Source organism: Bacillus sp. iso_77 (assembly GCF_056173625.1).
The window spans coordinates 1,380,948-1,438,618 of the sequence record NZ_CM149683.1 but is presented as its reverse complement, the minus strand read 5'-3'; the positions used below and the strand labels follow the sequence as shown (position 1 = coordinate 1,438,618).

The window sequence follows — 57,671 nt, the reverse complement described above, 5'->3', positions numbered from 1 at the left end:
GATCCAGTCCACCTGCTAGTAAAATGGTCGGCTGCTTGAAGGCAGACAAAGCTTTACTTGTTGCCAGTATATTGGTCGCTTTACTGTCATTATAAAATTTTCTATTTTGAATCGTCTCCACAAATTGCAAACGATGCTTCACTCCACTAAATGTAGTAAGAACTTGCGCAATCGCTTCGTTTGAGCAGCCTGCATTTTTTACAACACAAATAGCTGCTAGAATATTTTCTTGGTTATGCTCACCAGGAAGAACAACATCCTTGAGGTCAATGACATGTTCATTCATATAGTAGATGGCACCATCTTTAATAAACGCTCCATGTGCTACCGGCTCTTTAACTGAGAAAAACACTTTTTGCGCTTTCGACTCTTCTGCTAGTTTGACAACAGATGGATCATCTAGGTTAACCACAGCTATGTCATCTTCTTGTTGATGTGCATACACTTTCTGTTTTGCTTTTTCGTATTCTTCACGCGTGTGATGATAGTCTAAATGTGCGTCAAAAATATTTAATATTAAGCTGATTTTAGGTCTGAATTCAACGGTTCCCATTAACTGAAATGAAGAGAGCTCAGTTACGATCCATTCATCGCCCGCTGCACGCGCGGCAACTTCACTTGCGACCGTTCCGATATTACCTGCTACCAATGTTTTTTGGCTGTCTTTTTTCAACATTTCATAAATCAAAGTGGTCGTGGTCGTTTTTCCATTTGATCCGGTAATCCCAATAAAAGGAGATGAGGTCAAATGATACGCCAATTCTATTTCAGTCCAAACTGGAATTTTTCGGCGAAGCGCCTCTTGAACCATCACATTCTCATAAGGAATTCCAGGGTTCTTAATTAAAATCGTAATTTCTTTATCGTCGAACATACGAAGAGGATGACTGCCACAAATGACATCAATCCCCTTTTCAGAAAGTAACTGAGCAGGCTCGTTTTCTTCAAAAGCTTTTTGGTCATTGACCGTCACGTTTATTCCGTGTTCGTGAAGAATTGAGGCTGCCGCATATCCGCTTTTTGCAAGGCCTAGTACTAGTACATGTTCGTCTTTTAACATTTGCATCCTATTCAATTATAACCACACCTCGATGTAAATTCCTAAAACAGCAAGCAATAAACCAGCTGTCCAGAAGGTGACAACTACTCTCCACTCAGACCAGCCAACTAACTCATAGTGGTGGTGAAGCGGGCTCATCTTAAAGATTCTTTTTCCAGTTGTTTTGAAGGAGATGACTTGAAGGATAACGGATAACGTTTCAACAACAAATACTCCTCCAATAATGACGAGTAAAATCTCAAGTTTCGTTAAAATGGCAATGGCCACTATGGCACCGCCTAAAGCAAGCGATCCCGTATCACCCATAAATACTTTTGCAGGATGCGCATTAAAGACAAGGAACCCAAGGACAGCGCCTGCTACTGCTACCGAAAAGATCGCCACATCATACTGAGATTGATTCCAAGCCAATATAGCAAAAGCTCCGAATGCAATAGCAGCTGTTCCAGATAATAAACCATCAAGTCCATCCGTAAGGTTTACCGCATTAGAACCACCGACAAGCATGAAAACGACGAGGATAAAGTATGCCCATCCTAAGTCAAAGCTGACATCTGTTCCTGGAATGCGAATAGTCGTTGCAAACTCATAATAATGGAAGACTGCATAGAAAATCACAGCAATCACAATTTGCCCGATCAGTTTTTGTTTCGATGTTAAGCCAAGATTTCGTTTCATCGCTACTTTAATATAATCATCTAAAAATCCTAATAATCCGTAGCCAAGGGTGACAAATAACAATAAAAACATTTCTGGACTAATCTCAGAGAATTTGTTAATCATCACGATTGTTGTAATTGTAATAGAAAAGATAATCATAATTCCGCCCATTGTTGGGGTACCAGATTTCTTTTGGTGAGACTGAGGTCCTTCTTCTCTAATACTTTGACCAAATTTAAGTCTTCTTAAAAACGGAATAAAAATCGGGGATAAAAGAACACTGATTAAAAATCCCATTATGATTGTAAACAATATCACCTGTTCAAGCATTGTTCTTTACTCCTTCCGAATTTCCAAAGCCGTTTTCCATTAGAAAATAGCATTCATTATTATGATATTCATTCGTGTCTTTCGTATGTTGTTTTTGTACAAAATGCTTCATTTCATTACACTCTTTTCATCATTTTTAAGATTTGTTTAGATCTAAAATAGCGTCCGCTGCCACCTTGGCATCATCAAAGTCATAGACTTGATCACCAATGATTTGGTACGTCTCATGGCCTTTTCCAGCTATTAAGACTGTATCGCCCTTTTTTGCATTAGCAATGGCAAAAAAGATGGCCTGTTTCCGGTTCACAAAGCTGTGGTAATAGGCGTTTGGCACGCCATTTTCCATGTCTTTCAAAATGGCTGATGGATCTTCACTTCTTGGATTATCTGATGTGAAAACAGGCTCATCTGCATATTTCACAGCGATTTGGGCCATCTGAGGGCGCTTGGTTTTATCACGGTCGCCCCCGCAGCCAACTACACAGAAAATTCTACCTTCTGTTAATTCTCTACACGTAGTCAGTACATTTTCTAAACTGTCAGGTGTGTGCGCATAATCAACGATGACTGGGAAGTCTTGATCAAAATTCACAAGTTCGAATCTTCCTTTGACTCCCTCAAGTTCTTCAATGGCACTAACGATCGTTTCAAACGTTAAGCCTGATACAATTCCTACTGATACAGCTGCTAGAATGTTATACACATTGAATTTCCCAATAAGGGCAACCGTCACATTTTTTGTGCCGATTGGGGTGATCAAATCAAATTGTGTTCCCTTTGGTTTAATTTGAATGTTCTTTGCCATTACATCTGATTCTTGCTCTAAGCCATACGTCATAATTTCAGCAGCTGTGACTTTTTCAAAATAATTAGACGCTTCATCATCTGCATTTAAAATGGCATGCTTCGGCTTATCGTGCTGAAAGGCACTTCCGAGCTGGGAAAAGAGCAAGCTTTTTGCATGTTTATATTCTTCCATTGTGTTGTGGTAGTCCAGATGATCTTGGGTAAGATTTGTAAAGACGGCAATATCATAATCACATCCATGAACACGCCCAAGATGCAAAGCATGTGATGACACTTCCATAATGGCCGTATCTACGTCTTGATCAAGCATCTGCTTAAAGGTCTTCTGAAGGGTGACACTCTCAGGTGTTGTGTTTTTCACTTCGAGAATTTCATCGTTTACCTTCATATACATCGTACCGATTAAACCTGTTTTTTTATCGGCTTTTCTCATGATTTGCTCAATCATGTGTGTTGTGGACGTTTTCCCGTTCGTTCCTGTAATACCAATTAGATTGAGTTTATGAGTTGGCTGTTCGTAAAAAGCATCTGCCATTCTTGCAAGTGCTCTTTGAGAGTGTTTTACAATAATGACTGGTACATCTGTTATGTGAAGTGGGTATTCTGCTACAATCGCTGCAGCCCCGCTTTTCACAGCTTTTTCAGCGTAATCATGTCCATCTACTGTATAGCCTTTTATACAGACAAAAAGACTCCCTTTTTTCACTTCTCTTGAATCCATTTCAATGGAAGTAATCTCCGGATTTTCGTTTATCAGTTCACTGTTTTCACTTTTAAAGTATGTAAGGAGTTCTTGTAATTTCATTTCATATCAAACCTCTCAAATTCGTTCACGTGCATGTCTTGTGAAAAAAACACACAGTCTATATTTTATCGTAAAAAAAAGGATACATCCAGCGTATTCCTTAAGTTTCTCTTGGAAAAAACACACTTTATGCTCTTTTTTTAAAGCGACCCTTCACTTTCAACAAAAAGAGGCAGCCGAATGAGTGCGGCTACCCTCTGTTCATTCTTTATTATTCATCATTTAAGTATAATCGGATCGTGGAACCTTCTTTGACCTTTGTGCCGGCAGCAGGCGATTGCTTCACCACTTTACTGCCAGTTCCTGAAGCATCAATCTTTAAATTAATCAGGAGTGATTCAAGGTCAGAAACAGATCCTCCTACAAGATTCGGTACCTCAATGGTTTTTGTGTCCAGCCATTGGTACTTCTTTTCAATTTGTCCTTTTCTTTTTTTCACGCCCATTTCAGGCAGACTGTCTCGCATAATATGGCCCACAATAGGTGCTGCTACTGTCCCACCAAATTGAATCGTGCCTTTTGGGTTATCTACTGCTACATATACAACAATGCTTGGATCATCCGCAGGTGCAAACCCGATAAATGACACAATGTGGTTATTTTCCATGTACTTTCCGTCTTTTACTTTCTGTGCTGTTCCTGTTTTTCCGCCCACCCGATATCCTTCAACGAATGCATTCCGGCCAGTTCCTTGAGCGACTACACTTTCAAGGGCATACCTGATTTCTTTAGACGTCTCCGCTGAAATGACTTTCTTCTTGGCAATTGGTGATTGCTTTTTAACTACCTCTTTTGTAATTGGATCGATCCATTCTTTTGCAATATACGGCGTGTAAAGCGTTCCTCCATTTACTGCGGCTGCCACTGCAGCCACTTGTTGAATCGGCGTAACAGATACACCTTGACCAAAGGCTGTTGTTGCCTGTTCTACAGGACCAACACGATCAAGCGGGAACAAAATTCCTCTACCTTCTCCTTGAAGGTCGATGCCTGTCTTTTGACCAAAGCCGAAATTTTTAATATAAGAAAATAGTTTATCTTTTCCAAGACGGTCGCCTAGCTCGACGAATCCTGGGTTACAAGAGTTTTGTACCACTTCTAGAAACGACTGTGATCCATGTCCTCCCTTTTTCCAGCATCTGAGCCTTGCGCCATCCACTGTCACAGATCCGCTGTCAAAAAATTGATCACGTTTTAAATTTACTTTATTTTCTTCCAGAGCAGCTGCCAGTGTAATGATTTTAAACGTCGATCCTGGCTCATATGTGCTCCACACCGGTAAGTTTCGGTTAAATACTTTTGAATCAACTGATTGATAGTCAGCCGGATCAAAGTCAGGTCTGCTCGACATTCCCAGCACCTCACCATTTTTCGGATTCATGGCAATGGCAATCATGCCATCTGGGTTATATTTTGCCTGGGCATTGTCTAGTTCTCGTTCGATGATGGTTTGCACTTTTGAATCAACTGTTAATTTCATATCAAGCCCATCTTTAGGCGGTGTATAATCATCTGCTTCATCTGGCATTTTCTGCCCTTTTGCATCAGAATAAAATTTCACAGAGCCTTTTTCACCTTTTAGGTCATCATCATAGTACGCTTCTAGTCCAAGTAAGCCTTGATTATCAATTCCAGCAAAACCTAATACATGAGATAAGAAACTTCCAAACGGGTAATGTCTGATGCTGTCTTCTGCTACATAGACTCCATCTAAATCGAGCTCTCTGACTTCTTTTGCTTTTTCATGAGATACTTTTCTCCCCTCTGGAGAAATCCGCTCTATAGACGTTTTCTTGGTGACATGCTTGTACGCTTTCTCCTCAGACATATTCAGTACTGCAGCTAATTTTTTGCTTGTTTCTGCTGGGTCTTTCACTTGCCGCGGCACGACTAAAATAGAGGGAGCACTTTTGTTCGTCGCAAGCTCCACCCCATTTCGGTCCAAAATATCTCCTCGTTCTGGTTCAAATGGAAGGTTACGGCTCCATGAATCTTTCGCTAAACTAGTCAGCTTCTCGCCCATAATAAACTGCACATATCCTAATCTAGTATCTATGATGAAAAAAATGATCACCCCAAACAGCAGCACGAAAAGCAATCGTTTTCTCACTGTTACACTTGACACTCGCACGCCCGGTTCACTCCTTACATATGGCTTGTTTTCATCATATGCAGGCTCGTCTTTTTATAGAACGATCTCGTCCATCGCTCAAGCAAAAGAAAAAAACCTAGCAAATGATTTGCTAGGTTTTCAAGTTAATTTGGACTTTTGAAGGTCACTGTGACGACTTTATCTGAAATCTCTGCTCCACTTTTCACGCTTTGTTTGACAGCATATCCCTGTCCATTTGTTTCAATATGCACACCTGAAATAGACGCATATTGAAGAACTTCCCTTCTGGACCAGCCTGTCATATCAGGCATTTTAATGGTTTTCCCTGCTGTTTTCAAAAAGACTTTCTGGCTTTCAGAGAATTCAGAGCCCGCACTTGGCCATTGGCGTTTAATGGATAGACCGTCACCAATGACAACAGGTGATAACTTTTTGTTTTTTGCTTCTGTTTCTGCCTGTTTCACTTCTAAATCTAGGAATGACGGCATTGTTTCTTGTTTTATTTTCTGTTTGCCAGATTTTTTATCGTCTGTTTTTGTTGGTGCGATATTTAAATAGAGCAAACTATTTTTCATCACAGGGTTAAAGATTTCTGAAACAGGGGCAGAGCCCGTTTGTGTTTCAGATAGCTGAGGCTGTTGGACAGCCACATAAACGAGCAGCTTCGGATCATCTTTTGGTGCCATTCCCATAAATGAAAAGACGTAATCGTTTCTCCCTTGAAGGTAGCCGCCAGCACCGCCAATTTGTCCTGTACCCGTTTTCCCAGCGACATCAAAACCTTTGATTTGGTATGGCTGTCCTGTGCCAATTTTTGAGGAAACGACCTCACCTAAAATGTCACGGACTTGCTTCGCTGTATCAGAAGAAATTGGTTTTCCTGCTACTGTTGGTTCGTGCTGTAAAATTGTTTTGTTTGTGTTCGGGTCTGTAATATGATCGATTACATATGGCTTCATCATCGTTCCACCGTTTGCAATGGCTGTCGCCGCTTCAATTTGCTGAATTGGGGTAATCGCGGACGCCTGACCATAAGCAGTCGATGCTTTGTCATATTCGTATCTGAAATTGATTTTACTAGACGCTTCGTTCGGCAAGTCTATGCCTGTTTTGTCATAGAAATGGAATTTTTGCAAGTATTGTTCATAGCGTGTGAAACCTAATTTTTCTTTTGCCAATTTCGCAAAAGCTACGTTTGAAGAACGTAGAACACCTTCATGAAAATCAATTTTTCCCCAGCCATTTCCGTTGTTATGGTCTCTTACAAGACCGCCGCCTACTTTATAAGTACCAGACTGATACTTGTCACTGCCTTGGTACACTCCTTCTTGGATAGCAGCAGCGAGTGTGAAAATTTTCATCGTTGAACCTGGTTCAAATGCGTAAGAAATGACATCGTTGTTATAATTCGTAATGTCGAGTTCATTTAAATTAAAGCTTGGCCGCTGTCCCATTGCAAGAACTCTTCCAGTTTTCGGATCAACGACTGTCGCAATGATTTTCTTCGGCTTATATTTTTTAGCGACCTGCGTCATACTTTCTTCAAGAAATGCTTGAATTTTTTGATCGATGGTCAGTGTGACGTTTTTCCCGTCTTTCGGGGCAACGATGTCTTCTTTACTATTCGGAAGTGCCCATCCGCTTCTGTCGCTGTTATACGTTACATAGCCATCTTTTTCTTTTAAATATTTATTCAGAGCCTTTTCTAGACCCATTGCGCCTGACATGTCCTTGGTGGCTTCATCTAATCTAGCATAACCGATTAAGTTCGAAGCAAACATGCCGTTTGGATAATACCTCTTTGTATCTTTTTCAAAGGCGATCCCAGGAAGTTTTAGCTTTTCAATTTTTTCCTTAGTTGAAAAACTAATATCCTTTCCGGCTTTACCAAACTCGACTTGGAATGCATCTTTTGTATTCAGACGCTTTAAAATTTCACTCTCACTCATATCAATGACTTTTGACAGCTCTTTTGCTGTCTTTTCTTTGTCAACGACATGCATCGGATGCTTTGGATCGACCGTCATTTTCTTGCTCATGATCGCAATCAGTTTATACACAGATGTATCTTCTGCAATCACATTTCCGTTTCTGTCTAAAATGGACCCTCTTTTGGCTTCAAGTGTTTTTTTCGATTGATATTGTTCATTGGCTTTTGCAGCTAACACTTGTCCATCGACGGTTCCCGTAATCTGAATATAAATAAAACGTGCAAGGATGATAAAGAAAAACAGGGCGAAGCAAATACTCGCAATTGCCGCGCCTCTGTTCATCATTTTATTCTTTTTAGGCATCGCCATGTTAATCGACCTTCTTAACATCTTTCGACATGCTTAAGCCTGCTTTTTTAGCGGCTTCAATGATTCTCTCTGGTTCACTTAGTAAATCTTTTTGCTTTTGCAGTTCAGTGATCTTTTTCGATTCTAAAGACACTTGCTGTTCTAGCTTCTGCACTTCGATATTTGCGTGATAAACAGCAAAGGCTTTAGAAATAATGAGGATCGAGCTGCACATGAGAGCCATGACAAACATGACAAGTAAGATTTTTTCACCAAGTGTAATAGAACCTCTTCTTCTAATCACAACCGATTGACCTTGTTGCTCGGTTTGATGTTGCTTTACTTCTCTTTGGTAAGCCAAATTACTCATAAGAAACCTCCTTTTTATCATCATCTATGGTGTCGTTTACTTTTTTTCTGCAATTCGGAGCTTCGCTGAACGGGCACGGTTGTTATATTCCAGCTCTTGTTCTGATGCAACGATTGGTTTTCTCGTGATCAGCTTCAGTTTTGGTTCAAGTCCTTCTGGAATCACTGGCAGTCCGTGCGGAAGTTCTGGAAGAGAAGACATTTCTTTAAATGTACTTTTACAAATCCGATCTTCAAGTGAATGGAATGTAATGACAGAAATTCTCCCCTTCGGATTGAGTAACTCTATTGCTTGTTCTAGTGCTTCTTCAAATACTTTCAATTCATCATTTACGGCAATTCGGATCGCTTGAAATACTCTTTTCGCTGGATGTCCGCCTTTTCGTCTTGCAGGTGCGGGAATTCCTTCTTTAATAATGTCGACAAGCTCTCCTGTTGTTTCAATTGGCGCTTTTTTTCTGGCTTCTTCAATTTTGCGTGCGATTTGCTTGCTGAACTTTTCTTCCCCATATTTGTAGAAAATCCGAACTAGATCTTCAAATGGCCATTCATTCACCACTTGTTTTGCCGACAAAGCAGCGGTTTGATCCATTCGCATGTCAAGAGGTGCATCATGGTGATAACTAAAGCCTCTCTCTGGTGTGTCAAGCTGAGGTGATGAAACCCCAAGATCAAAAATCACACCGTCTACGCTTGTAATTCCTTGTTCATTCAGACGTTCTTTTAAATATCGGAAGTTGCTTTTTATGAAAAGAATGTTCGCTTTAACATGTGCGAGCTTCTCTCGTGCATGATCCAGTGCAGCATCGTCTTGGTCAAACCCAATTAATGTACCTTTTTCTGATAATTGAGATAGTAAATATGAGCTATGACCTGCGCCGCCTAGCGTGCAGTCCACATATGTACCGTCTTCTTTGACGTTTAAACCGTCAACTGTTTCTTTTAATAATACTGTCTCATGTTGAAACATGATGATATGGTCCCACCTTTTTCAAATAGAAATGAATGTGTAGAAAGCTTGCTGCACAAGGGATTATTATATATCAAATCCAATCATGTTTTCAGCAATTTCAGCAAAAGAATCTTCTTGCTCTTCTGTATATTGTTCCCAGATCGACTTACTCCACAACTCAATTCGATTTGAAACGCCGATGACCACACATTCTTTTTCGAGTTTTGCATATTGGAGTAGGTTGGATGCGATGTTAATGCGCCCCTGCTTGTCCAGATCACATTCAACTGCGCCGGAGAAGAAGAACCGGGTAAACGCACGTGCATCTTTTTTCGTTAGCGGCAGTGCTTTGAGTTTCTCTTCAATTAGTTTCCACTCACTCATAGGGTAGCCAAATAAACATTGATCAAGCCCTCTCGTCAGCACAAACTGTTCTCCGAGGCCGTCTCTAAATTTAGCAGGGATGATCATGCGCCCTTTTGTATCAATCGTATGTTGGTATTCACCCATGAACATGATCATCAGAGCCCCACTTTCTCACCTATACTCTCCACTATCCACCACTTCTCTCCACAAAACTTATTTTACACTGTTTCTACATAAAAAAAAACCCTGAACTAGTCAGGGTTCATTAAAACTTTATTTCAAAGTTTGACAATTTGTTGCTTGTTTTGAAATGAAAATGGCAGATTTTTGAACGTTTTGAAGAATTCTGGACCATATTTGTTTAAAAAGTACATGATATTCCAAATTCTTTCTTGTGGTGCTTCGAGTGGTTTTAAACTATTTTCAATCCGTTCAAAATCTCGAAGGATGTATCCTTCCTTCTCTTCCACACGCTTTGCAACCTTTTGATAAACAAATTGAAGCTGGTCTTCTATAAATTTGGCATTTTTATCTAATAGCTGTTCAAAGTTTGGTTCGATCTCTAGCGCTTCTTGTCTCATGGCCTCATGAACATTCGCTAATTCACGTTTGGCATGTTGAACCGATTGAACGAAGCTGTCTGGGAGACTTTGCTGAAAGTGCATATCCTTTTTTTCTTTCACGCCTTTTGTCAGCACTTCTTCAACCGACAATTCTCTTATCGGCAGCTTCTTATCAATATGCCTTTCAAGAATGGTGACGTGCAGTCTTGGAAGAACGGGTGCCATTTTGACATCGAAGTACTCGAAGATGCCTTTCAGCTCACCCCAATAGTTCACTTCACCGTGTCCAGCCATAAAAGCAAGCGTTGGAAGAAGGGTTTCCTGCATCAATGGACGGGTCACCACATTATTGCTAAACCGCTCTGGGTGCTCCTCGACTTCCTGCAAAAGCTCATCTTTTGTCCAAGTAAGCCCCACTTCAGATATAGAAAATTGGCCATTCTCTTGTTCAATGAGGAAACGCTCATCATCATATTCGTAAAACAAGTTGGCTTGATGGTCACCAGCTTCAATAATCGGCTGATACCCCGCTTGTTCCATGGCAGCCTGCGTGTTATTTAAGTGAGCCACGATCGCATCACTCGACTCCACAATTTGCTTGAATAACGTACGTTCAAGTGGCTTCACGCCGAAGTCTCCTGAATTCAATAACAGCAGTCCATCTTCTTCAAATAGATCGCAAACAATCCACTCAAAGAAATCAGTAAACGTTTCTGATTTGCGTAAACATCGAAGAAGCTGATCAAACAAGTCATTTGTGTAAGCAGATTCCTCATAGGTTGAAAATACATCACGAAGCCATCTCTCTGTTTTCTCTTGGTGGAGAGGTGTTCTTTTCGCAGCTGTTTTTTTCACATGATGTAATGGAAGCTTTTGTTTGACTGGGCCTTTTTCGCCAGACGTGTACACAAAGTTAATTTCGTCTACGTCGTGATCTTCACCCGCTACCCAAAAGACCGGAATAACAGGAACGCCAAGCTCTGATTCTTTTTCTTTGGCAAACTGAATAATGGAAATGATTTTATGTATGGTATAAAGCGGACCTGTTAAGAGGCCTGCCTGCTGTCCTCCAACCACCATGACGCTCCGTTCATCACGGATCTCTCAATATTCTCACGCATCGCAGCCGAATCAAATTTTGCATGGTATGCGCTCATATAATCCGCTAAAGCCTCGCGCGGGAAGCTCCTTTCCATGAGATCGTCGTATCTCTTTTTCCATGTGTGCTCAGAATGTATATCATAATCAAAAAAAGCAGTCATCTCTTTTTTTTCTTCTATATAATCACGTATGAATAAATTCTGACTTCGGATGGAAAGTTCAGTCAATTGCATGTTTAGAACTTCCTTTCTTCAATAAATAGTTAGTTTCCCGAAAAAAGTATAGCATGTAAATGAGCTCACTCAAAAGATTTTGTTTGCTTTTTTTCCAATACTTCCAAGCTTCTATTCAAGAAAGTGAGGAATGGCGGCGTCATCCCTTGACCTTGAGCTTTTTTTAAAAGGTAGCCAATGATTGCTTTTCTTTCAGTTTGGCGGCCTTTGACGATATCTTGTAGCATTGACGATTGATTGGCAGCCGTTTGATGGCAAATTGATTTCACATGAGCCCATAGATGATCTTTCTCAGGCAACCTTAGAATGGAAACCGCTTCTTCAAATGCACATGTCATCATATGTTCATATGACGGGTTCGATACCAATTCCCCATTATTCACATGTAATAAAGCCGTCAACGGATTAATACACACATTGACGAACAGTTTTTCCTCCAGTACTTTCTTCCATTCATCTGTATAAACCATTTGAAAATCGCCCGTTGACAGTTCACTACTCATAGGTCCTTTTTCCTCATGCAGAAATGCTCCCCACTTGATGACACCAATTCCTGTATGGTTTACTGCGCGATCAGACACCTTCATTGCGCCATGCTCTACTACACCAATATATAACTGATGTGCCGTTTTCCAGTTCTTTAAATCGACGAGGTGGGCCATTCCGTTCTGCAAAAATAAGATCCGCTGACGAGGCAGTCCCGATAATTCCCCTAGAACATCTTGCAGATGATGATACTTCACTGTCACAATCAGCAAATCAAATATTCCTTTGACCCCCGTATCGGCCCCAACAGCTGATTGAATGGTTTCCCCTCTTACCATTCGTTCAATGCCTAATGCTCGAATTTCTTCTGCCTGCTGTTTCCTTCTTGTAAAGACGGTGATGTCATGATGTTCTGATAAATAACTGGCACAAAGCAGACCAATCGCACCACCGCCAATGATTCCAATTTTCAATTGCCGCACTTCCCTTTTTCTGTTTACTTCATGTTATCAACTATTTTACCAGTTTCGTGCTACGATGCAAAAAGCAGATAACGCGCTATGATTGAATTTTTTTAATTAAAAAACTATAATAATAAGTGTAAAAACTTTTTTAGGCGGATGGGATGAAAACGCCTTCAATGACATCACTGTCGACATTATGTGTGTAAGGGGGAAGATCACATGACACAAGTAAAACGTCTTCTGATTAACTACAAAACATTAGAGGAATTTAAACAATTTAAGGAATATGGCATACAAGAACTTTCCATGCTTGAAGACCTAGAGAGTAATATGATTGAAAATGACAGCAACTCTCCATTTTATGGGATTTACTTTGGAGATAAGCTTGTGGCACGTATGAGTCTCTATCAAGTAGATGGCTCGACGACGACGTATTTTGACCATAATCATGATTATCTAGAGCTGTGGAAGCTAGAAGTGTTGCCAGGATATCAGCGTAAAGGATACGGCGAAGCACTTGTTGATTTCGCAAAATCTTTCGGCCTTCCAATTCGAACGAATCCACGCGTCAAATCTGCCGGTTTTTGGGATAAAATGGGCTTTGAAGCGGTGAAATATGATATGGAACGCGATAAAGGAGAAAACCCACTCATTTGGGAGCCTGCACATATTCAAAAGAACACAGGTGAGTCCGCTTAATCATTTTAATCATTAAGAAAACGCCCCTCTTTCCATCTGTGAGGGGCGTTTTCTTATTTTGCGTAATCTTTTAAGCTGATATTCTGTTTGACTCTTTCAACAATACCAATAAGTGCCCGGTAATCTTCTTCTGTCATTTTTAATTGACGTTTCAGCTGTTCATTTTCTTCGGTGAGTGATTTTAATTGATGCTGTGCATCTTTAAGCTCCTCCCGTAAATAAGCTGGACCAGATGGTTCTTTCTCAAGCTGCTCTAGAAACCGAATTACTTCTCGAAGCGTCAGTTCAGTCTGATCAGAAGATGCCTTCTCTTCTATGGTGAACGCATGCTGCGGTAAACCCGAAGAATGGATACCAATTTTTTTACGCAGTTCTTTTCGCTGTTTTTTGGCAAGCTCAATGCCTGCCTGATACTGCTTTCTGACGTAAGAATTCCACCTGAATCCACATGCTGCTGCTGTTCTTGACAATGCTTTTCCCACCTCTTCAAATGCTGAAAGCTGGGTACCTCCATCTCGGATATGCCTTAAGACAACTTCTGCTAAAAGTAAATCTTCATCTTGTGTCCATGCGTCCTGCCGTGTAATCGTCAACTCATCATCCCCCCTGAATCTGAATACCACATCATATGCGCTTACTAGAGTAGATAGACTATTTGCAGGAGAGAAACCTAAAAAATAGATCAATAAAAAAACGCAAGGGAAGATTCCCTCACGTTTTTTTATCAAGCATTAGTTGCTTTTTACGTCTTTGCCTTTGTATGTTCCGCAAGATTTGCAGACACGATGAGAAATTTTCATTTCACCGCATTCTGGGCAAGCTACCATACCAGGTACTTGTAGTTTGAAATGCGTACGACGCAATCTTTTTTTCATTTTAGAAGTTCTTCTAAAAGGTACAGCCATTATTCCCACCTCCTTAAAGAGTTAAGATTCATTATTTTCTTCTAAGAGCTTTTTCAAGCCTTCTAGACGAGGATCAATTCGGTTTTGATGTGCATCTTCCGAAATGACCGCCCAGTCATTCCCTTCCTGTGGTGCAGCACCTTTTACGTCAGCTTGGTCGCAAAAGATTTGCATGGGCACTTCAAGAAGAATTTCTTCCTTGACTATAGGCGTTAAGTCGATGATATCGTCTTCTACAATAGAAACGTCTTCATCTTCTATGTCGTCTGTCTTATGAAGTACAAATAGTTCTTTTGTTGAAATCGCAAATGGATAATTTACATCAACAAGCGTTCTTGAACAAGGCAATGTCATTTCACCTGTGATGGTTAAATCAAATGCGACTTGCTTTGATTCGATCACTCCAGTCCCTTTCACCTCTACTGGTGAAATACGACGTATATCTGAATGAAGGCTAGTAAGTTCATTTAAGTCAACCGTCTCATGAAAATCGAAGCTGTTTTTAGCTTTTTGATGTAACTGATAAACTGTCCATTTCAATTGTATCACCTCTAAGAGCAACAAACATGATTATAGCTTTCATCATGCTATTTGTCAATATTTTTTCTTTACAGTCCTTCATGATGTCAAAGGGCTGTTTGACATCAGTTCTCGGAATGCCTACACTGAAAAAAATGGTCTCCATTTTTCCCTTATGCTACTGTAGCACAGACCATTTAACCATAGCAAGAAAGGCGGAACATCTATTGAAAGCAGTGGGAGTCGTTGTCGAGTACAATCCATTTCATTATGGGCATGCCTATCATGTGAATCAGGCGAAAAAACAAACCTCCTCAGATGTTGCCATTGCCGTCATGAGCGGTTCTTTCCTCCAGCGCGGGGAGCCTGCCATCGTCTCAAAATGGGCACGTACAAAAATGGCACTGCAAAACGGCGTAGACATTGTGTGTGAGCTTCCATACATATATGCCGTACAAAAGGCAGAAACCTTCGCCAATGGCGCTGTGTCCATTCTCGATGCATTAAAATGCCATTCTCTTTTTTTCGGCAGTGAGGATGGAGAGATCAACGCATTTGAGCGCACAGCACACGCTTGGCATGAAAAAAAGGCAGAGATTGATCTTTTAACAAAAGAAAAGGTGAAAGAAGGTCTTAGTTATCCCGCAGCAGCAGCAGGTGCGTTTCAAGAGGCCATTCATTCTGAACACTTACTGGATTTGTCCAAACCAAATAACATTTTAGGCTTTCATTATGTTAAAGCCATCTTAGAGAGAGCTCCTCACATGCAGCCTTTTACGTCTCAAAGAATTGCATCTGATTATCATGATGAAGAACTGCCTGACAACCAAAAAATCGCAAGCGCCACAAGTATCCGAAAAGCTTTAAAAGAACAGAGCTCATTTCAAGCAGTCACGCCCTACCTCCCGGACGCTACTTTAAAGCAATTACACGACTATCATTCTTCATATGGTCTTTTACATACGCAAGAAGCCTATTTTCGCTTTCTGAAACATGTCTTTCATACAATGGATACGAGTGAACTAGAGGGCATCTATGAAATTGAAGAAGGCATTGAACACCGCATGCAAAAAGCCATGACACATACGTCTTCCTACGAGGAGTATCTATCACTTGTCAAAACAAAACGATATACGTGGACAAGGTTACAGCGGATGAATACGCATCTATTAATGAACGTGAAGAAAAAGACGATGCACGAGCTGCTTGAAAAGAAAAAAGCGCCCTATATTCGTTTACTTGGAATGACAAGGAAAGGACAACAGTACTTGTCTCTTGTAAAAAAAGAGTTGGATGTACCACTTGTGAGTAAACTGTCTTCCTTTTCACATCCCGCCCTTGATCTTGATATTCGCGCTTCAAGGGTGTTCAGCCTTCCCATCTCTGAACCCATGCAAACAGAATTAACAAAAGCAGAGTTTAAAACATCACCGATTCGATATAATGAAGAGAGCGGACTCTTTTCATCTCGATAGAAAAAAGCAGCCTGATTTGCAGGCTGCTCTTTTTTATGATGCTTTCTCTTTTAATTTGTTTAAATAGTTTAGTGCGTCCTGCATGGTATCCACAGGAACGATTTTCATATCACTTTTAATATCTTTTGCTGTTTTGACTGCATTTTTGTAGTCAGAGTTTGGGTCACCTTTATCATTCGGTGCAAAGAAAATGTCTTTCCCTGCTTTGTCTGCTGCAACAACCTTTTGATCAATTCCGCCAATCGGTCCGACTGTACCATCTGCATCAATCGTTCCAGTTCCTGCGATCGCATAGCCATGTGTTTCATCTTCTTTTGTCAGCTGATTGTAAATTTCAAGTGACATCATTAAACCAGCCGATGGACCGCCGATGTTTTCAATATCCACTTTCACAGAAGGAGACACTTTCACATGACGGTCTGTAAATAGTGATACGCCAATTCCCACTCGTTTTGGCTCTTCTTTAAATGGTTTTAACGTCACGTTCTGCGTGATTTCTTTGCCATTACGTTCAAGTACAAAACGGACAGTCGTGCCTGCTTTTTTACTGCTGATATACGAAACCATTTTATCTGCTGACTCGTATGTATGGCCGTCGACGCTTTTGATCTTATCACCAACTTCAATCTTCCCATATGCAGGCATTCCTTTCATCACATAGCTCGCATATACCCCATTAAACGTATAATCTACTTTTTTCCCTGCTTTTGTATAAGCGGCAATCATCGCATTTTCTTGAGAACTTTTCATGAGCTGCAGCTGCCGTTTCATATAATCCTCATCAGACTCTCCGTCCGCTTTAATATTTTCTTCTGGAACGATTTCGTCATACTTGTTCATTTTTGCAAGCAAATACGTATATGGATTGGCTGGACCTACTTTAATGGTCATAAGAGAAAAGCTGCCCTTCTCGCCATATCCTCCGTCTACTTGAATGTGTGGCGCAATTTCTGTTGCATCACCTGGCTTTGTGACGTAATAGGGCAGTTTCACAAAAGTTAAGCCAAATAAGACTAGAACAACAGCAAAAAAGCTGAGCCAGCGAATATTTAATTTTTTCATTCGATTAACACTCCCATTTATCAATGACATCTTTCAGTTTTCCTTTTAGTTGGTCGGCGGCGAGTTCACCTGCTTCAATCATTTCTTGAACCTGTGTAAACGCACTAGAGCTAAAGGTCTCGAGCTTCGGCCGAATCATGAGATCTGCATGAATGGTTTGGTGACGAACCAATTCATTTTGAAGGATGTCCAAACTTTGCATAATGACATCCGATAATCTCGTTGCCTTTTCTGTTTTTTTCACCCTTGATACATCAGAGGCGATAATGAGATCCGCCCCCATTTCTTTGAGAACAGAAACAGGAATGCGGTCCACTACCGCTCCATCCACCAATTGCCTGCCGCCTATTTCATGCGGAACAAACACACCCGGAATGCTAATGCTTGCCCTGACTGCTTGTGAGACAGACCCTTCTTTGAACACAACCTTCTCCCCTGTCTGAAGGTCACAGGCGACAATCGCAAGAGGCACGCGCATTTCTTCAATATTCTTTCCATATGTAAACGTGTGAATCAGCTGCAAAATTCGATTTCCTTTTAACAGACCGATTTTTGGCAGTGTATAGTCAGCATAATACTTTCTTCTGAAGACAAGTGCAAGTTTTTTCATTTTTTCTACGTCTTGTCCTGCTGCATAAAAGCTCCCCACAAGAGCACCAATACTGCTTCCTGCGATCATATCCACCTGAATTCCTTGTTTCTCAAGACTAGATAAAACCCCGATATGCGCCATCCCTCTGGCACCCCCGGAGCCCAGCGCAAGCCCGATAATCGGTCGTTTCATGAATCCAACCCCCTCTTTCTATGCATATATACGAATCTATAGGTCTAAACATGCCCCTTCTCATCGTATAGTAATAGAAGACAGGCTCGGCTAGCATCTCTTTTTCTTTAATCACGAGCTCGCCAATAGATTATAACGGCAAGGGGCGACATCTCCATGAAAAAATGGAACACTCTGTTCATCGCTGCTTTTTTTATCTTTTTAACAGCCACTGTGATTACACATCCACAAGCCTCTTTGCAAGCATCGAAAAATGGACTTGCAATGTGGTGGGAAGTGGTTTTTCCATCGCTGCTACCTTTTTTTATTTTGTCCGAGCTATTAATCAGTTTCGGGATTGTCAGATTTGTCGGCGTATTATTAGAGCCATTTATGCGGCCTATCTTTCGGGTGCCTGGTGTCGGCGGATTTGTGCTGGCGATGGGAATGGCCTCTGGTTTTCCTTCTGGCGCTAAATTGACGACAAGACTTCGGCAGGAAGGACAGCTGACAAGAATTGAAGCAGAACGCCTTGTGTCGTTTACCAATTCTTCAAACCCTTTGTTCATTTTTGGAGCAGTGGCTGTAGGATTTTTTCATCACCCATCTTTAGGCATTGTGTTAGCCTGTGCACATTATTTAGGAAATCTCGCGGTTGGGGTGACGATGCGCGGATATAAAGCACGTCATGATGCGCACCTCAGAAGCCGAAAAGGATTTTTATTGCCTCCAATTCGAGAAGCATTCAGCGCTCTTCATATGGCAAGACTTGCAGAGAAAAGACCACTTGGCCAAATATTAAGTGACGCTGTCATGTCATCTGTTCAAACGCTCTTTATGATTGGCGGCTTTATCATTTTATTTTCTGTCTTTAGTCAAATGCTCGCTGTCGTTCATGTGACAGATCTTCTCTCTATCGGGATCGGCTCTATACTGAAAACGATGCACCTTCCGCCGGAATTAGATCTAGCCATGATTGCGGGTCTATTTGAAATCACATTAGGAAGTCAGCTCACAGGGTCACAAGAGGTTTCCCTGCTCGCTAAAACAATTGTGGTCAGCTTTATTTTGGGATTTAGCGGATTCTCCGTTCAAGCTCAGGTAGCTGGCATTTTGGCAGCAACCGATATACGCTTTAAACCGTTTTTCTTCGCCCGTTTGCTTCACGGTATTTACGCAGCCGTCTTTGCTTTTTTGTTATTCAAACCCCTTTATGTCTCTAAAGCAGACATGGCGCTTCCAGCAGGGGCATTTGAAACAAGCGAGCAAGTCGTGATGTTTAGCAGCATGTTATGGAATCAGCTTGTATCTGCTGGTCCTCTCATCACCTTGTTCAGTCTGATCGTGTATATTGCGCTCTATTATCAGAAATTAAAAAATGGATGAGTGCACAATGCACTCATCCATTAAATTTCTCTTTCAGCGCAGCTTCGACCTCTTGCGGTACAAGCTCTTTGACTGATCCATGATATTTCGCTACTTCTTTAACAATGCTTGAACTTAAGAAGGAGTATTGATTATTCGTCATCATAAAGAACGTTTCAATGTCATCATTCAACACTTTGTTCATTGATGTCCCTTGCATCTCGTATTCAAAGTCCGTCACCGCTCTAAGTCCGCGTAAAATGACTTTCGCCTCTTTTTGTTTCGCATAATCAACGAGCAGTCCATGAAAGGATTCCACTTTGATATTTGGTAGCTCCTTTGTTGCTTGACGAATGAGTTCACATCGCTCTTCAACAGTAAACAACGGCTTTTTTGACGAGTTATTGAGGACGCACACATATACTTCATCAAAAATCTTTGCCCCTCTTTTGATAATATCCAAATGGCCCAATGTGACTGGATCGAAGCTACCCGGACAAACGGCTATATTCCCCATGCTTTAATTTCCCCGCTTTCTATAGATCGTAATGCCAGTCATTCCGTACATTTCCTGCCTTGAGATATGCAGCTGTCCTACTTCCTCTGGCAGTGTCACATCTTTATCATGCTCACACACAATGACGCCATCATCTGCTAATAAGGAATGCTCATCAATCGTATCAAGAAGTGCTTTCAACTTTTGATCTTTATACGGCGGATCAAGGAAGATGGCTTGAAAAGATTCTTCTCGCTTCACTACAGCGGCGAGTGCACGGTTTGCATCATTTCGAAACACTTCACTTTGATCAATCAGCGACAATTGATTCAAGTTGCCTTTAATCGTCTGAATCGCCTTCATATCTCGATCCACAAATATACAATGATCGAATCCTCTAGAAAGCGCTTCAATTCCTAAACCACCACTTCCAGCAAATAAATCAAGGGCCCATCCCCCATCAAAATACGGTCCAATCATATTAAAAATGGATTCTTTTACTTTATCTGTTGTTGGTCTTGTTGATTGGCCAGGTACCGCTTTAAGTGTACGGCCTTTTTTTGTTCCAGAAATCACTCTCATTTTTCCACCACTTTTTCTGCGCTTGCATCTATTGAATATTGTTTGATGACAAAAAATTCAACATTATCTTACCATATCCACTCCACATGGGACAATGCACTGAATTCCATTCATTTTCTATGTATAGATCACAAAAGAGAGGGTCATACTACTGTTAACAGCATCTGATGTGGTGCTGTTGCCAACCGCGGAGAAGACTTACGTTTCCCCATAAGTTCTTCCTCCGGTTTCTCCTCTCCCTTTGCCTTCTCCTTAATGAATCATTAAGAATAGAAGGACCCCGCGGGTGATGCCGCGGGGATTTTTTTGTGTCTTTAAAAGCCCACCTTATAATCATACTCTTTTGCTTTGTCCAATTTCGATTCGTACTCTAATTTAATAAAAGGTTTATAGGAAGGCTCAACACGTTTTACAAATGGCAATGAACTGAGCTTTGCCATGTGGCGCTCAAGATCATTCATATCACAATAAATCACTGCATATTTCATTTTCCTTGAAATATAGTGAACATTCCCAAATTTCCTTAGCGCTTTTGACTGCTTTAACGAATGCAGCCAAACGACCATCCCTTGACGTTTGGTATCCATCTTTTCACCTGCCGCTTTTCAATTCTTTCCGTTCATTATGTAAAAGACGAGACGTTCAAGTCTCGTCAAGATACTTTACAGCCACAGCTGCCTCCTGATCCACAGCCACCGCCGCATGATGATAGACCATCAAAATATGGGTTCCCTGTTGGAACTTTAATATATGCTGATACAGCTTGACCGATTTCAATACTAATCTCATCTAAGATGGATTGAATCGCTGTTTCTGCTTTTTTGAAATCAACCACTGTATCGTGAAGATCTAGCTTTCTTTTGACCTCACGCATTTCTTTTGAGATCGTTCTATAGTCCGGATGGTATTTGCCGAACCGCTGCACATCTTCATATTGCTCTTTTACTTTTGTAAAATGGGCAATAATTTGTTGGGCTTCTTCGTCTTGCTGGAGACGCTTAAAGCAGTTGCGGTAATGTTCAGCCTCCTCCGACTGAAGAATCATGGCAGCCAATTGATTTGCTTCCTCTTGGAGCTCCACAGATTCGATTGTCGCATACATAAATGTTGCACCTCCAATTCATAGTTTACCACGAAACCTATGGATCAGAAAATGCTTTTACGTCACAAATACATCCCACGTCTCTCTTTTCTGCTTATATTCAGGGTGACGAGAATTTAGCACAACGGTCATTTTATGCTTTCCTTTTGAAAGGTGCTTGACCACAAACGCCGCAGTATACTCATTGCCTGCCCGTTTCCCGTCTACATACACTGTAAAATATCCCGCCTTCTTATCCTTTTTCAAGGGTGAAGGTTCAAGGTGAAAATCTTGAAGTGTACTTTCTATATACACAACAGATCCCTGCACTTTGTATTTTAAAAAGCCTTGCTGCTTCATTTCACTTTGCGTCTGCTGCATGACTGGTACTGCTGGTTCTTGCCTAGTTACTTGCTCTTGATCATGTTGACTTTGACATCCGGTGAGAAGAAAAAGCAATGCGCATATTGACAGCATCCATTTCATGTTCTGATTCTCCTTTCGTCTACTTTCATAGGATGCTCATGAAATAGACATCTTAATCAACTCAAAAAAAGCCTCACCCGGCTCCATTTTGATTGCGCATTGCTTGGAACATCTGGATCATCATTTCAGCCATTTGGACACTATTGCTCAACTGGCTCACACGATGAGGAATGGTTTTTTCGTAAAAGTTCATTTTATCTAATTCAAACGAAGTGACATTTTCAGGATGCCGCGTTAACTGTCTATACCAGAGTGGGCGCTGCCTGATGAATTTGATTCGATCCTCTTCGGCCATGACAAACTCTTGTACTTCTCTCCGCACCAAAAGCATCCCCTTTCAATTAATCTTTCCTGAAGGAGAATGGGTGCTGGCTGCCTCCAGATGAACCCTTCTTTGAGCCATTTGATGAAAATTGACCGAGTAAGCTTTGTAAAGAGGAAATAGACTGGCTCATTTTATTAATCTGTTCATTCATTTGATCAGCGTCCATTTTTTTCACTGCAGAAACCATTTTAGACATAAAATCTGCTTTTCCCGGTTCACTTTGCTTAGCGGCTTTTTCTTCTTTTGCTTCTTCCGTTTGTGTTTGCCGGTAAGGAGACCACATGTCATCTTCCTCACCAAACATGACCCAATTCTCGTATAAACTTTGCCAGCTTTTTTCTTGCGTCTGCACTTCTTGAATTAATTTCGGATGGCGTCTGACGAACTGTTTAAATTCATCAATGGATGTTTGCTTTTGCTTATTTGTCATATCCTCACCCCCCATACAAATGCCTACTATACTATATACATCTGGGTCTATTTTGGTGAGCCCTTTTCATAAAAAAACAGCCGCTATCTGTGCGCAGCTGTTTAGAGGATTAAGACGTTTTCTTAATGAAGTTTTGTGTATAATACTTTTCTTTCACACCAACGCCAAGGTGCGTGTAATCTTGATTTAACAATGCCTTCCGGTGACCTTCGCTATTCAGCCAACCTTCTACAGCTGCAGGGCCATCAACATAATTATACGCAATGTTTTCCCCCGCAAGCTGAAATGCGACCTCGCCTCTTTCTAACCGATCTTTCAGCGTGCCGTATTTTTTAGATTCATGGGAGAAATAATGATTATCTTTCATGTCCTCACTATGCATGAATGCCACTTCAGAGGTTTCATCGTCCCACTTTAAGGTCGGCAGTTTGTACTTATGGCGGATAATATTGGTCATATCAAAAATTTGTTTTTGACTCGACGCTTCAATATCCTTCCACTTTTCGCCTGATATCGCCTCAGGTTCAATTAATTGACCTCGATAAACGACTTCATACGGCTTTTGTTTGACAAATGTATCTGCATTAAAGGCTCGAATGCTCGAAAGAGTGCTTTCAAACTTATCCATGTAGAGCTGGACATACACATCATCTCCCACTTTCACCGTCGGCCTGGTATTCATATCATCTTCTGAGAATTCAAAGCGATATGAATTTCCCTCGTCCTCTACATGAATGTAAGGAGCGATTTGTGTTTTTTTAAACACTTCACTTGTGGCTTGACCGATTTTAAACGGCTCAACATTCAGCCCGTCCCCTGTCGCAAACAAGGTCACCACTTTACTGTCCTTTACCCCTACTTGAATATAGTGCTTCTTCGATTGATTGTATATCCACCAGTCATAATCATATGCGGAAGGATCAATGCGATCTGGTTCCCCTAGCTGTTTAAGCACTTCGTTTGAAGACTTCCCCATAAAGGACATGAGACCTTTTTTCGGAATGTTGATCGGCTTATCGCTAGATGTTTCTTCATTAGACACCTTCGGCTCATTGCTGTTTTCTTTTTCTGGTGAAGATCCATATTGAATAAACAGAACGTACGTTCCAGATATAATCAGGAGGATGAAGAGTGTTTTCAGCACAGTTTTCAAATAAACACCTCCGTTAAATTGGCAAGGTACAAAAAGTACCTTCTACTGTCATTTAAACAAAACTTGCTCCATTTATCAACGACAATACAGCCTATTTAACACGAATTTAAAATATGCCCCTCCTAATGAAGAAATCCTTGGCCATGATCCTGGTCTTGTTGAGAGATTTCCGTCAGGGCATCACCTGCACGATCGTTTGATAAATCTTCAACTGATAAATCCCCAAGGGCTACGATTCCTGTGAGTGCCCCATTTTTGACAACCGGGATACGGCGGAGCTGATGTTCTGACATCAACCGGACAATTTCTTCTAGGGTTGCATCTTCTTCAGCTGTCAAAACTTCCTTTGTCATGATGGCACCAACCTCTTGTGAGTTCGGCTTTTTCTCAGCAATACCTCTAAGTACAAGGTCGCGGTCTGTGACAATACCAACAAGCTGATCTCCGTCGACTACTGGAATGGCACCAATGTCAGCATCTTTCATTTTGACTGCCGCTTCATACGCATTGTCGTCCTTTTGCAACGTCACTACTTTTTTCGTCATGATATCTTTGATTTTTTTCGTTTTCACGTTGATTCCTCCATCCGTTATTTTCTTTATTACTGTAACCAGCTTATAAAAGAACATACCCTTCACAGTTGAAAGTTTAACGCTTTCATACTATGATTGTCAGTAAAGGGAATTTTTATAAGGAGGGGTTTTGGGTGAAGTTTGAAGGTACGGGGATTGAAAAGGTATCAGCTGACTTAAATAAATTGGATTTCATTATGGAAAGTGAAGGATTTGTACGAGCCGATCAATGGGATTATGAGCGTGTGACGTACGACAGGAAGTATAACATGGTAGAGGGGACGTTTTACTTACGGATCTCTGGCTACGCCACTGAGGGAGATGTCGGCTCCAAAAAAGCCCACATCCAGCTGCTGACACCTTTACTTGGAAAACACTATTATCCGCATGGTGTTGAATATGGAGAAGGCGAAGATTTCCCTAAATCTCTTATTCAATCCAGCAAAAAAACGCTGAACCAATTGAAAGAAAAACTAGAAGCGATAACTGCTGAAGCATAAAAAGCACAGCCTCTGCGGCTGTGCTTTTCATTTATTCATATTTCGGAATGAGCGCATCTGGTACGGCATCTTTCGCTCTTTCTTTTCTCGCCCAGTCAAAGAAGACAACAGCAAGAATCGATCCGTATACAATCTCCTGAATGATTTTCATCAAAATAGCACCTAGCTGCTGATCTTCTAGCAGCGGCAATGTATGAAACATGTCAGGTCCCGTAAGCGCAAGACCTGCAAGCATATCACTCGGTACGCATAGGTGCAGTGCTTGTATCCATGCGCCGGCATCTGAATAAGTGGCATAGATAGGCGCTTCACTAAACATAATGAGTGCGCAGGCAGGTGTCATTAAAATCCCATCTGCCATAATATATCCAAGCTTTAAAATGCCTGTAATCTGCGGCTGACTTTGCACTTTATGGACAAGCGGCCACCACATGAAAAAGGCAGCGATAAAAATGACAACTGTCATCAATGCGTGATAAAACGGATCTGTTTTGACAAAATCGAACACAAGCGGAATATGATACAGCGAAAACAACCCGTTAAATCCGAGCAAGGCAATCAACGGCTTAGAAAACAAGCGGAAAATCGGCTGAATACCCCGTGTTTGAATGATCCGCTCCCAAATCGCCGCAGGTAAACCTGTAATAAGAAGGGGCGGGATGACCAAATAGAGCACTGCCATTTGCGCCATATGCGCACTGAACATAATATGCCCCATTAAATCAATCGGGCTCCCCTTCACTGCATAAAGCAACACAAGCCCCGTGAGAAACAGCGTTTTCTCTTTCACCGTCGCACGGTGCTTACCCTTCGTCACGAGAAGCAGATAAAAAGCGGCTGCTGCTACAATACATGTCAAATAGTAAGGACTCCATAATGCACGAAATCCAAATATCTCTAAGTTTTCCATTGCTGCGCCTCCTTCAAGGGCAAAGCGAGCTTACCACCAAATAATGGTCAAAAAGGCTAAAACGGTAATAAACGCGACAAACACACCTGAGTAAAGAAACAACGCGGGTGTTTCATGCCCTTTTTGGTTCATGTGCATAAAATAATAAAGCTGAAAAGCGACCTGAATCACTGCAAGCAGTAAAATAAAAGGGACAGCGAACCAATTTCCGACGTCTTCAGAGGCGATTGTTAAAAAGGCAACAAACGTTAAACCAATCATCAAGCCGAAAGAAATGAGCTGATGCTTCATTTCTTCGGCATTTTTCTTTTTCCGATAGACAAGATCGACTTTGGACTGATTTGTGTTTTTATTTCCCATTCTTATCCCACCATTCCCATTAAATATACAACGGTAAAGATGAAGACCCACACAACATCAATGAAGTGCCAATAAAGGCTTGCCACATAATATTTTGGTGCATTGTATAAATCGAGTCCGCGTCTCATATTCCGAATCATCAGAGCGGTGATCCAGCAAAGTCCAAATGCGACGTGAGCCCCGTGTGTTCCAACAAGCGTATAGAAGGAAGAGCCAAGTGCAGAGCTCGTAATGGTAAATTCATACGCATGCACATAATGATAAAACTCATAAATTTCTACCCCTAAAAATCCAGCACCTAAAAGAACGGTTACACCTAACCAAAGCTGCATTTTTTTAAAGGCAAAGTTTTTCATATGATACATAGCATACACACTCGTTAAACTGCTCGTTAACAGAAGCATTGTGGCAATAAAGACAAGTGTGAGGTCAAACATTTCAGTTGTTGTTGCACCGCCTGCATTTGAATTTTTCAGCGCCAAATAAGTGGCAAACAAAGATGCAAACAGGACCGTTTCTCCTCCAAGAAACAACCAGAACCCGACGAACTTATTCTTTCCTTCTAACGTGGCTTTCTCAGGAGAAGCCGGAAAGGTTTCCGCTGTCATTTTTTGTGGTTCCATTATGCTTTCACCCCTTTGTCATCGTCATCCGTCAAATCTTCTTTGTGAATATGGTATCCATGATCATCTTTAAGAGAGCGAACGAGCATGGTCGCAAACGTGATGCCAAGACCAATGAAGATCACCGGTAGACCCCAGCTGTGTTCTTGACGATACATAAAACCAAACGCTGACACAAATAGACCGAATGAGATAATGATAGGCAAGATGGAATTATTCGGCATGTGAATATCATCGAGCGGTTCAGATGCTGTCATTCCTTTTTTGCCATCCATTTTCTCAATCCATAATGGATCAAGTCCCCGTACAAGAGGCAGCTGCTTAAAGTTATATTCTGGCGGAGGTGAAGATACTGCCCATTCAAGCGTTCTTCCATCTCCCCAAGGATCGCCCGATACACGCTCCCCTTTTGCTGTCGTCCAGATGATATTAATCAGCATGATGACAACTGCTACAAACATGAACAGTGCCCCAATCGTACTCACCAAGTTCCCAAGGTCTAGACCCTGACCTGGCAAGAATGTAAAGACTCGGCGCGGCATGCCCCAAAGACCGAGAAAATGCTGGATAAAGAACGTTAAATGGAAACCGACGAAAAACAGCACAAAGCCAATTTTCCCAAGCTTCTCATTCAGTATTTTCCCAAACATCTTCGGCCACCAATAATGCACACCTGCTAAAATACCGAAGACCACACCACCGATAATGACATAGTGGAAATGCGCCACAACGAAGTACGTGTCATGGAACTGATAATCCGCTGCTGCTGCTGCAAGCATGACGCCGGTTACACCGCCAAGTAAGAATGACGGAATGAACGCAACTGAATATAGCATCGGCGTTGTGAACTTCACATTACCGCCCCATATGGTGAGCAACCAGTTAAAAACTTTAATTCCAGTTGGCACCGCAATCGCCATTGTGGCTACGGCAAAGATCGCATTGGCAATTGGACCAAGTCCTGTTGTGAACATGTGATGCGCCCACACCATGAATCCAAGGAAACCAATTAATACAGTCGCAAACACCATGGACGAATAACCAAACAATCTTTTTCTTGCAAACACCGGAATGATTTCAGAGAAAATCCCAAATGCCGGCAAAATCAAGATATACACTTCTGGGTGTCCAAAAATCCAGAACAAATGCTCCCAGATGATTGTATTTCCTCCGAGCTCTGGATTAAAAAAGCTCGTATCAAACATTCGATCAAGCATCAGCATCGCAAGCCCTGCTGTCAGCGGCGGGAATGCGAATAAAATTAGTGCAGATGCCACAAACGTCGTCCAGGTAAAGAGCGGCATTCTCATATACGTCATACCTGGCGCTCTCATATTAATAATCGTTGCAAGAAAGTTGATTCCGGCAATTAGCGTACCAATACCCGCTATCTGCAACCCTAAAATATAGAAATCCATGCCGTGCCCTTCTGAATTCAGCGTGAGCGACGCATAGGCAGTCCAGCCTGCATCAGGTGCTCCGCCCATAAACCATCCAAGGTTTAAGAAAATACCTCCGAAAAAGAACAGCCAAAAACCAAGTGAATTCACAAATGGAAACGCTACGTCACGTGCACCAATTTGAATGGGTACAACCGCATTCATTAATGCAAATAAAAGCGGCATTGCTGCAAGGAAAATCATCGTTGTTCCATGCATCGTCATGACTTCATTGTAAAAACCTGCACTCACAAAATCATTTTCAGGGATGGCTAGCTGAATACGGATAATCATCGCTTCCAGGCCACCAATTAAAAAGAAAAATCCCCCTGCCACTAAATATAGTATGGCAATTTTTTTGTGGTCAACCGTCGTTAAGTAATCCCATAAGACAGCGCCAAACCCCCGCTTTTTAGCTATTGTACTCACCATGAAATCCCCCTCTTATCTCCCATTTGCCCCTTTTCATATCAATGTCTATCTTCACGTTCTAAAAACAGACTATATCTGACAGATGACTTATTCTTGGATGTAGAGACTTATTCGGGAGCTCTTAACAAAAACTTCACATAGATCATATACCCTTTTGAATGTGCGCAACTTCAAGCTGCTCAAGGCATTTACTGTATTTTAAGACCTTTTAAATACTCGTAGAGTGCATCTGCTTCTGAGTCATTTAGTTTAGGGTACGTCCCTGTCATCTTATTACCTGGTTTAAAGCTCTCTGGATCTTTCAGCCATGCTTTGACATTTTCTTTGTTCATGTCTTTAATTCCAGCTACTTTTGTTCGCTCTCCGAAGGTTGCAAGGTTTGGTGCAGTCCTTGCCGCCTCTGGCCGTTCATCTCCAGGCTCTACCGCATGACAGCTTAAACAGTTTTTCTCTTTAAAGAGTTTTTCACCCTCAAGGGCTAGATCTGACGTAGATGCAGGCTTCTTATAATCTGTCATCTTTTTCGTCCAGCCTAAAAACTCATCTTGAGAAAGCGTTTTAACTTTAAAGTCCATTAAAGCATGTGATGGACCGCAAAGCTCTGCACATTTCCCATAGAAATATTCTCCAGCATCTTTCGTTCGTTTTGAGTCAAATGTTAAATAAAACTTGTTCTCGTTGTCTGTATTTGTATCAATTTTACCCCCAGCTGATGGAATCCAGAATGAGTGTTTCACATCAGATGCTTTCAGCTTAAAATAAACCTTTTGATCAGTTGGAACAATCAATTCCTGACTTGTCACAATCCCATAATCAGGGTATTCAAATTCCCACCAATATAAGCTGGCTCTTACATTCACTACAAGTGTCTTTTCAGGATCTCGTTTTTTCTTATCCATGGCGCTTGTATCCCCTAGCTCAAGCGTGTATGCCACAACAGGTACAACGAGAATAATGAGTAGAAGTATCGGAATCGCTGTCCACGTAATTTCGAGGTTACGGTTCCCTTCTACCTGTTTAGGAATCGTATCTTCTCCCACTTTAGAACGTTTGAATTTAATGATGACGTAAAAGAAAATGATCGATACAACAATAACGACAAGAACCATAATAAGTGTACTCAGTACCGTTAGGAAAAACTGTTTATCTGCTACTTCCCCAACTGGCTTGAGTGTTGATAAGTATGGTTCACCGCAGCCCGCCAAAACGAGCGTCAGTAAGAGAAACAGTGAATAAACACGCCATTTTCTTATCATAATTTGTCCCAACCCCTTTTGCTTGATCTCCTTTGCCTTTCGCTTTTACCTCTTATTTATAAAATCACCTTTCACCCATCCATAACCCCCGCCTCTTATAAAAGCACTTACATTTCCTCTTTTCATAAAAAAATGATGTTTTTACTCAAAATACCATCTATGTATAAACAGAAAGCCGCCTAAATAGAACTGAATATCAGGCGGCTTTCATAGTTGTAAGAAAATGTTGTGTTATAAGATATAGCCATTGTTTTGATGTGATCAAAGTGTATTTCACTCTAGAATAGTGTAATAATAATCATCGCAACGAAAAAGATCGTTAAGTAGTTTAATGAATAAACGAACATGAGTGTTGACCACTTCATGATATCTTTCATTTTAAAGCCCATAAGACCAATGACGAGCCATCCAATGTTCAGCAATGTGCCAAGTGCGACAATCGGCCATCCTAATCCACCTAAGAAAAATGGAAGCGGGAGAAGACATGCTGTCCAAATGATGATTTGGCGTTTTGTGACTTCAAAGCCGTAAACAACTGGCAGCATTGGAATACCTGCTTTGCGGTAATCTTCCGTTTTCTTAATCGCAAGTGATAAGAAATGCGGAATTTGCCAGATGAACATAATCATAAACAGAACCCAAGCCGTTGTGTCGATGGTGCCTGTAACAGCTGTCCAGCCAATTAATGGCGGAACCGCACCAGATACACTCCCAATGACTGTATTAATGGTGTAATGACGTTTAGACCACATCGTGTATAGAACTGCATAAGTAAAGACACCGATAAATCCAATCACTGCTGATGTAACAGTTGTCATCAGAAGCATAATCAGTCCAAGTACAACAAGCAGAATACCAAATGCATACGCTTGACCCGGCTGAACTTTACCTGTCACCGTCGGTCTTGTTTTTGTTCTTTCCATTAGTATATCAATATCACGGTCAAACGCATTATTAATGGCGCATGAACCGGCAATAATAAGAGAAGAACCAATCATTGTTAACAGCACAATATCAAGATTCCCAAGGAAACTCATACCTGTAAAATAAAAAGCAAGCCACATTCCAGTAAAAGTTGTAATGAAATTGGAATTGACGATGCCCATTTTAATAAGAGCAAGAAAATCTTTTAAAGCGGTTGTTTCTTCTATTTGTCCATGAATAGCTGCTTCCGCGGCTGTTTTGGAATTTGCCAATGTGTATAACCTCCCTTGCCCAAACCTTCAAACGAACGAATAAAACGTAAAATCGTTACAACTCTATCATACAAGATAAAGAGCTGTAAAAAAACATCCTATTAAATAATAAACGACAAACTTGAAGTTATTTGTGAACTTTTCGTGAATTTATTAGGATGTGCGTTTCAGAAGGCGGTGCAAAATGAAATATTCTCTCCTCTATTTCTATCAGACTGTCAAAGAAAGATCAAGCACTCTAAATCTGTAAACTTTGTGAACTAACATATCATTTTTTTGTGAACTTTGGTCATTATGAATTGCAACAGAACACGCATTTGGCTTAAACTTGAGAGCATGTGAGGTTTTCATTTAGATCAGAAGTTATTTAGAGAAGGTGAAATCATTTGATGAAATTTGCTTTAAGGTTATTGAGCGTTGTCACAACATTTGTGATGCTGATCGTTCTGATTGGCGGTGCGCTTGTGACGAAAACTGGCTCCGGTCTTGGCTGCGGCAGACAATGGCCCCTTTGCCACGGTCGTTTCTTTCCAGAAATGAACCCTGCTTCCATTATCGAATGGAGCCACCGCATGTCAACAGGAGTTTCCACCATTCTTGTACTGGCACTGGCGGTCTTATGCTGGAAAAAAATCAGTCCAGTATTCCGTGAAACCAAATTTTTGGTCATCATGTCCATTATATTCTTACTGCTTCAAGCGCTGTTAGGGGCACTCGCCGTTGTGTTTGGTTCTAACGCACTTGTCATGGCACTGCACTTCGGTATTTCACTGATTTCTTTTGCTTCCGTTTTACTGCTGGCACTGCTTGTGTTTGAAGCCACCAGATCTGAAACAAAGCTTGTGAAGCCGCTTCATATCGGCAAAAGAATGCAGTTCCATATTTATGGGTTGATCACATATACGTATATTGTGGTGTATACGGGCGCCTATGTGAGACATACAAAATCAAGTCTTGCATGCTCTGTCTTCCCATTTTGTTCAAAAGACGGCGCACTTCCAGCGTATTTTAATCAATGGGTTCAAATGTCTCACCGAGCAGCAGCCCTTCTTTTATTCGTTTGGATATTTGTTGCGATGTTCCATGCCCTTAAACATTATAAAGAACAAAAGCAGCTGTATTATGGATGGATCATTTCAGCCATTCTGATTACACTTCAAGCGATCTCAGGTGTCATGTCTGTTTATTCTCAGCTCGCACTCGGTTATGCGCTTGCTCATTCATTCTTTATTTCTTGTTTGTTTGGGGTACTATGCTACTTCTGCTTACTCATTGCCCGGTTTAAATATGAAAATAGAGAGCCTTTCAGATAAACATACAATCCCCCTTTCATCCGAAAAGGGGGATTTCTTTTATGTTTGTTTCGCTTCTTCGAATAGCGAAATGGCCTTTTTTCGTCTTTCTTGATGATCGACTGTAGGCAGAGGATATGTATCCCCCAGCACGCATCCCGATTTCATTTGCTCATCTATCGGCATTTTACTCGGTTCATGAATCCATTTTTCATTCACATGCTTTAGTTCTGGTACATACCTTCTAATATATTCTCCGCTTGGATCAAATCGTTTCGACTGGGTCGTTGGGTTAAAAATACGGAAGTAAGGAACAGCATCCGTTCCGACAGAGGCTGCCCACTGAAATCCTCCAATATTCGAAGCCTCATCATAGTCGACAAGTTTTCTCGCGAAATACGCCTCGCCCATTCTCCAATTGATGAGATAATCTTTTGTCAGAAATGAAGCCGTCACCATTCTCAAACGGTTATGCATCCAGCCTTCTTCATTTAACTGTCTCATCCCAGCGTCAACGAGCGGGAAGCCTGTTTGTCCTTTACACCAAGCTTCAAAAAGTGTCTCATCATCATTCCATTTTATATGTTGAAAGGAGGCGTTGATTTCTTTTTCTTTCATCTCTGGATAATGCGCAAAGATCATATGATAAAAATCACGCCACGCTAGCTCTTTCATAAATGTTTCCTTGCCCTCATCTTCAAAAAGTTCTTCCTCATTGACCGCATGAAAGATTGTGCGAATAGAAATGGTCCCGGTTTTTAAGAACCGAGACAGCTTGCTCGTCCCAAAAACAGACGGAATATCTCGTTTCTCATGATAATGCGTCAATCTTTCTTGAATAAAGCCGCCTAGCGTGCTCATCGCTTTGTCTGATCCAATCTGATCGAATTTCCTTGTACATTTCTTGGTGATGTCCCTTAGTTTCGCATCTCCCTTTTCAGAAAGTGACTCATCACAAATCGTAAGCTCACTGCTCAGAAATGATTTGTCAACTTTTATCACAGACTGCTTCTCCTGCTTCCGCCACGCTTGATAGTATGGAGTAAACACTTGATAATGAGTCCCATCCGCTTTTAAAATATCTCTCGCCCCATGCAGATGCGTATCTTGCCACTTTGACACATGAATGCCCTTTTCTTCTAAGAAACGGGTCACTTGCTCATCACGTGTTCGACCATTTCCTACTTCGTCCTCATTAAAAAAGACCGCATTGATGTCATAAGCATCCATGAGCTTTTGAAAAGCGGACAAAATATCATCATGAATGAGATGAACATACATGTGAGATTCTCTCGCTTCCTTGACGAAATTGGCCAAGTTTTGAAAGAAATGTTCGTTGTTCAAATCCAGTTCCATTTCTGTAAAAAACGGATCTAGATGATAAAAAGCAAATAATCGGTACTGATGTTTTTTTGCATATGTAATCGCTTTTGATAAGGCGATATGATCATCCAATCGCATATCTCGGCGAAACCAAATCACGACAATTTCCACTCTTTCTTCACCTCATTCTATAGTGTAATCACTCTAGCAGGCGGCTGCACATTTTAATGCGCTCAAAAAAAGACACATCGCAGTGGATGTGTCTCACTCATTATTCAGGCTTTAAGACAATCAACAGATCTCCAGTTTGAATCCCTTCTCCATTCGTGACATGAATTTCATCCACGATTGCTGAGAACGGTGCTTGTACCGTCGTTTCCATTTTCATCGCTTCATTGATCATCAAGTGCTCACCTTGAGAAATTTTCTGTCCTTTTTCAACAAGCACTTTGATCACAGTGCCTGGCATCGATGCGGCAATGTGATTTGGATTTGAGCGATCTGCCTTCATTTTTTCTTGAACGGAGGATTTGATGCTTTCATCCTTAATGACCACTTCACGCGGCTGTCCATTCAATTCAAAGTAAAGCACTCTTGTAGCGTCCGGATTCGGTTCTCCAATCGACACGAGTTTGACAATGAGGGTTTTCCCTTTTTCAATTTCTACCTCAATTTCTTCACCAAGTCTCATCCCGTAGAAGAAGGTTGGTGTGTCAAGAACAGAGATGTCTCCATAGCTTTCTGCTGTTTGAACAAATTCAGAAAAGACTTTCGGGTATAAAGCATATGCAATGGCATCTTGTTCTGTCAGCGTCAGATCATGTGATTCTTTGAACTGCTTTTTGATTTCTTCAAAGTCCACAGGCTTCAGTTTCTCACCCGGTCTGACAGTAAGCGGCTCCTCCCCTTTTAAAATCAGCTTTTGCAGCTTTTCTGGGAATCCGCCATGAGGCTGCCCTAAATAACCTTTAAACAATTCAACAACCGAATCTGGGAAATCCAGTGTTGCTCCTTTTTCATAGACATCCTCTTCTGTCAGATCGTTTTGCACCATATAAAGTGCCATATCTCCGACCACTTTAGAAGACGGTGTTACCTTCACGATATCACCAAACATGTCATTTACACGTCTGTACATTTCTTTTACTTCATTCCAGCGTTCGCCAAGGCCGACACCTTTCGCCTGCTGCTGCAGGTTACTATACTGACCGCCAGGCATTTCATGCTCATAAATTTCTGTATGCGGTGAATTCATTCCGCTTTCAAACTCATGATAATATTTTCTGACGGAATCCCAATATTGAGAAAGACGTTCAACCGCTTGAACATTCATTTCTGGCTTTCTTTCATGTCCGTCTAGAGCATAATATAATGAGCTCGCACTTGGTTGTGATGTGAGCCCCGCCATAGAGCTGACTGCAACATCAACAATATCAACACCTGCATCAATCGCTCTTGCATAGGTGAAGAGTCCATTTCCACTCGTATCGTGTGTATGAAGATGGATTGGAATCGTGAGCTCGTCTTTTAGAGCCGATACAAGCTCATAAGCCGCTTGCGGTTTTAATAATCCCGCCATATCTTTAATGCCTAAAATATGAGCGCCTGCGGATTCAAGCTCCTTCGCAAGAGAGACATAATATTTCAAATCATATTTCGGACGTGATGGATCAAGAATATCACCTGTATAACAAATCGCTGCCTCTGCCACTTTGCCGGATTCACGAACAGAATCAATGGCAAGCGTCATACCTTTGACCCAGTTTAGACTGTCGAAAATACGGAAAACGTCAATGCCTGCCTCTGCCGATTCCTTTACAAATGCTTTAATCACATTATCCGCATAGTTTGTATATCCGACAGCGTTTGATGATCTTAATAGCATTTGGAACAAAGTGTTTGGCACTTCTTGACGAAGCTCTTTCAATCTTTCCCAAGGATCTTCTTTCAAGAAACGATATGCCACATCAAATGTAGCGCCGCCCCACATTTCCATACTGAATAACTCTGGCCATAAGCCTGCTGTTGGCTGAGCAACTTTCTTTAAGTCGTGTGTTCTAAAGCGTGTTGCAAGCAGGGATTGATGTGCGTCTCTAAAGGTTGTATCCGTTAAGAGTACACCGCTTTGTTCTTTCACCCAATTGGCGAGTCCCTCAGGTCCATGCTTGTCTAACAATTGTTTTGTTCCAGAAGGTATCGTTTCATGGACAGCAAGTTTCGGCACATTTGGTTGATCAAAATGAGGCTTCTTATTTTCCGAAATACCAGGGAACCCATTAATGGTAACGTTACCAATATAAGTAAGCATTTTCGTTCCGCGGTCTTTTTGCTTAGGGAAGTTAAATAGCTCAGGTGTTGAATCAATAAACGATGTATCATATTCCCCTCTTAGAAACTTCTCGTGCTTTGCGACGTTTTCAAGAAACGGGATATTTGTTTTAATGCCGCGAATCCTGAATTCTTGTAAATTTCGGACCATTTTAGCCGCAGCTTGATCAAATGTAAGTGCCCAAGTTGACAGCTTGACCAACAGTGAATCGTAATAAGGTGTAATCACCGCACCTTGGAAGCTGTTCCCTGTATCAAGACGTACACCAAAACCACCGCCTGAACGATAAGCCATGATTTTTCCTGTATCTGGCATAAAATCATTCAAAGGATCTTCTGTTGTGACCCTTGATTGAATGGCAAATCCATGTGTAAAGATATCTTCTTGTTTTGGTATCCCGACTTCTTTACTGTGGAGGTCATGTCCTTTTGCGACAAGAATTTGGGTTTGGACGATATCGACACCTGTGATCATTTCTGTGATCGTGTGTTCCACCTGGACCCTAGGATTGACTTCAATAAAATAAAACTCGCCATTTGCCACTAGGAATTCTACAGTCCCTGCATTGATATACGATACATTCTGGGCCAGCTGAACAGCCGCTTCACAGATGTCTTCACGCAATTGATCTGAAAGGGACACACTTGGTGCAACCTCAATGACTTTTTGATGACGCCTTTGAACAGAGCAGTCACGCTCGTATAAATGAATGATATTGCCGTGATTGTCTCCAATCACTTGCACTTCAATATGTTTCGGATTTTCAATCAACTTTTCAACATATACTTCGTCATTTCCAAAAGCCGCTTTCGCCTCTGACTTTGCACGGTCATAGGCTTCGCTCAGCTCCTCTTTTGATCTGACAATCCGCATACCTCGGCCGCCGCCTCCAAGTGAAGCTTTAATAATAAACGGGTAACCGTATTCTTCACCGAATTTTTCGACTTCTTTGACCGAATCAACTGGCCCGTCACTTCCTGGAATGACTGGAATCCCAGCTTTTTTCGCTTCATCTCTCGCTTTTACTTTATCTCCAAACATATCTAAATGTTGAGAAGTTGGGCCGATGAATTGGATGCCTTCCTCTTCGCATCGTCTTGCAAAATGAATGTTTTCAGATAAAAATCCGTATCCTGGATGAATCGCATCCACGTCATTTCGTTTTGCAATTTCGATGATCCCCTCGATATCAAGGTAGGCATCAATCGGCTTTTTCCCTTCTCCAACTAGATATGCTTCATCGGCTTTATAGCGATGATAAGAGCCCGAGTCTTCTTTGGAGTAAATGGCCACTGTACGTAAGTTGAGCTCCGTACAGGCCCTAAAGACTCTGATAGCGATTTCCCCTCTGTTTGCAACTAGAACCTTTTGAATTGTTCTCTGTGACATTCTCACTCCTCCATATCCCTTAAAATTTTATATGTACTCTATAATAAAGGAAGAAATGAAAACTGTACACTTTTGTTTTCTAAAGATTCAAAGTTTTCTGCAATCCATTTTTTTGAATCGATGGTTTGCTGATTGATTTTTTCTTTTTATAACGCTCTTTATATTCAGTGAACATGCTGATATTCAGCAATATTCCCATACATCCACTCAGTAAAATGATAGAGGATCCCCCGTAGCTGATAAACGGAAGTGTGACCCCAGTAATCGGAATGAGACCTGAAACACCGCCCAAATTAATACACGTTTGGATGGCAATCATTGAAGAAATTCCTATTGCAAGCAAACTTCCAAACGGATCTTCACACTTTCTCGCAATGTAAAAACCTTTCACGACAATAAAGCCAAGGAGAGCAAGGACAAAAAATACACCGAAAAAACCAAGCTCTTCCGAGATAATTGCCATGATAAAATCTGTATGCGGTTCTGGAAGGTATCCATACTTTTGTACACTCTCTCCAAGACCAAGCCCAAAAAAGCCGCCTGATCCAATCGCATAATATGAATTAATCAATTGATGCCCAGAAGCGCCTGCGTCTTTAAATGGATCTTGGAAACTCTCAAAACGTCCAAGACGATTCTGCGTGAAAATTTTATCCCAAAAAAGAATAATAAACGGTGTCACAACAACCATCACCGCACTAAATAAAGCGAGCAGCTTGGCCAGCGTTTTACCGCTAAACCCTGAGCATAAAATCATCGCAAGGGCAATCATACCAATGATAAAAGCTGTCCCATAGTCTGGCTGCAAAATAATAAATCCGCATAGGATGGAGACAACCACAATTGGAGGTGTAACCCCTCTTAAAATATGGTCAATATAGTGCTGCTTCTTTGCATAGACAGCAGCAAGATAAATGATGACAACGATCTTCACGAATTCCGCTGGCTGAAGACTAAAAGGCCCAAATTTGATCCAGCTTCTAGCATTCCCTGCAATGTGACCGCCAAAGTACACATAGATGAGAGAAAACACAGATAGCAAAAGCATCACAATTTGGAATCTTTTATTTAAGAGCAGCTGATACGGAATGAGGGCTGTAAAAATCAAGATGACCGCCCCGACAATCATAAATAAAAGCTGTTTCTTGAAAAAATTATCTGGCGCAGCATCATATCTGATCACAGATGTAATCATACTTGAGCTATACACCATCACCAAGCCGAATGCGCTAATTAATATAATGGCGAACAATAATGAGTAGTCATACGATTTTAGCATTCTCTTTAACATATAATCCTCTTCCTAACGTCTATTTCTACTGCTTGATATTCTCTTCTCTTAGCTGTTCTTATTCTACTACATTTTCTCCGTTTGATCCCGTTTTACCTCTTTATATTGTTCGTCTTTCATGAGACAATCAAGTCCGTTTGGCATCAATCAAAATAAAAAGGCGGACAAAAAAACTCAAACTTATGTTGTGGAAGTTTGAGTTTTCAATCATTATTTTTTTGTGAACGCATCATGAAGTGCGGATAGTTCTCTCTCAAGTTTATCGAGTAGTTTTTTGCCTTCATGTTGATCAACTAATCCAAGCCGGACAGCGAAATCAATTTCTCTCGATAATCCGAACATTTGAGTATCTAAAACCTCTTCATAAAGAGGACATTGCGGCATCGTTAAGTTGTCCATTTGCACTTGGATCAATTTTAAAATTTTATCTGCATCCAATTTTAATAAAGCCAGTGCTTTTTGCCGATGATCGACTAAAATTTCTGACGCCAAAAGTATCCCTCCGTTCCCCAGGCGAGTACCTAATTCTTCTATTTATCATAAAGCGAAACGCCCAAAATTGCAAGCAGATTTGTACAGTTCGCTCTGTAAAAATAAAAAGAAGCCATTCGTCATTAAAAGATACTCATCTCATATTTTTCACTCATGAGCTCAAGCAGCTTAATACCCGCAATACTATTCCCTTTTTCATCCAAAGCAGGCCCGAATATACCTATCCCAAAGTCGTATGGCGCCGCCCCCATAATTCCGCCTGAAACACCACTTTTAGCAGGGATTCCGATATTGATCGCAAATTCCCCGCTCGCATTGTACATACCGCATGTGACCATAAACGTTTTACAAATTCTAGCAACATCTTTCGAAAGGATTTGCTTTCCTGTCTCTGGATGCCTGCCATCTAATGAAAAAACACACGCGATCTTCGCCAAATCCAGGCTATTCATCATGACGGCGCACTGCTTCGTATAGACATCCATCACCTCTTCTACATTCCCTTTAATGATATGATATTGCTTCATATAATAGCACATTGCGCGGTTAATCATTGATGTTTCAAATTCGGATGCAGCGGTTTCTTTGCAATATGTAATGGTGGTGTCATTGGCAAGCTCTCTAATAAAACCAAGCAGCCGGTTCAGCTGATCTTGCGGCGTTGCCCCTCTTATTAAACTTGTAACGGCAAGCGCTCCTGCATTAATCATTGGGTTAAGCGGCTTATTGGGGCTTGCTGTCTCTAGTTTAATCATCGAATTAAACGGGTCGCCAGTCGGTTCTTGTCCAACATATTGAAACACTTTTTTCGGTCCTTCTTCTGAGAGCACGAGCGCCAGGGCTAATACTTTTGAAATACTTTGCAGGGTAAATCGTTTATCAACATCCCCTGCTGAGTGGCACGTATTACTCACATGATAAACAGCGACAGATAAATCCGATTGATCCGCTTTACCGAGTGCCGGAATATAGGATGCTACCTTTCCATTTTTGGCCACCTTTTTTGCCTCTTCTACAAATCGCTGAAGCTCTTCATTGTCACGACATGCCATGCCCAAAATCCTCCCTATTTTTCGTCTAATCGTAGTGTGTACAAGGAGGTGCATGTTTATGAAAGTGACAAAGCGGGCGAAAACTTCTATAATTTATGTTGGAAAGGGGTTGTCTTGAACATGAGCATTATTCAAATCAAGGGGAACGTACAATACAAGATCACCATTGATCCGAGTGTATGGATTTTTGATGACCGTAAATTTTTAATGGATTCATTTTTTGAGAAAAGTGCAGCAAATGAAGAGCAGCAGCTAGATCAGGAACTCGATCAAGAGCGGGTCATAAGAGAAGGTCAAACACTTCCACCCACATTAAAAACAGAGAAAAAGTACGAAAAAGAAAGACTTGTCACAGGCAGCTTCGGGATGAAACTTGGCGACATGATAAAAAATGCAGAACCGCTCGAACAAGCGGAGACGTGTGAATTTGTCACAGAAACAGAAACAATTGCTGTTCCGCTCTCTAAGGCGATGGATAGCATTGCCCATTTCAGCCAAAATGGAAAGCCTATAACAGAAGAAGGACCAATCCACGTATATTTCGAGGATCAGTCCAACATCACTCAGCCGATTAAAGGCGTCAAAGAGTTAATCATTACATAAGATGACGGGTCTGGACTATAATAAATCAGCTGCAAGCTGTGCAAGTCCAGACCTTTCTCCTTTGACAAGCTTGACATGTCCAGATATTTGCTGCCCTTTGAAACGCTCAATGACATATGTGAGCCCATTATTTAAGCTGTCTAAATAAGGGTGATCAATCTGCTCTGGGTCTCCCATCAGCACAATTTTACTTCCCTCACCAACCCGCGTTAATAATGTTTTCACTTCGTGTTTTGTTAAATTTTGCGCCTCATCGATAATGATAAATTGATCAGGGATACTTCTCCCGCGAATATACGTTAAAGCTTCCACTTGAATTGAACCGATGCCCGCTAGTATCGCATCGAGTTCACCAGGTTTTTTTGTGTTAAATAAAAATTCTAGGTTGTCATAAATCGGCTGCATCCACGGTCTGAGCTTCTCTTCTTTTTCGCCTGGCAAATACCCTAAGTCCTTACCAACAGGAACAATGGAGCGGGCCACGATGAGCTTTTTAAACATGCCGAGGTCCTCTGTCTGCATTAATCCAGCAGCAAGTGCAAGCAGTGTCTTTCCTGTTCCCGCTTTTCCGATAAGTGTCACAAGCGGAATATCGCGGCGTAAAAGTAACTCAAGCGCCATCGTTTGCTGGACATTTTTTGGGCGAATTCCCCAAATATGTTCTTGGTCATAAATAAGCCGTTTCACATGCTCTGCTTTTTGATCAAGCATCCCCAAAGCAGAACCACCCTCATTTCCCTTCATAATAACAAATTGATGAGGATTTAATGGCGCCTGGGTGACGTCTTTTATCGGTAACTGATTTTGCTTATAAAATGTATTCAGCTGCTCAGTCGGAATATAGAGCTCGTGATAGCCGTTATCAATGTCTTCATTTTGTAGCACTCGATCGCTTAAGAAATCCTCTGCTTGCAGACCAATGGCATCCGCCTTTACTCGCACTAGGACATCTTTGCTGACCAAAATGACAGGCCGGCCATCCGGTTTTGTTTCTTCCTCTAAGCTCAAATTCTTCGCAACAGCCAAAATCCGGTTATCGTTTGTTTTTTCGATGAAAATTTCTTGAAGTTCATGGAAAGAGCGATGATTCAGCTCAATACGCAGCGTTCCTTTTGACTCCAGCGTAATTTTTTCATGCAGTTTCCCTTTCGATCTCAACCCGTCGATTAAACGTGAGACACGTCGTGCATTTTGCCCAACCTCGTCCATATATCTTTTTTTCGAGTCTACTTCTTCTAACACAACGGCCGGAATCACGACCTCGTTGTCTTCAAATGAAAAGATTGAATTCGGATCCTGTAATAACACATTTGTGTCTAATACATAAATTTTACTCAGGTCCTTCGCCTCCTGATCGGGGTTTCATTCATCCTTGTCTTTCCAAAAACGATTGTTAAAATATATGTTTTCATGAATAAAGTTAGAAGGTTAATTCAACAATAAAATAAATCATGCAGTTTGTGAAGGAGGGAATACACATGCGACTATTTTTGACGTTATTCATGGTTCAAACCATTCTTTTATTAGGCGCTTGCCAGCATCAAGAGAAGCCTTTGGCACAAGAACATCAAGACGGAAACAAGCATTTAGTAAGAGTATCAGACTCATCCAAGAAAAACACTGAAAAAGCCCGCCCATCAACAGATGTGGCAAAGCACCTAGTGAATGTGACTGAGCATGTAGCAGATGTAAATGACGCAACAGCGATCGTCATCGGCAAGTATGCTGTCGTCGGCATTGATGTAAAAGATGATTTAGATAGAAGCAAAGTTGAAACCATTAAATATTCAGTCGCCAAAGCACTGAAAAATGACCCAGAAGGTGCGAATGCTGTTGTCGTCGCTGATCCAGATACAGTGAGCCGTTTAAAGGAAATGGGCAAAGAAATACAAGCTGGCAGGCCAGTAAGCGGAATTATGGACGAATTAGCAGCTATTGTGGGCCGTGTTATGCCAGAAATGCCTCGAAATGAAATCGACCGTAACGAAATAGATCCGACAAATGATCCGAATCATCAGCTCAAACAACAAGATCAAAAGCAATTAGAAAAAAACCAAAATGATCAATCAAACCATCATATGAATCAGAAGAAATAATGAGAACGGCTTATATCTATTGTGATATAAGCATCAGATTGTTGACAAAGGGCTAAAATGAACTTTATTTTGGCTCTTTGTCTTCTTTTCAGCGTGATAGAAAACCTTTGCAGCCCTAGGAAGGACGAGCATCGGCGCGGAGCGAATTTGACATTCGTGAGCACCGAAGCGCAGGACTGACACCGAATGTGAGGGTTTGTCTACACGCTGCGGCTTATATCTCTTGTGATATAAGCCTTTTTTATGCTGATTTTAAGTGGCTCAAAAAACATGCTATAATGAAGGCATGACCAAAGTGAGGTGAAAATGATGAGAGTGAAGTGCTCATTATGTGAAAAGCTTGAAACCATTAATGATGATACACTTGTTGCTAAACGGTTAAGAAATCGACCGATTCATACATATATGTGCGATGACTGCCAGGAAAGAATTAAAGTAAAGACAGAGGCACGCATCAAAACTGGCAGATTCTCTCTTTATCAAGATCCTGCGACGAAAGAGAAAAAGAAGAAAAAAGGAAAAAAAGAACAGAAGACATAAAAAAGACCTGACACAAGTTCAGGTCTTTTTTACGTACTCACTGTTCCTTCTTTTTTCGCACGATGCAGTCGTATTTTATAAATAATCAAAATGACAGCTGCCACAACCAGGCCTTCTGCGACTGGCAAGAAGATACCTAGAAATGTGAGAAACGTGCAACCAAAAATCAAAAACAAATAAATGACAAGTGCTTTTAAAATCGGTAAACGTCTAGCAAAGCCGAGTTTAAAAACAATAATCGCTAAAACAAGGATGGTGCCATATAAGAGCCACATCCCTGTTTGCGGATTTTCATCGACACGAAACAGCATCGCGAAAAAGGATAGATTCTCACTTACTTCCTGATCATTCAAAAAGATTCCCTCCCCTTATCTTTCAGGGTTCTATCCTTTTAATTCTTCATGGAATTAAGATAATCCTGCTAGCTTTTTCTTCTTCGCTGCTTTCTCACGTTCGTTTTTATCTAAAATTTTCTTTCTTAAACGGATAGATTCCGGTGTAACCTCACAGTATTCGTCTTCATTTAAGTACTCAAGAGATTCCTCAAGTGACATAATACGTGGTTTTTTCATGCTCACCGTTTGATCTTTCGTCGCTGAACGTACGTTTGTTTGTTGTTTCATACGGCTCACGTTGACAACAAGATCGTTTTCACGGTTATGCTCACCAACAATCATTCCTTGGTATACTTCAACACCCGGCTCAACGAAAATCACACCGCGCTCTTCAACGCCTTGGATTCCGTAAGCAGTTGCTTTACCTGTTTCCATTGAAACAAGTACACCTTGACGGCGTCCGCCAACTTGACCAGACTGCATCGGCTGGTAGCTGTCAAACGTATGGTTCAAAATACCAAAACCACGAGTTAATGAAAGAAATTCAGTTGTATATCCGATTAAACCACGTGATGGCACTGTAAAGATCAGGCGAACTTGACCATTACCATTATTGATCATGTCAATCATTTCACCTTTTCTTGCGCCCATTGATTCCATGATAGAGCCAGTGTGCTCTTCTGGTACATCAATTTGAACGCGCTCAACAGGCTCACATCGAACACCGTCAACTTCTTTTACAATAACTTCTGGCTTCGATACTTGCAGTTCAAATCCTTCACGTCTCATATTCTCAATCAGAATGGATAAGTGAAGCTCACCGCGTCCTGATACGACCCAAGCATCAGGTGAATCCGTTGGATCTACACGAAGACTTACGTCTGTTTGAAGCTGCTGTTCTAAACGCTCTTCAATTTTACGTGATGTCACGTATTTTCCTTCACGTCCTGCAAATGGGCTGTTATTCACAACAAATGTCATTTGAAGTGTCGGCTCATCAATACGCAGGATCGGCAAAGCCTCTTGGTGTTCTACCGGGCAGACTGTTTCACCTACGTTGATGTCTTCCATACCAGATACTGCGACAAGATCTCCAGCTTTCGCTTCATTGATTTCCACTCGTTTTAACCCTTGGAAACCAAAAATCTTCGTCACGCGGAATTGTTTTACACTGCCATCCACTTTCATTAGAGCAACTTGCTGTCCTACTTGCATCGTTCCTCTAAATACACGGCCAATTCCAATTCTTCCAACATAATCATTGTAATCAAGTAGCGCCACTTGGAATTGAAGCGGCTCTTCATGGTTGTCGACTGGGCATGGGATATGGTTGACAATCGCTTCAAACAACGATTCCATGTTTTCATCTTGCTTACTAGCATCGTTACTTGCTGTACCATTGATTGCTGATGCATATACAACTGGGAATTCAAGCTGTTCTTCTGTTGCATCCAATTCAATGAACAAGTCAATGACTTCATCGACTACTTCAGCTGGACGAGCAAAGTCACGGTCAATTTTATTGACAACAACAATTGGTGTTAAGTTTTGCTCAAGTGCTTTTTTTAGCACGAATCGTGTTTGAGGCATACAACCTTCATATGCATCCACAACGAGAAGTACACCATCTACCATTTTCATGATACGCTCAACTTCACCACCGAAATCGGCGTGTCCTGGTGTATCTAAAATATTAATGCGTGTATCTTTATAATGGATCGCAGTATTTTTAGCTAAGATCGTAATACCGCGCTCTCGCTCTAAATCATTTGAATCCATGGCTCTCTCAGCGATATTTTCATTCGCACGGAAAGTACCAGCTTGATGGAGCAATTGGTCAACAAGCGTCGTTTTACCATGGTCAACGTGGGCAATAATTGCGATGTTGCGAAGGTCTTTTCGAAGTTTCACATTTTCATCTCCTAAAATAATTAGATAACTTTCATATTATATCACAATCCCCTTTAAATGCCGATCGTTTTTCTGTAAACTTATATTAACTCTAAAAAAAGGGATGGAGACAAATGAAACAAATCAAATGGCTTCTATTATTATGTGCATTACTTGCGGTTGTCAGTATGGCGTTTATTGGGGTAACTCTTGCAGAAAAAAACGTGCTGGGTATTTGTCTAAGTATTGTGTTCGCCATGATTTTCATGGGTACAGGATTTACATTAAAACGAAAATTAAACGTACAATCATAAAATTTATGAAAAGCCTTTTACATTTTACATGTAGAAGGCTTTTATTTTGGGTAAAAACAAGACCAACCACCTATGTAACACTAATGATTCAACTAAAAATTTCATATAGTGTTGGCAAATCTAAGCAATCTGAACTCCTCCATTTTTCGACAAGAACTTTTATAGTTCTCCAAAATCAAACACAAAGTTACATTTTTCCTATTCTTCCACAAAGTTTCTCATGGTATGCTGTTCTTGCAACAAAATTTAACAGAAAAGGGAGAGAAAAGAAGCATGAAGAAGTTTTTGAGCAAATCGCTCAGCTCTGTTGTATTTTTCGCTTTAGCTATCATTTTTACTTTCACAACAGTAGCTCCTGGGCAAGCAAGCGCTGCAACTTTCAAAGGGATTCCTTTTGAGCAGCAACAAATTATTAAAGAATTATTGGAGAAAAACGAGCGTGTTATCAACATTCTCATCAATTCATTTGTTGAGGAAGACAACAGCTACACATTTGATGTGAAAAAAGCTGTTGAGCTCGGTCTTACTGAAGAAGAAGCGGCGACTGCTGAGAAATTCTTAGATCGCGCAGCTGTTCTTACAATCGTTTTCAGTGAAAGCATCACTAAAAACGAAAAAGGAAAATTAGTTTTTGATGCAGAAAAAGCTGTTGAACTTGGTCTTACTAAAGAAGAAGCAACTAAATTCGAAAAGCTTTTCAAATCAGTGATCAGAATTGCTGATCTTGCTGGTGATGCACTTGTTCTAGACAAAAAAGGAAACGTTGTAATTGATTCTAAAATCGCTAAAGGTCTTGGATTCAGCTCTACTGAATTACTTGTTTTCAACCAATTGCTTAAGAAAATTCCTCAAGAGCAATTAAAAACATTCTATGATGCAGTTCAAATTGCTAAAGAAAAATTGAACTAAGCTCAAAAACCCCCATCCGGTTCATCCAGATGGGGGTTCTTTCTTATATCCAATAGATCAAGAGCATGATGAGATAGACGATACTAAAAACGATACTTGCCCGTAATAACAGTTTTCCATAGTAGCGCATTTCAAACTTTCTTTTTTCTTCTTTTTCATCTATGAACGGTATGAAATCTGTTGACTTTGCAATAGAGACTGGTTCTTTCATTTCTTCATATAGATGAAGGCATTTTTTGCATGAACGTAAGTGCTCATTCACTAATTGATTTGTTTCTTCACTCGTGTCCCCTTCTATATAAAGTGGTAATAGTTCTTCAATCAAATAACAGTTCATTTGTTGAACTCCTCACAATGTAGCTTTCGTTTCAGCTCTAATCTTGCTCGATGAAGGGTTGTCTTTACTTTAGATAAAGTCCAATTCAAAATTTCCGCTACTTCTTCATACGATAATTCCTGAATATCTCTTAAAATGAGGACTTCTCGGTAAGAATCCTTCAATTGATTGATATGGCTCCACAGCCTTTGAATATCCGCTTGAGTTTCTAAATGATCTTCAGGTGTCATGAATATCTGCTGCTCTAAAAAGTCAGCTTTTTCTACATCCGTAAAAGTTCGTTTTACTTTTCGGCGATAGTCGTTGACAAATGTATGATAAGCAATGGTGTAAAGCCATGTTTTAATGCTTGAATGTCCTTTAAAAGAGGATAATCCATGCAGTGCCTTGATAAATACATCCTGCGCAAGATCCTTGGCTGTTTCGACATTTCCCGTTCTGCGATATAAATATTTGGTGATTTCCTGAAAATATTCTTCATATATTTTTTCAATTTGATTGGTCGGTCTAGACATCAAAAATAAAACCACACAGTCATCCAAATTGATAAAACGATAAAAAAGAAGTATAACGAAGAAATAAACCACTTCATGCGTTTTAATTCGAGATAATCGCTCTGATCCTCAGTGTGGACAGGAGCAAACTCGTTTCCCTTAACAGAATGCTGAAACTGCTTTTCATGCGTCTTCATCCAGTTAGAAGCCTCTTCTCCAAGCTCCCCTTCCTGATACAATTCATATAAGTCTTGAAAGATGGCTTGTTTTTCTTTATCTCTCAAAACGTTGCACCTCTTTTGTTCGTCCATTTACTTCATATATTTTCCGCTCATTCGATCCGAAGGTTTGAATGATCACAAACCACGAAATGCTCATTTTCCCGTCTTTGTCGATCATTCTCACCGGCTTGATTTGTTTTTTATAGATGGCATAAGGTTCATACTTTTTGAGAACTTGCTGATAGACTTCATCACGTTCTTGATTCGATACCGTATGCGGTAAAGAAGAGTCTGATTGCCAATTCAACTCAATTCCATCGGCATTTCTCGTCACATGAAGTAAATTTGATGATCCGTGAAAAGTATATTGTTTGTGTTCACGAGTTCCTGTTTCTATCTTCACGTCTTTTGACTGTTCCCCTATCAATTCCAACAAATCTTCGTCACTGATATTTCCTTTTTTCTGTTGAAGAATCGCTTTTGATAGCTGTATTTTCAGCAATTCTTTCGTTGAACCATTAAACAGAAATTCAGATTGATCGGCTGTCTTTACCGCCACTTCATGCTGCCATTCAAAATAAAAAGCATCAACGTCTGTGATCTGGTAAGCTGGTGGCTGTAAATTTAACTTTTTATAAATACGATTAATTTTCGTTTTCATTTCTTTGTTTGTTAAATTGATCCCGTCTACATCCTTCAATTGAAAGATGGCGTTCCCATATTGCGCTTGTCGAAGCGTCTCTTTTTTCCAGGTGGCAAACGCTAAGCTCTCATCTTTATTCTGAGACATTTTTGGCAAAAGAAGAACGCTTGTCTCCCCGTCTTCTTTTTCAACCACTACATGAATGCGGTCTAGATCAACGGATCGGCCGCTCCTTTCAAAAAATTCAATGGTTTTTTCCCTATATTCTTTATCGGTCAAATGCTGACCCTTTGCGCGACCATGATAAAAATAGCTGTTTAATTCACCTGTAAACGCAGAAACATTCACTTCATACTGATCGGCTGCAAACACGTAGTTATCAGAGATCGGCTGTTTAATAGTCGTTGAATATAATGTAGTGTCCGCTGGTACAAACTTTGAAGCGAATGCTTTTGCACTTGCTTCAGATAAAGGGCGATATTCTTCTGAGAAAGTATCTGTCAGTTCCGTTTTAGTAAATTGAAACATGATATGTGGAAGATTTAAGATCGGGTTCAGCATCAGCATAAAAAAGACGACAATTCCCCAAGCACCCCACTGTCTCAACTTCACCTTGTTTTGTAGTAACGCACATAACGAATGTAATGTCATAAAGCTTCCTGCGGCCGCTACTAAAATCACAATGGATTTAAACGAAGATTGCAGCTCATGCTTCGAGATAGAAGGATAAAAAATATACAGCAGCGCAGCGAAAATCAGGCCATAGAAAAACAGCAATTCTTTCCACTTCTGATGCCAAAACAAACGAAAGAATAGGTAAAGTACCAAAGCGGCAAAGCCAATCATAAGCACAATGGTCATCAAATTTCTCCATACCAGCTCCGTATCACCGCTGAGAAAGAACTTTTTGCTTTCAACTAACACAATAAATACCGTTTGACATAAAGGCAGAAGTAACACAGATAAATCAAACGCAAAAAACATGCCCCTATTTTTTAAATAAGGAAGAGAAATCACATAAAAAAGTGATGCAAGCAAGACATAACCATAGATGAGAAATTGCATGAAGTCTGTCAGCACTTCAAATGTTTCGATCGTATACTGTCTAGCTAGCACTTGGTGGATCATCTCAAGTGTCATACTCCCTAGCAGAACTACTCTTAATATGATTCCAGCATAAAATACATAACTACTCTTCTTTTCTTTCCATATGGGAAGTGTAATAAAAAGGACAAATAGTCCAAGCACACACCATTGAATCATGTGGATACTGTACTCATTTAAAATAAAAAACCTTTCAAAATGGAGGGATAAATCACTAAACAAATCAAACATCGCTACACAATCCTTTACTTCAAATTAAGGCCTCGTTCGTATAGACATTTGACTTGTCAAAAAGTTTCATCAAATACAAAAAATCACTTCATTCTCATGAAGTGATGTTGTTTATTTTTTATTTCCGCTTCCTTTTATGTAATCATGCAAGATTTTTTCACAGATGGATCGATTTCCAGCAACAATGCTATTTTTCTCTAGAAATGTCAAGCGTTCGCCGTGAATATTCGAGTAAACAGCGCCTACTTCATCAAGTAACACACATCCAGCCGCATAATCCCAAGGCGCTAACCTTAACGTGACATATGCGTCGCTTCTTCCGCTTGCAATATAAGCTAGTTCAAGTGCAGCTGACCCAATCGTTCGTGTTCCTCTCACATCGCGTACGAGACGGGCAAACGGCTTAGCGTCAAAATGGGGGCTTTCAATCGCCCATGTTGGGTTAATGCCGACAATGGCTTTTTCAATGGCAACATCTTTTAAAGGCGGGAGTAAGGTATCGTTCATATACGCCCCTTCTCCTTTGACTGCATGATAGAGCTCGTCATGGATGACGTCATAAATAAGACCGATTTTCCCTACACCATGTTCAAATATCCCAATTGAAATGGCAAAATTTCGTTTTTGATGGATAAAGTTCATGGTGCCATCAATTGGATCAATGATCCATACTATCCCGTCTAGAGAGGTCACTTCTTCCCCTTGGCCCTCTTCTCCTAAAATATGATGATCTGAAAATGTCGACTGTATCTTTTCAATGAAGAAACGTTCTGTTTCTTTATCGATGTTTGTGACAAGATCATTTGGATTTGATTTTGTTTCAATTGATAGACCTTCCTGCATGGATGCTTTAATGCGGCTACCCGCTTCTTTTACCCAAAGCTTTGCAAGTCGGTCAATTTCCACCCAGTTTGTCATCGGACTGTAAACCTCTTTTCTATGTAGTACCTATTTGTATTAGCATACTGATATTATGTACGTAAAAGCAAGAAAAAAGCAGCTTCATACAAAAACGAACCGATGAATTGGTTCGTTTTTACCTCACCTTGTTTTACCCTTGAAGCTGCTCCCATTCTTTTCTTAGGCGCTCAAGCTTTCGTTTGCTGCGTTCTACCTGGATATCATCTTTTTGCTCGATGGCTTCATGAAGCGTAGAAAGCTCATAATCAACCTCTAATCTCCACACAGCGATGCGATTCTTCTTCTCTTGTCTATACCCATGCTTCACGATTTGCTTCACTGGTCAACGCCCCTTCCAGAGAATGATTCATTCCTTGTCAGTTTTCATTGATAAAAATACAATCGATAAGAGAAATGGTTCTTGCTTATATCGTATGAAGCGATCGCATAACCGCAACGACATTCTGAAAATTGTGTTTTTACCTATTTGTTATGTACCACAAAATCGAAGTTTTTAAACGCCGAACCAAGATCCCTGCTATCTTTCTCTTTAAAGTGCATCTTTTTTTGAGCTTGACCCAAGCTATGATAAAATATGATCAGCGAAAAGATACAGGAGGCATAACATGAGTGAAATGCGTTTTAGAGATGAAGATTTTGAAACATTCACAGTAGACGGTTTAGATGAACGTATGACCGTATTAAAAGAGAGAGTCCGTCCAAAGCTTGAAGCACTTGGTGAACATTTTGCACCGCTTCTTTCTTCTATTACAGGTGACGAAATGTTTGTCCACGTGGCAAAACATGCAAGAAGATCAGTCAACCCGCCAAATGACACTTGGGTGGCTTTCGCTAACAGTAAGCGTGGGTATAAAAAGCTCCCTCATTTTCAAATTGGGCTTTGGAAAACTCATGTATTTGTATGGTTTGCGCTCATTTATGAATCTCCAGTGAAAGGTGAATATGGGCAACTATTCGAAAAAGAGCTGAACACGATCCAAAAGAAAATACCGCAAAACTTTGTTTGGTCTAAGGATCATATGAAACCGGACGTCCTCCGCCACAGCGAACTTGATGCTGAACAGCTGAGAACACTATTTGAACGTGTTCAAACAGTCAAAAAGGCCGAACTCCTTTGCGGCATCCAGCTTCCTAGAGAAGAAGTTGTTCAAATGAATAATGAAGAATTCTTATCGAAAATTGAAGATGCCTTCCGCACAGTAACTTATCTATACCGCTTTACACAAAAAGAATCTGTATAAAAAAACGAGCCTATGTTGGCTCGTTTTTCACATCCGTATCATAGCTGTTTCTTCAGCCTCTCTTGCACTTTTTACTGTGCGATAAGGGGAATACCCACTTCCCTTTTCAAACGCCGCACAATGCGTCTTTTCTTCTGCTTTTGATGGTACAACTTCTTTAAATCGTTTATAAGCCTCTAGTAATGCTTGTTTCGCAATTCCTGTTTCATAGGCTTTTTCAACGGCTTGAAAAAATGAAATGACCGCCATCTTTTCTTCAGTTGTCCAGTCGACGTCCATTGGATATTGATATTCCATTTACTTGTCCCTCACTTTAATCCACATTTCTTATTTGAACTTTTATTATAGCATCTGTTTGATCAGAATCCGATTGATTTTATGCTTTACATTCCGATCAGTTCATAATATAATTCTTTTGTTTTATGCAATGAAATCTGCTGTTATTGGGATAATAATAGCAGGTATTTCGATGAAGGTGGGAAAGCAATTGTCACAACATGATACACCCTTATACACTGGACTAAAAAAACACGCTTCAACCAATCCAGTCCAATTTCACATTCCAGGCCATAAAAAAGGAGCCGGAATGGATCCTGAATTTAGAGCATTCATTGGAGACAATGCATTAAGCATTGACCTTATTAATATAGAACCTCTTGATGATTTACATTCGCCTCGAGGAATGATCAAAGAAGCACAGGAGCTTGCAGCAGAAGCATTTGGTGCCGACCATACGTTTTTCTCTATACAAGGAACAAGCGGCGCGATCATGACAATGGTGATGACCGTCTGTGGCCCTGGAGACAAAATTATTGTTCCACGTAATGTCCATAAGTCGATTATGTCTGCTATTGTATTTTCTGGTGCAGTACCTGTTTTTATTCACCCGGAAATTGACAAAGAACTTGGCATCTCTCATGGCATCACGCCAGAGTCAGCTAAAAAAGCGCTGACTAAACATCCAGATGCGAAAGGGCTGCTTGTGATTAACCCAACGTATTTTGGTATTTCAGCTGATTTAAAAACCATTGTAGAGATTGCTCATTCATATGACGTACCTGTTCTTGTAGATGAGGCACATGGTGTGCATATTCATTTTCACGATGAGCTTCCACTGTCTGCGATGCAGGCGGGAGCTGATATGGCAGCAACAAGTGTGCATAAACTTGGTGGCTCTCTCACCCAAAGCTCGATTTTAAATATAAAAGAAGGGCTTGTTTCAAAGGATCGAGTACAATCTATTTTAAGCATGCTGACAACTACGTCTACTTCTTATTTGCTTTTAGCCTCCCTGGATGTCGCTAGAAAGCGATTAGCGACTGAAGGAAAGGCACTTGCAGATGAAGCCATTCGATTAGCTGAATCAGCAAGAACTCGTTTAAACGAAATTGAAGGCATTACTTGTATTGGTCAAGAAATTCTCGGTTCACCTTCTACTTACGATTATGACCCAACAAAATTAATCATCTCCATTAAAGACCTTGGACTCAATGGCCATGATGTGGAGAAATGGCTAAGAGAAAGCTACCGAATTGAAGTAGAGCTCTCTGACCTATACAATATTTTATGTATCGTGACGCCTGGCGATTGTGATGAGACGATTGATACGCTTGTAACGGCTATGAAGGAAATTGCGGCCACCTCTGCACGTCAAGGCGGAAAACAAGCCGTAACAGAAGTGTTACTGCCTGAGATCCCTTCGCTTGCGATGACGCCGCGTGACGCTTTTTACGCAACAACGGAAGTCATTCCATTTAAAGAAGCGGCTGGCCGAATCATTGCAGAATTTGTCATGGTTTATCCGCCTGGTATTCCTATTTTTATACCAGGAGAAATCATCACAGAAGAAAATATCTCCTATATCTTTAAAAATATCGAAATCGGTCTTCCTGTTCAAGGACCTGAAGATTCCACACTAAATATGATTCGTGTCATTAAAGAACAAAAAGCCATTTTATAAAAACGAAACATGCAGCCCCAATTGGAGCTGCATGCTTTTTTATTTATTCAGAGGCTTCATCACAGCAATGACAGTGACCACATGTTCCATAAAGTGTTGTCACTTTTTCATTTTCAAATTGATCAATGGTTTCATTGCAATCTTGACAAATAATTGTACCCACTTGTACATTCCCCTTTTCTTTACTCAAAGTTTGAAAGCGTTTAATCTATTTCATATCTCTATAATATGATGTCACATTTAAGTTGTCAACGGTTAATTGTATGACACATTTAATCATTTTTTATAAAAATATGCTTTTTTCTCAACATATTGAGGAAACGTTTCAAATGTATTTTGCTTCATATCAATTCTGTAACAATTGAGTAACAATCGAAAATTGTCAAAAAGGACGTGATACACTAGAGTGACTAACAGGGAACTGGCTCCTAAAAATGTTGGTACAACCCCAAAGGATTTTGAGGTGAATAGATTGAATTTTATGAGGACCCTTCTCATTATTTTCCCTATGCTCTTTGTACTTAGTTCATGCTCATTTGCGTATATCATACCGAATCAGACAGACCAGGTCAGTCATATTCAAAAGCCGAGAATTCTCTTTTTTACTGATGCAGAAAATCTTGATAAAGAAAGTCCTTATTATGACGCAGTGCTCGATTTAAAAAATGAATATCCGAAGGAAATGTCCAAGATGATTGTCAAAGAAGATCGTAAAGGCTGGAAAAATGAAGTAGACGAACTGCCGGCTATTTTACTTGTCAATAATGAAAAGGTCATTGTGAAGGTGGAAGGTAATGTCCGAAGTAAAGAGGATATCTTATCACCCATATGCCAAGCATTAGATCGAGTGAATACAAATTAACGGTTCGACTTTGCACTTATATATCCATATGAAAAAAGCCCTCAGCTCATGAGGGCTTTTCGTTTTCAGCGAGGTTTCACATACATAAAAAAACCCTCTCCATGTGGAGAGGGCTTCAGCGTGTAGACAAACCCTCGCATTCTTTGTCAGTCCTGCGTGCTGGTGCTCACGAATGTCAAATTCGCTCCGCGCCAGTACTCGTCCTTCCTAGACTTCAAAGTTTTTCTATCACGCTGAAAAGAAGACAAAGGGCTAAAATCAAGTTCATTTTAGCCCTTTGTCAACAATCTGAAACCCTCTCCGTGTGGAGAGGGTTTCAACGTTCATTATTTTACGATATGGATTGGGCTTCCGATTGCTACTTCAGCCGTTTCCATTGTGATTTCACCTAAAGTTGGGTGAGCGTGAATTGTCATTGCGATATCTTCAGCTGTCACACCAGCTTCAATTGCAAGGCTAAGCTCTGAAATCATATCAGAAGCACCAACACCTGCGATTTGTGCACCGATCACAAGACCATCCTCTTTACGAGTGATCATCTTCATGAAGCCATCAGTTGCATCAAGAGAAAGTGCACGTCCGTTCGCTGCGAATGGGAATTTCGCTGCAACGATGTCGATTCCTTCTTCTTTTGCTTCTGCTTCAGTATATCCAACAGTTGCAAGTTCTGGCTCAGAGAATACAACAGCAGGGATACCAAGGTAATCAATTTCAGCTGGCTCTCCAGCGATTGCTTCAGCAGCAATTTTACCTTCGTAAGAAGCTTTGTGTGCAAGTGGTGGTCCATCAACGATGTCACCAATTGCATAGATGTTTGAAACGCTTGTACGGCATTGTTTGTCAGTTTTGACAACTCCGCGGTCTGTCAGTTCAACACCAACTTGCTCAAGACCAAGCTCATCTGTGTTTGGACGACGACCAACAGTCACAAGTACGTAGTCAGCATCGACAGTTTTTTCTTCACCTTTTACTTCGAAAGTAACAGTGACACCGTCAGATTTTTCTTCAACGCCTTTTGCAAGAGCGTTTGTGTGAATTTCAACGTTTCCTTTTTTCTTCAGGTTACGTTTCACTAATGAGCTCATTTGCTTTTCAAAACCTGGAAGGATTTCGTCTCCACCTTCAAGGATGACAACTTCTGTTCCAAAGTTCGCATAAGCAGTACCAAGCTCAGTACCGATGTATCCACCACCGATGACAACTAACTTTTTAGGTACTTCTTTAAGCGCTAAAGCACCAGTTGAGTTAATCACGCGGTCTGTGTATTTAAATGTAGGCAATTCGATTGGACGAGATCCAGTTGCAAGAATTGCATTTTTAAATGTATAAGTCTGCGCTGAATTTTCATCCATGACACGTACAGAGTTGCTGTCTACGAAATAAGCTTCACCTTTGACGATGTCTACTTTATTTCCTTTTAGAAGACCTTGAACTCCACCTGTTAATTTGTTTACAACAGAAGCTTTCCACTCTTGAACTTTTGTGAAATCAACTGTTACGTTTTCAGCTTTGATACCCATGTCTTCAGAATGCTTTGCATTCTCGAAACGATGTCCAGCATTGATCAATGCTTTTGAAGGGATACAGCCGACGTTCAGACATACGCCGCCAAGTGTTCCTTTTTCAACGATTGTTACTTTTTGTCCTAGCTGTGCAGCACGAATAGCAGCTACATATCCACCAGGACCTGCACCGATGACAAGAGTATCTGTTTCGATTGGGAAATCTCCTACTACCATGAATTTACGCCTCCATTAAAATTAATTGTGGATCATTCAATAAACGCTTGATGTGGTTAAGGGCATTTTGCGCAGTAGCTCCATCAATCATACGGTGGTCAAAGCTTAGGGAAAGAGCTAAGACTGGAGCTGCAACGATTTCGCCATCACGAACAACCGCTTTTTCAGCGATACGGCCAATACCAAGGATCGCTACTTCTGGGTGGTTGATGACTGGAGTAAACCATTGTCCACCAGCAGAACCGATGTTTGTGATTGTGCAAGATGCACCCTTCATTTCAGCTGGAGCCAATTTACCATCACGTGCTTTTGTTGCAAGCTCGTTGATTTCGTTAGATACTTCGAAAATCGCTTTGCGATCTGCATTTTTCACAACTGGAACAAGCAAGCCTTTTTCAGTATCAGCTGCAATTCCGATGTTGTAGTAATGCTTTTGAACAACTTCATCTGTTTTATCATCGATAGAAGTGTTAAGTACTGGGTACTTTTTCAAAGCAGAAGTTAGAGCTTTTACAACGTAAGGCAAGTAAGTTAACTTGATTCCTTGATCAGCTGCAACTTGTTTGAATTGTTTACGATGTGCAACAAGGTTTGTTACATCAACTTCATCCATTAATGTTACGTGTGGAGCTGTGTGCTTAGAGTTCACCATTGCTTTCGCGATCGCTTTGCGGATTCCGCTCATTTTCTCGCGAGTTTCTGGGAATTCTCCTTCTAGAACTGGAGCTGCTGCCGCTTTTGGAGCCGCTTCTTCTTTCGCACTTTCAGCTGCTTGAGGTGCTGCTTCTTGAGTTGCTGCAGAACCGCCATTAAGGAAGCTGTCGATATCTTCTTTTAGCACGCGGC

Annotated in this window: 60 protein-coding genes and 1 pseudogene (2 of these 61 cut by a window edge); 13 read left to right on the top strand and 48 right to left on the bottom strand. The window is 40.8% G+C overall.

Going from position 1 to position 57,671, the window contains the following annotated elements; translation table 11 throughout:
• The 10 genes and pseudogenes from murD to AC0VYC_RS07270 all read right to left on the bottom strand — a co-directional run.
• Positions 1-1,066 carry the 5' portion of a UDP-N-acetylmuramoyl-L-alanine--D-glutamate ligase gene (gene murD, locus AC0VYC_RS07315; RefSeq protein WP_411908501.1) on the bottom strand. 281 nt of this gene lie to the left of the window's left edge, so only the first 1,066 of its 1,347 coding nucleotides appear in the window; it begins with the start codon at positions 1,064-1,066; the stop codon falls past the left edge of the window.
• A 9-nt stretch (positions 1,067-1,075) separates the two neighbouring features.
• Entirely contained in the window at positions 1,076-2,050 is a 975-nt protein-coding gene (gene mraY, locus AC0VYC_RS07310) for a phospho-N-acetylmuramoyl-pentapeptide-transferase (protein WP_007499771.1), read from the bottom strand.
• A gap of 136 nt (positions 2,051-2,186) precedes the next feature.
• The gene (locus AC0VYC_RS07305; RefSeq protein WP_338704991.1) at positions 2,187-3,662 is read right to left on the bottom strand and encodes a UDP-N-acetylmuramoyl-L-alanyl-D-glutamate--2,6-diaminopimelate ligase; all 1,476 of its coding nucleotides are present in this window, start codon (positions 3,660-3,662) and stop codon (positions 2,187-2,189) included.
• Between the two features lie 211 nt (positions 3,663-3,873).
• Positions 3,874-5,793, bottom strand: coding sequence for a stage V sporulation protein D (locus AC0VYC_RS07300; RefSeq protein WP_019743279.1), 1,920 nt, complete (start codon positions 5,791-5,793; stop codon positions 3,874-3,876).
• 125 nt (positions 5,794-5,918) lie between these two features.
• Positions 5,919-8,069, bottom strand: coding sequence for a penicillin-binding protein (locus AC0VYC_RS07295; protein WP_045034300.1), 2,151 nt, complete (start codon positions 8,067-8,069; stop codon positions 5,919-5,921).
• A 7-nt stretch (positions 8,070-8,076) separates the two neighbouring features.
• Positions 8,077-8,424, bottom strand: coding sequence for a cell division protein FtsL (gene ftsL, locus AC0VYC_RS07290; RefSeq protein WP_025207292.1), 348 nt, complete (start codon positions 8,422-8,424; stop codon positions 8,077-8,079).
• A gap of 36 nt (positions 8,425-8,460) precedes the next feature.
• Complete coding sequence (gene rsmH, locus AC0VYC_RS07285; RefSeq protein ID WP_007499781.1) at positions 8,461-9,393, bottom strand: 16S rRNA (cytosine(1402)-N(4))-methyltransferase RsmH; 933 nt, start codon at positions 9,391-9,393, stop codon at positions 8,461-8,463.
• A 66-nt stretch (positions 9,394-9,459) separates the two neighbouring features.
• Complete coding sequence (mraZ, locus tag AC0VYC_RS07280) at positions 9,460-9,891, bottom strand: division/cell wall cluster transcriptional repressor MraZ (protein WP_003211163.1); 432 nt, start codon at positions 9,889-9,891, stop codon at positions 9,460-9,462.
• Positions 9,892-10,019: 128 nt separating this feature from the next.
• Positions 10,020-11,638 (bottom strand): annotated as a pseudogene (bshC, locus tag AC0VYC_RS07275) (bacillithiol biosynthesis cysteine-adding enzyme BshC).
• A 65-nt stretch (positions 11,639-11,703) separates the two neighbouring features.
• Positions 11,704-12,597, bottom strand: a complete 894-nt coding sequence (locus AC0VYC_RS07270; RefSeq protein WP_475389809.1) for a 2-dehydropantoate 2-reductase — start codon at positions 12,595-12,597, stop codon at positions 11,704-11,706.
• 210 nt (positions 12,598-12,807) lie between these two features.
• Here AC0VYC_RS07270 and AC0VYC_RS07265 point away from each other — a divergent pair, with 210 nt between their 5' ends.
• On the top strand, positions 12,808-13,287 hold the full coding sequence (locus AC0VYC_RS07265) for an N-acetyltransferase (RefSeq protein ID WP_007499784.1): 480 nt from the start codon (positions 12,808-12,810) through the stop codon (positions 13,285-13,287).
• Positions 13,288-13,340: 53 nt separating this feature from the next.
• On the opposite strand, the gene gerR is transcribed toward AC0VYC_RS07265, so the two are convergent.
• From gerR to AC0VYC_RS07250, 3 genes are all read right to left on the bottom strand, one after another.
• Positions 13,341-13,880, bottom strand: coding sequence for a sporulation-specific transcriptional regulator GerR (gene gerR, locus AC0VYC_RS07260; RefSeq protein WP_017359370.1), 540 nt, complete (start codon positions 13,878-13,880; stop codon positions 13,341-13,343).
• A 138-nt stretch (positions 13,881-14,018) separates the two neighbouring features.
• On the bottom strand, positions 14,019-14,192 hold the full coding sequence (rpmF, locus tag AC0VYC_RS07255; RefSeq protein WP_008354700.1) for a 50S ribosomal protein L32: 174 nt from the start codon (positions 14,190-14,192) through the stop codon (positions 14,019-14,021).
• 21 nt (positions 14,193-14,213) lie between these two features.
• Positions 14,214-14,732, bottom strand: coding sequence for a YceD family protein (locus tag AC0VYC_RS07250; protein ID WP_045034234.1), 519 nt, complete (start codon positions 14,730-14,732; stop codon positions 14,214-14,216).
• Between the two features lie 206 nt (positions 14,733-14,938).
• Between AC0VYC_RS07250 and AC0VYC_RS07245 the strand changes: the two genes are divergently transcribed.
• Complete coding sequence (locus AC0VYC_RS07245; protein ID WP_417894837.1) at positions 14,939-16,186, top strand: nucleotidyltransferase; 1,248 nt, start codon at positions 14,939-14,941, stop codon at positions 16,184-16,186.
• Between the two features lie 33 nt (positions 16,187-16,219).
• Here the strand turns inward: AC0VYC_RS07245 and AC0VYC_RS07240 are convergent, their stop codons facing one another.
• A complete protein-coding gene (locus tag AC0VYC_RS07240) occupies positions 16,220-17,248 on the bottom strand; it encodes a SepM family pheromone-processing serine protease (protein WP_017359372.1) in 1,029 nt (342 codons plus the stop codon).
• A 4-nt stretch (positions 17,249-17,252) separates the two neighbouring features.
• Positions 17,253-18,032, bottom strand: coding sequence for a patatin-like phospholipase family protein (locus AC0VYC_RS07235; RefSeq protein ID WP_017367186.1), 780 nt, complete (start codon positions 18,030-18,032; stop codon positions 17,253-17,255).
• Between the two features lie 156 nt (positions 18,033-18,188).
• Between AC0VYC_RS07235 and ylbJ the strand changes: the two genes are divergently transcribed.
• A complete protein-coding gene (gene ylbJ, locus AC0VYC_RS07230; protein ID WP_335364585.1) occupies positions 18,189-19,397 on the top strand; it encodes a sporulation integral membrane protein YlbJ in 1,209 nt (402 codons plus the stop codon).
• 13 nt (positions 19,398-19,410) lie between these two features.
• On the opposite strand, the gene coaD is transcribed toward ylbJ, so the two are convergent.
• From coaD to AC0VYC_RS07185, 9 genes are all read right to left on the bottom strand, one after another.
• Entirely contained in the window at positions 19,411-19,893 is a 483-nt protein-coding gene (coaD, locus tag AC0VYC_RS07225) for a pantetheine-phosphate adenylyltransferase (RefSeq protein WP_007499803.1), read from the bottom strand.
• Positions 19,894-19,896: 3 nt separating this feature from the next.
• Positions 19,897-20,454, bottom strand: coding sequence for a 16S rRNA (guanine(966)-N(2))-methyltransferase RsmD (gene rsmD / locus AC0VYC_RS07220; RefSeq protein WP_335364584.1), 558 nt, complete (start codon positions 20,452-20,454; stop codon positions 19,897-19,899).
• 314 nt (positions 20,455-20,768) lie between these two features.
• The gene (locus AC0VYC_RS07215; protein ID WP_008345023.1) at positions 20,769-21,041 is read right to left on the bottom strand and encodes a YlbG family protein; all 273 of its coding nucleotides are present in this window, start codon (positions 21,039-21,041) and stop codon (positions 20,769-20,771) included.
• A 65-nt stretch (positions 21,042-21,106) separates the two neighbouring features.
• Entirely contained in the window at positions 21,107-21,556 is a 450-nt protein-coding gene (ricF, locus tag AC0VYC_RS07210; RefSeq protein ID WP_007499807.1) for a regulatory iron-sulfur-containing complex subunit RicF, read from the bottom strand.
• A 57-nt stretch (positions 21,557-21,613) separates the two neighbouring features.
• Positions 21,614-22,021: a hypothetical protein gene (locus tag AC0VYC_RS07205; RefSeq protein ID WP_007499810.1), complete on the bottom strand. Its 408-nt coding sequence runs from the start codon at positions 22,019-22,021 to the stop codon at positions 21,614-21,616.
• A 73-nt stretch (positions 22,022-22,094) separates the two neighbouring features.
• Entirely contained in the window at positions 22,095-22,343 is a 249-nt protein-coding gene (locus tag AC0VYC_RS07200) for a YlbE-like family protein (RefSeq protein WP_017359376.1), read from the bottom strand.
• A 19-nt stretch (positions 22,344-22,362) separates the two neighbouring features.
• The gene (locus AC0VYC_RS07195; RefSeq protein WP_024720298.1) at positions 22,363-22,776 is read right to left on the bottom strand and encodes a YlbD family protein; all 414 of its coding nucleotides are present in this window, start codon (positions 22,774-22,776) and stop codon (positions 22,363-22,365) included.
• A 109-nt stretch (positions 22,777-22,885) separates the two neighbouring features.
• Positions 22,886-23,929 carry a CAP domain-containing protein gene (locus AC0VYC_RS07190; protein ID WP_058337381.1) on the bottom strand — a complete coding sequence of 348 codons (1,044 nt, stop codon included), beginning with the start codon at positions 23,927-23,929 and terminating at the stop codon, positions 22,886-22,888.
• Between the two features lie 122 nt (positions 23,930-24,051).
• On the bottom strand, positions 24,052-24,474 hold the full coding sequence (locus AC0VYC_RS07185; RefSeq protein ID WP_034646433.1) for a CBS domain-containing protein: 423 nt from the start codon (positions 24,472-24,474) through the stop codon (positions 24,052-24,054).
• Between the two features lie 161 nt (positions 24,475-24,635).
• On the opposite strand from AC0VYC_RS07185, the gene AC0VYC_RS07180 reads away from it, so the two are divergent.
• Complete coding sequence (locus tag AC0VYC_RS07180; RefSeq protein WP_008345035.1) at positions 24,636-25,001, top strand: YugN family protein; 366 nt, start codon at positions 24,636-24,638, stop codon at positions 24,999-25,001.
• 31 nt (positions 25,002-25,032) lie between these two features.
• Here the strand turns inward: AC0VYC_RS07180 and ctaG are convergent, their stop codons facing one another.
• The 6 genes from ctaG to cyoE form a co-directional block, all read right to left on the bottom strand.
• Complete coding sequence (gene ctaG / locus AC0VYC_RS07175; protein ID WP_017367183.1) at positions 25,033-25,911, bottom strand: cytochrome c oxidase assembly factor CtaG; 879 nt, start codon at positions 25,909-25,911, stop codon at positions 25,033-25,035.
• A gap of 30 nt (positions 25,912-25,941) precedes the next feature.
• The gene (ctaF, locus tag AC0VYC_RS07170; protein ID WP_003211520.1) at positions 25,942-26,271 is read right to left on the bottom strand and encodes a cytochrome c oxidase subunit IVB; all 330 of its coding nucleotides are present in this window, start codon (positions 26,269-26,271) and stop codon (positions 25,942-25,944) included.
• Positions 26,272-26,273: 2 nt separating this feature from the next.
• The gene (gene ctaE / locus AC0VYC_RS07165; RefSeq protein ID WP_007499822.1) at positions 26,274-26,894 is read right to left on the bottom strand and encodes a cytochrome c oxidase subunit III; all 621 of its coding nucleotides are present in this window, start codon (positions 26,892-26,894) and stop codon (positions 26,274-26,276) included.
• The gene (gene ctaD, locus AC0VYC_RS07160) at positions 26,894-28,765 is read right to left on the bottom strand and encodes a cytochrome c oxidase subunit I (protein WP_007499823.1); all 1,872 of its coding nucleotides are present in this window, start codon (positions 28,763-28,765) and stop codon (positions 26,894-26,896) included. The genes ctaE and ctaD overlap by 1 nt, the downstream gene beginning before the upstream one ends.
• 188 nt (positions 28,766-28,953) lie before the next feature.
• Complete coding sequence (gene coxB, locus AC0VYC_RS07155) at positions 28,954-30,021, bottom strand: cytochrome c oxidase subunit II (protein WP_039168612.1); 1,068 nt, start codon at positions 30,019-30,021, stop codon at positions 28,954-28,956.
• Positions 30,022-30,299: 278 nt separating this feature from the next.
• Positions 30,300-31,217, bottom strand: a complete 918-nt coding sequence (gene cyoE, locus AC0VYC_RS07150; RefSeq protein WP_024720296.1) for a heme o synthase — start codon at positions 31,215-31,217, stop codon at positions 30,300-30,302.
• A 389-nt stretch (positions 31,218-31,606) separates the two neighbouring features.
• Here cyoE and AC0VYC_RS07145 point away from each other — a divergent pair, with 389 nt between their 5' ends.
• Positions 31,607-32,530, top strand: coding sequence for a COX15/CtaA family protein (locus tag AC0VYC_RS07145; protein ID WP_024720295.1), 924 nt, complete (start codon positions 31,607-31,609; stop codon positions 32,528-32,530).
• Positions 32,531-32,569: 39 nt separating this feature from the next.
• Here the strand turns inward: AC0VYC_RS07145 and AC0VYC_RS07140 are convergent, their stop codons facing one another.
• The 5 genes from AC0VYC_RS07140 to glsA all read right to left on the bottom strand — a co-directional run bounded on the left by AC0VYC_RS07140 (position 32,570) and on the right by glsA (position 40,385).
• Entirely contained in the window at positions 32,570-34,003 is a 1,434-nt protein-coding gene (locus AC0VYC_RS07140; protein WP_039168614.1) for a cryptochrome/photolyase family protein, read from the bottom strand.
• A 100-nt stretch (positions 34,004-34,103) separates the two neighbouring features.
• Positions 34,104-37,550: a pyruvate carboxylase gene (gene pyc, locus AC0VYC_RS07135; protein WP_203144307.1), complete on the bottom strand. Its 3,447-nt coding sequence runs from the start codon at positions 37,548-37,550 to the stop codon at positions 34,104-34,106.
• Between the two features lie 79 nt (positions 37,551-37,629).
• Positions 37,630-38,841, bottom strand: coding sequence for a putative lipid II flippase FtsW (gene ftsW / locus AC0VYC_RS07130; protein ID WP_008345051.1), 1,212 nt, complete (start codon positions 38,839-38,841; stop codon positions 37,630-37,632).
• 210 nt (positions 38,842-39,051) lie between these two features.
• Positions 39,052-39,333 carry an Fpa/YlaN family protein gene (locus tag AC0VYC_RS07125; protein WP_003212509.1) on the bottom strand — a complete coding sequence of 94 codons (282 nt, stop codon included), beginning with the start codon at positions 39,331-39,333 and terminating at the stop codon, positions 39,052-39,054.
• A gap of 122 nt (positions 39,334-39,455) precedes the next feature.
• The gene (glsA, locus tag AC0VYC_RS07120) at positions 39,456-40,385 is read right to left on the bottom strand and encodes a glutaminase A (protein WP_019743436.1); all 930 of its coding nucleotides are present in this window, start codon (positions 40,383-40,385) and stop codon (positions 39,456-39,458) included.
• A gap of 120 nt (positions 40,386-40,505) precedes the next feature.
• Between glsA and AC0VYC_RS07115 the strand changes: the two genes are divergently transcribed.
• Positions 40,506-40,988 (top strand): hypothetical protein, encoded by a 483-nt coding sequence (locus AC0VYC_RS07115; RefSeq protein WP_008345056.1) that lies wholly within the window; start codon positions 40,506-40,508, stop codon positions 40,986-40,988.
• Between the two features lie 15 nt (positions 40,989-41,003).
• Here the strand turns inward: AC0VYC_RS07115 and AC0VYC_RS07110 are convergent, their stop codons facing one another.
• On the bottom strand, positions 41,004-42,326 hold the full coding sequence (locus AC0VYC_RS07110; RefSeq protein ID WP_212360497.1) for a PhoH family protein: 1,323 nt from the start codon (positions 42,324-42,326) through the stop codon (positions 41,004-41,006).
• A gap of 140 nt (positions 42,327-42,466) precedes the next feature.
• On the opposite strand from AC0VYC_RS07110, the gene AC0VYC_RS07105 reads away from it, so the two are divergent.
• Positions 42,467-43,084, top strand: a complete 618-nt coding sequence (locus AC0VYC_RS07105) for a YhcN/YlaJ family sporulation lipoprotein (protein ID WP_178930113.1) — start codon at positions 42,467-42,469, stop codon at positions 43,082-43,084.
• Positions 43,085-43,393: 309 nt separating this feature from the next.
• Positions 43,394-43,624, top strand: coding sequence for a YlaI family protein (locus AC0VYC_RS07100; protein WP_008345063.1), 231 nt, complete (start codon positions 43,394-43,396; stop codon positions 43,622-43,624).
• A 29-nt stretch (positions 43,625-43,653) separates the two neighbouring features.
• Here the strand turns inward: AC0VYC_RS07100 and AC0VYC_RS07095 are convergent, their stop codons facing one another.
• Together AC0VYC_RS07095 and typA are read right to left on the bottom strand one after the other, a co-directional pair.
• Complete coding sequence (locus tag AC0VYC_RS07095) at positions 43,654-43,935, bottom strand: YlaH-like family protein (RefSeq protein ID WP_045034298.1); 282 nt, start codon at positions 43,933-43,935, stop codon at positions 43,654-43,656.
• Positions 43,936-44,031: 96 nt separating this feature from the next.
• The gene (gene typA / locus AC0VYC_RS07090; protein WP_012009833.1) at positions 44,032-45,870 is read right to left on the bottom strand and encodes a translational GTPase TypA; all 1,839 of its coding nucleotides are present in this window, start codon (positions 45,868-45,870) and stop codon (positions 44,032-44,034) included.
• Between the two features lie 113 nt (positions 45,871-45,983).
• Here typA and AC0VYC_RS07085 point away from each other — a divergent pair, with 113 nt between their 5' ends.
• Both AC0VYC_RS07085 and AC0VYC_RS07080 read left to right on the top strand, forming a co-directional pair.
• The gene (locus tag AC0VYC_RS07085; protein WP_003211596.1) at positions 45,984-46,163 is read left to right on the top strand and encodes a DUF5325 family protein; all 180 of its coding nucleotides are present in this window, start codon (positions 45,984-45,986) and stop codon (positions 46,161-46,163) included.
• A gap of 273 nt (positions 46,164-46,436) precedes the next feature.
• A complete protein-coding gene (locus tag AC0VYC_RS07080; RefSeq protein WP_058337386.1) occupies positions 46,437-47,072 on the top strand; it encodes a hypothetical protein in 636 nt (211 codons plus the stop codon).
• Positions 47,073-47,115: 43 nt separating this feature from the next.
• Here AC0VYC_RS07080 and AC0VYC_RS07075 read toward each other — a convergent pair whose 3' ends face one another.
• The 6 genes from AC0VYC_RS07075 to AC0VYC_RS07050 all read right to left on the bottom strand — a co-directional run bounded on the left by AC0VYC_RS07075 (position 47,116) and on the right by AC0VYC_RS07050 (position 51,342).
• Positions 47,116-47,409, bottom strand: a complete 294-nt coding sequence (locus AC0VYC_RS07075; RefSeq protein ID WP_058337387.1) for an anti-sigma factor family protein — start codon at positions 47,407-47,409, stop codon at positions 47,116-47,118.
• Positions 47,406-47,924, bottom strand: a complete 519-nt coding sequence (locus AC0VYC_RS07070) for a sigma-70 family RNA polymerase sigma factor (protein WP_175580593.1) — start codon at positions 47,922-47,924, stop codon at positions 47,406-47,408. Before AC0VYC_RS07070 ends, AC0VYC_RS07075 begins: the two co-directional genes overlap by 4 nt.
• Positions 47,924-48,187, bottom strand: coding sequence for a hypothetical protein (locus tag AC0VYC_RS07065; protein ID WP_475389794.1), 264 nt, complete (start codon positions 48,185-48,187; stop codon positions 47,924-47,926). The genes AC0VYC_RS07070 and AC0VYC_RS07065 overlap by 1 nt, the downstream gene beginning before the upstream one ends.
• Complete coding sequence (locus tag AC0VYC_RS07060) at positions 48,177-50,030, bottom strand: hypothetical protein (RefSeq protein WP_475389792.1); 1,854 nt, start codon at positions 50,028-50,030, stop codon at positions 48,177-48,179. The genes AC0VYC_RS07065 and AC0VYC_RS07060 overlap by 11 nt, the downstream gene beginning before the upstream one ends.
• A 183-nt stretch (positions 50,031-50,213) precedes the next feature.
• A complete protein-coding gene (locus AC0VYC_RS07055) occupies positions 50,214-51,020 on the bottom strand; it encodes an inositol monophosphatase family protein (protein WP_100324953.1) in 807 nt (268 codons plus the stop codon).
• Positions 51,021-51,153: 133 nt separating this feature from the next.
• A complete protein-coding gene (locus tag AC0VYC_RS07050; protein WP_008345085.1) occupies positions 51,154-51,342 on the bottom strand; it encodes a hypothetical protein in 189 nt (62 codons plus the stop codon).
• A 286-nt stretch (positions 51,343-51,628) separates the two neighbouring features.
• Between AC0VYC_RS07050 and AC0VYC_RS07045 the strand changes: the two genes are divergently transcribed.
• Positions 51,629-52,264 (top strand): DUF1054 domain-containing protein, encoded by a 636-nt coding sequence (locus AC0VYC_RS07045; protein WP_024720286.1) that lies wholly within the window; start codon positions 51,629-51,631, stop codon positions 52,262-52,264.
• 27 nt (positions 52,265-52,291) lie between these two features.
• On the opposite strand, the gene AC0VYC_RS07040 is transcribed toward AC0VYC_RS07045, so the two are convergent.
• Complete coding sequence (locus AC0VYC_RS07040) at positions 52,292-52,561, bottom strand: UPF0223 family protein (RefSeq protein ID WP_008345089.1); 270 nt, start codon at positions 52,559-52,561, stop codon at positions 52,292-52,294.
• 190 nt (positions 52,562-52,751) lie between these two features.
• Between AC0VYC_RS07040 and AC0VYC_RS07035 the strand changes: the two genes are divergently transcribed.
• Positions 52,752-54,224 carry an aminotransferase class I/II-fold pyridoxal phosphate-dependent enzyme gene (locus AC0VYC_RS07035; protein WP_138278475.1) on the top strand — a complete coding sequence of 491 codons (1,473 nt, stop codon included), beginning with the start codon at positions 52,752-52,754 and terminating at the stop codon, positions 54,222-54,224.
• A 43-nt stretch (positions 54,225-54,267) separates the two neighbouring features.
• Here AC0VYC_RS07035 and AC0VYC_RS07030 read toward each other — a convergent pair whose 3' ends face one another.
• Positions 54,268-54,387 carry a GapA-binding peptide SR1P gene (locus tag AC0VYC_RS07030; protein ID WP_003212464.1) on the bottom strand — a complete coding sequence of 40 codons (120 nt, stop codon included), beginning with the start codon at positions 54,385-54,387 and terminating at the stop codon, positions 54,268-54,270.
• A gap of 318 nt (positions 54,388-54,705) precedes the next feature.
• Between AC0VYC_RS07030 and AC0VYC_RS07025 the strand changes: the two genes are divergently transcribed.
• Positions 54,706-55,086, top strand: coding sequence for a hypothetical protein (locus AC0VYC_RS07025; protein ID WP_223255627.1), 381 nt, complete (start codon positions 54,706-54,708; stop codon positions 55,084-55,086).
• A 326-nt stretch (positions 55,087-55,412) separates the two neighbouring features.
• Here the strand turns inward: AC0VYC_RS07025 and lpdA are convergent, their stop codons facing one another.
• Together lpdA and AC0VYC_RS07015 are read right to left on the bottom strand one after the other, a co-directional pair.
• Positions 55,413-56,825, bottom strand: a complete 1,413-nt coding sequence (gene lpdA / locus AC0VYC_RS07020) for a dihydrolipoyl dehydrogenase (RefSeq protein ID WP_003211097.1) — start codon at positions 56,823-56,825, stop codon at positions 55,413-55,415.
• Between the two features lie 4 nt (positions 56,826-56,829).
• Positions 56,830-57,671 carry the 3' portion of a dihydrolipoamide acetyltransferase family protein gene (locus AC0VYC_RS07015; protein WP_008345100.1) on the bottom strand. The gene runs 502 nt beyond the window's last position, so the window shows 842 of its 1,344 coding nt (coding positions 503-1,344); its start codon lies off the right edge, out of view; the stop codon is at positions 56,830-56,832.

Bases quoted from the DNA above. Each gene is read 5' to 3' on its own strand.
- AC0VYC_RS07195 (WP_024720298.1), bottom strand. From the start codon at position 22,776: ATGACAAATAAGCAAAAGCAAACATCCATTGATGAATTTAAACAGTTC.
- AC0VYC_RS07040 (WP_008345089.1), bottom strand. From the start codon at position 52,561: ATGGAATATCAATATCCAATGGACGTCGACTGGACAACTGAAGAAAAG.
- AC0VYC_RS07085 (WP_003211596.1), top strand. From the start codon at position 45,984: ATGAAACAAATCAAATGGCTTCTATTATTATGTGCATTACTTGCGGTT.
- AC0VYC_RS07205 (WP_007499810.1), bottom strand. From the start codon at position 22,021: ATGAAATGGATGCTGTCAATATGCGCATTGCTTTTTCTTCTCACCGGA.
- mraZ (WP_003211163.1), bottom strand. From the start codon at position 9,891: ATGTTCATGGGTGAATACCAACATACGATTGATACAAAAGGGCGCATG.
- AC0VYC_RS07115 (WP_008345056.1), top strand. From the start codon at position 40,506: ATGAGCATTATTCAAATCAAGGGGAACGTACAATACAAGATCACCATT.
- AC0VYC_RS07075 (WP_058337387.1), bottom strand. From the start codon at position 47,409: ATGAACTGTTATTTGATTGAAGAACTATTACCACTTTATATAGAAGGG.
- lpdA (WP_003211097.1), bottom strand. From the start codon at position 56,825: ATGGTAGTAGGAGATTTCCCAATCGAAACAGATACTCTTGTCATCGGT.
- pyc (WP_203144307.1), bottom strand. From the start codon at position 37,550: ATGTCACAGAGAACAATTCAAAAGGTTCTAGTTGCAAACAGAGGGGAA.
- ylbJ (WP_335364585.1), top strand. From the start codon at position 18,189: ATGAAAAAATGGAACACTCTGTTCATCGCTGCTTTTTTTATCTTTTTA.
- AC0VYC_RS07070 (WP_175580593.1), bottom strand. From the start codon at position 47,924: ATGTCTAGACCGACCAATCAAATTGAAAAAATATATGAAGAATATTTT.
- rpmF (WP_008354700.1), bottom strand. From the start codon at position 14,192: ATGGCTGTACCTTTTAGAAGAACTTCTAAAATGAAAAAAAGATTGCGT.
- ctaD (WP_007499823.1), bottom strand. From the start codon at position 28,765: ATGGTGAGTACAATAGCTAAAAAGCGGGGGTTTGGCGCTGTCTTATGG.
- coxB (WP_039168612.1), bottom strand. From the start codon at position 30,021: ATGATAAGAAAATGGCGTGTTTATTCACTGTTTCTCTTACTGACGCTC.
- ftsW (WP_008345051.1), bottom strand. From the start codon at position 38,841: ATGTTAAAGAGAATGCTAAAATCGTATGACTACTCATTATTGTTCGCC.
- rsmH (WP_007499781.1), bottom strand. From the start codon at position 9,393: ATGTTTCAACATGAGACAGTATTATTAAAAGAAACAGTTGACGGTTTA.
- AC0VYC_RS07215 (WP_008345023.1), bottom strand. From the start codon at position 21,041: ATGGATACCAAACGTCAAGGGATGGTCGTTTGGCTGCATTCGTTAAAG.
- AC0VYC_RS07265 (WP_007499784.1), top strand. From the start codon at position 12,808: ATGACACAAGTAAAACGTCTTCTGATTAACTACAAAACATTAGAGGAA.
- AC0VYC_RS07045 (WP_024720286.1), top strand. From the start codon at position 51,629: ATGAGTGAAATGCGTTTTAGAGATGAAGATTTTGAAACATTCACAGTA.
- AC0VYC_RS07240 (WP_017359372.1), bottom strand. From the start codon at position 17,248: ATGAAAAAATTAAATATTCGCTGGCTCAGCTTTTTTGCTGTTGTTCTA.
- AC0VYC_RS07295 (WP_045034300.1), bottom strand. From the start codon at position 8,069: ATGCCTAAAAAGAATAAAATGATGAACAGAGGCGCGGCAATTGCGAGT.
- mraY (WP_007499771.1), bottom strand. From the start codon at position 2,050: ATGCTTGAACAGGTGATATTGTTTACAATCATAATGGGATTTTTAATC.
- AC0VYC_RS07095 (WP_045034298.1), bottom strand. From the start codon at position 43,935: ATGCTGTTTCGTGTCGATGAAAATCCGCAAACAGGGATGTGGCTCTTA.
- rsmD (WP_335364584.1), bottom strand. From the start codon at position 20,454: ATGAGAGTGATTTCTGGAACAAAAAAAGGCCGTACACTTAAAGCGGTA.
- AC0VYC_RS07055 (WP_100324953.1), bottom strand. From the start codon at position 51,020: ATGACAAACTGGGTGGAAATTGACCGACTTGCAAAGCTTTGGGTAAAA.
- AC0VYC_RS07305 (WP_338704991.1), bottom strand. From the start codon at position 3,662: ATGAAATTACAAGAACTCCTTACATACTTTAAAAGTGAAAACAGTGAA.
- coaD (WP_007499803.1), bottom strand. From the start codon at position 19,893: ATGGGGAATATAGCCGTTTGTCCGGGTAGCTTCGATCCAGTCACATTG.
- ctaG (WP_017367183.1), bottom strand. From the start codon at position 25,911: ATGGAAAACTTAGAGATATTTGGATTTCGTGCATTATGGAGTCCTTAC.
- ricF (WP_007499807.1), bottom strand. From the start codon at position 21,556: ATGTATGCGACAATCGAATCTGTGGAGCTCCAAGAGGAAGCAAATCAA.
- ctaF (WP_003211520.1), bottom strand. From the start codon at position 26,271: ATGGGAAATAAAAACACAAATCAGTCCAAAGTCGATCTTGTCTATCGG.
- AC0VYC_RS07185 (WP_034646433.1), bottom strand. From the start codon at position 24,474: ATGACGAAAAAAGTAGTGACGTTGCAAAAGGACGACAATGCGTATGAA.
- AC0VYC_RS07145 (WP_024720295.1), top strand. From the start codon at position 31,607: ATGAAATTTGCTTTAAGGTTATTGAGCGTTGTCACAACATTTGTGATG.
- AC0VYC_RS07080 (WP_058337386.1), top strand. From the start codon at position 46,437: ATGAAGAAGTTTTTGAGCAAATCGCTCAGCTCTGTTGTATTTTTCGCT.
- AC0VYC_RS07105 (WP_178930113.1), top strand. From the start codon at position 42,467: ATGCGACTATTTTTGACGTTATTCATGGTTCAAACCATTCTTTTATTA.
- AC0VYC_RS07025 (WP_223255627.1), top strand. From the start codon at position 54,706: ATGAGGACCCTTCTCATTATTTTCCCTATGCTCTTTGTACTTAGTTCA.
- AC0VYC_RS07100 (WP_008345063.1), top strand. From the start codon at position 43,394: ATGAGAGTGAAGTGCTCATTATGTGAAAAGCTTGAAACCATTAATGAT.
- AC0VYC_RS07060 (WP_475389792.1), bottom strand. From the start codon at position 50,030: ATGATTCAATGGTGTGTGCTTGGACTATTTGTCCTTTTTATTACACTT.
- AC0VYC_RS07235 (WP_017367186.1), bottom strand. From the start codon at position 18,032: ATGAAACGACCGATTATCGGGCTTGCGCTGGGCTCCGGGGGTGCCAGA.
- glsA (WP_019743436.1), bottom strand. From the start codon at position 40,385: ATGGCATGTCGTGACAATGAAGAGCTTCAGCGATTTGTAGAAGAGGCA.
- ctaE (WP_007499822.1), bottom strand. From the start codon at position 26,894: ATGGAACCACAAAAAATGACAGCGGAAACCTTTCCGGCTTCTCCTGAG.
- ftsL (WP_025207292.1), bottom strand. From the start codon at position 8,424: ATGAGTAATTTGGCTTACCAAAGAGAAGTAAAGCAACATCAAACCGAG.